Origin of the sequence: Rhizomicrobium electricum, from assembly GCF_011762045.1 — a bacterium.
GTDB classification, from domain to species: domain Bacteria; phylum Pseudomonadota; class Alphaproteobacteria; order Micropepsales; family Micropepsaceae; genus Rhizomicrobium; species Rhizomicrobium electricum.
In genome coordinates, this window is sequence record NZ_JAASQS010000010.1 from 57672 (window position 1) to 115342 (window position 57671).

A 57671-nucleotide genomic window follows, 5' to 3' on the forward strand; every position below is an offset into this window, starting at 1 on the left:
CGTCGGGGGAAGCTACGACGGCTACGTGATGGCCAATGTCGGCACCTATGGCGACGTCGGCGCGCAAGGCGCGGTCAACATTCCGATCTCCGACACTTTCGCGGCGCGCGTCGCGGCCTACGTCGAGCGTCGAGATCCGTTCTACGAGGTCACCAACAACGGCGCCAACTACAAGGGCCTGAGCGCCCTTCAACACGTCGCTGGGCGCCTCAGCCTGCTGTGGAAGCCCAACGACAGATGGTCGATCCTGTTCAAGACCGACGTGGGCTATTTGGACAACGGCGGTTATGCGGCCGGTCCGTACTACAATCTCTGCAGGAACTACACGCCGGCGACCTATATTGCCGCCAATAACAACTCGACCATCGTCGGCAGCCCCTACGCCATCGGCTGCAACAGCACGACACCCAATCCGCAGTACACCGGCGATCCGCTGAAGTTCACGGCCAACGACACCAACAAAGGCCTCGACAAGTTCACGCGGAGCAACTTGAAGATCGACTATACGCTCGGAGACGGCACGGTCATCCGCTCGATCACGTCGTACCAGATCGGCAGCACGATGTATCAGACCGATCTGGACGGCACCGACAACGGCAGCCTCATCACGTACTTCGATACGGCCACGTCATCCCGCCGGAAGAATGTGCTCTGGTACGATCGCGTCAACGAAAGCATCTGGACCCAGGAAATCAACATCATCTCCCCGAGCGATCAGCGGGTCACCTGGGTTCTTGGCGCCTTCGCGCAAGCCGACCGGTACAACTATCCCAAGCCGTGGAGCCTGGTGGTCGACACACCGGCCGGCGCAGTACCGCACGGCGACCCGCTGGACGGGGTTCCGGCAACCCCCACGCAGTTCAAGATGCAAGGCTCCAACCCGCAGGCGGCTTGGGCGGTTTTCGGCCAGATCAAAAGCAAGCTGATCTGGGGACTCGACGCCGAATTCGGCTTCCGCTGGTCGACGCAGCGCACCAAGAACGATCTCGACATTACCCAGGCCGACAGCCCCATCGACCCGGCGACCCACCAGCCGATTCCACTTCTTTCAAGGCAGAGCACCAAGTCGTATTCCTTCGACTACAAGGCGGCGCTCAACTGGACGATCAACGAAAACCACTACGTCTACGGCTTCGTCGCCACCGGCTACAAGCCTGGCGGCTTGAACGTTCCGATCACGGCTGCCTCGCAGGACACCAAGACAGGCACGCCCCCGTTCGGCCCGGAACGGGTCATGTCGTATGAGGCGGGCTATAAGGGTGTCTGGTTGGACGGGCATCTGCGGGCCCAGGTCGACGCCTATTACAACACCTACGATCACTTCCAGGTCTCGATCGGCTACCCCGACTATCCGACCATTTTCTACGAAAAGAACACCACCAATTCGACCATCATGTACGGCTACGAAGCCGAGTTCGAGGCGATCTTCGGCAATCTGTCGATCAATGCCGGACTTGGCTGGCTGCACAGTTCGGTCGGCGAGTTCTGGACCACCGATCCGAGAGCGCCGAGCGTGTATAATACGACCTTCGGGGCGCTCCCGCTGCCGTGCGATCCCGTGACCGGTCCGAACTTCCAGGCTTACCAAGCCTATTACGGCGCGTATGGCATCGCCGACGGATGGCGCTCGTTCGATCATCTCGGAAACAGCACCTGCCATAACCTGAAGGGCCACCCGCAGTCGATGGCGCCGAGTCTGACGGCCAACATCGGCGTCGAGTACAAGTTCGATATCGGCGGAGGCGACGCACTCACGCCGCGCATCAGCTACTCGCATACCGGTCCGCAGTGGGCGACGCTGTTCGACAATCGCAACTACGGCGACCGGATCGGTGTCCGCAATCTGATCAATGCCCAGCTGTCGTGGCAGCACGGCGAGTACATCGTCACCGCCTACGGAACGAACCTGACCGACTCGCACTATGTCGCGGCGATGAATGCCAACCTCGCCTGGGGCGGCCCGCCCCGCCAATACGGCATCCGTCTCCTGAAAGTATTCTGACCGTGATCATGGCCGGTCGCCGCGCTGCGAAAACAGCCGGCGGCCGGCATTTTTGTTTTCGCACGATCAGTTTGCTGGACCCGAAGCGAGGCCAAGCTCACCCCAAAAAACCGAAGAAAAACCGCCTGTAGAAAGACACTCCCATGCGTACTGCGTATCAATCCGCCAAAAAAATCTCAGCCGCCGATGCAGCGGCCCTGGTGAAGTCCGGTCATTGGCTCGATTTCGGCGCCTGCCTCAGCCAGCCCGATGTGTTCGACAAGGCCCTTGCGGCGCGCGTCCGCGAGCTTGCCGAGGTCAATATCCGCTGCAGCCAGGGCTTCGAGCCACGTGCGATGCTGGAAGCCGATCCGCACGCCGAGCACTTCCACTGGTATAGCTGGCATTACAATACCTACGAGCGCAAGAAGTCGGATGCGGGCATCTGCCACTACATTCCGCTCAATCTCGGCGAAGTGCCGGATTACTACCGCCGCTTCATCGATCCGATCGATATCGTGGTGCTGAAGGTTCGCCCCGCCGACGCCGACGGCAATTTCAACTTCGGCCCCACCAACACTTGGAATCGCGCCATCATCGAACGGGCGAGGACCGTGATCGTCGAAACGTCGACGGCCGTTCCCCATGTCTGCGGCATCGATAATGCCGTTCACATCAGCGAAGTCGATTACATCATCGAGGGCGACAACGCCCCGTTGTTCGAGCTGAAGGCGCCGCCGGTGTCCGACATCGACCGGGCCATCGCCCGGCGTATCGCCGCGGAAATCGAGGACGGCGCCTGCCTGCAAATCGGCATCGGCGGCATGCCCAACGCGGTCTGTTCTCTCTTGAAGGATTCCGGCGCCAAGGACCTCGGCATCCATACCGAGATGCTGACCGACGGGCTGATCGAACTCTACAAGGCGGGCGTCGTGACCGGCGCCCGCAAAAAGCTCGATCCCGGCAAGTCGGCCTTCACCTTCGGGCTGGGCTCGAGGCTGATGTACGACGCGCTCGACGGCAATCCCGACATGCTGTGCTGTCCGGTCGATTACACCAACCTGCCGCACTACATCATGCAGAACGACAAGGCATTCTCCATCAACTCGACGACCCAGATGGACCTGCAAGGCCAAGCGGCGTCGGAGTCCGACGGGCATCGCCACATCTCCGGAACCGGGGGGCAATTGCAGTACGTGCGCGGCGCCTACGCGTCGAAGGGCGGCAAGTCGTTCATTTGCATGTCGTCGGTTTTCGAAAAGAAGGGCGTCCGCAAGAGCCGCATCGTGCTGGATCTGACGCGGGGAAATATCGTCACCACGCCGCGATCCGACGTCATGTACGTCGTCACCGAATACGGCATGGTCAATCTCAAGGGTAAATCGATCCCCGAGCGCGTTCGCGCCATGATCTCGCTGGCCCATCCCGACTACCGCGAAGACCTCGAACGCCAAGCCCTGGAAAACCGCCTCCTCCCTCGAGCCCTGCATGTCGGGCAACCCGCCTGACCATGTGATCTCCACGTCGTCATCGTCGAAAACTTAGCGCCCGGATATCCTCCGGGCGCTCTTTTATGGCTTCCGACTCTGACTGCTCAGCGGCACTCCGCCGTCATGGGAGGGAGTTTCGGTGCGGAAATCCCGGCAGTCCAGAGCCAGGGCTGGCCGTTGGCATGGCGGCGGCAAACCACCTCGTCCATAAGACGGTACATGCCCGGCATGAAGTGCGTAGCGGCCTTGGGCACGTCCTGGAATTCCATATAGGCGGCCGTGGAACCGTAGGCAGGCCAGTCCGGTGCTTTCGCCGCCTGCGGCTTGCCCGAGCGGGCAAAACTGGTCCAGTAGCCGATCACGGCATCCGAGAGCGCCCACTCCTGTGGACTGTTGGGCATTTTCGGCCAGTAGGGCCCGAGATGATCGAGTGTCCCGAACATGTAGGGAATTTCAGCGGAGTGGGAGGCATGCACGCCGGCTGCATCCGCGGCGGGATAGCCGTGGTCCCAGTAATAGAGGTATGCCGGCTGCCCCAGTGCCGTCTGGGATTTCACCATCTTCTCCATCGGCCAGCTGAAGACGGCGTCGCGGATGGCGGCCAGCGTGCTCTCCTGCATATTGCTGCTGGGATAGAGACGCAGGAAATCGTCGGCCAGATCCTGATAGCGGTCCCGAATGGTGGATTCATACTCCGCTGCGGAAGCTGCTGGTTTCGGCGGCAGAAGGATCGGAAGCGAACGGACCTCGCCGCTGGTCAATCCGGCCATCAGCGGTACGGGCGCCTGCTCCCCCTTGGCAAAGGTGTCGACGAGCTGGCGCAGCAGAATATGACCGTCGATGGTACCGGCCGTCGGATAGCCCGCCGCGATGGAACCATCCACCAACTGCCGCGCGTCCATCGCCCGGAGCGCCTTGATATCGGGCACATGCAACGCCGTGGTGAGATTGACACCGAGCTGCTCGGCAGACGGCGTACCGAATTTGGTCTGCTTCAGCTCAGGCGCCGTAAACATGTAGCCGCTTTCCGCGATGGCCTTGGCGAACAGGCCGCGCGCCATCGGCGAGGCCATCAGGAACTCGACCGAGAGCGCCCCCGCCGACTGGCCCGCGATGGTCACATTGCTTGCATCTCCACCGAACGAAGCGATGTTGCGTTTCACCCATTTGAGCGCCTCGATCTGGTCGAGCAGACCGTAATTGCCCGAAATGCCGAAGGGAGATTCGGCACTGAGTTCGGGATGCGCCAGATAGCCGAGGACGCCGAGGCGATAATTGATCGTCACGACGATGATGCCACGGGCGGCCATCTTCGAACCCGAGAATACGGGGTAATGACCCGAGCCGCCGATCAAGTTGCCGCCGTGGATGTAAAAGAACACCGGCAGGTTCTTGGCGCCGGCCGGAGCCCATACATTCAGCACCAGGCAATCTTCGCTCAGCGGACCCGGATCGGCCGTGTACATGGTGGGAGGGCCCTTGCTGACGGGCTGCATGCAGGCATTGCCGTACTGCATCGCGTGCTTGACGCCATTCCAGCGCGGCATCTCCACCGGGGGTTTCCAGCGCAATTGACCGACCGGCGGCACTGCGTAGGGAATGCCCTTGAACACATTAAGGCCGTCCTCGCTCTGCCCCTGAAGCGTTCCGACCGGCGCCTTCACGATCGGCGGGCTCGCGGCACCGGAGAAGGAAAGATAAACCGCGGCAACGGCCGAAGCGGCCAGATGGCGAATCGAGATCATTCGACGAACTCTCCTACCAAGTGCGTTGGCTTGCGGCTCTCCCGCCGCAGCACGCGCGCCAAAACCAGGAAAAGCGAAATAGCCACAAGGTAAAACGGCACCAGGGTGAACAGGGCAACCTGCAAGGACTGTCCAGGATGACTAGCGCGCAGAGCGTCGCTGACTGCCCCAACGTACGTCGGACCAAGGCCGAGACCGATGAAGTTCATCACCAGAAGCAACAACGCACCGGACATGACGCGTTGATCGGGCCGCACTTCCTGCTGCACAAGCGTAACGTTGGACGACAGGAAGAAATGGTTCAGAAATACCGCGACGACCAGGAACCAGCAGGCACTGCTCCATGTCGGCGACGTAACGAAGGCAATGAAAAAGGGAACCGCCAAGACCAGCGCCACGCCAGGGATCAAGGCATAAGCCGCTTTCGAATGCCTCGCGAGACGGTCCACCATCGCGCCACCAATCACCATGGCTCCAGTCATTCCAACCAGAACCACCAGTGAATAATAAACGGCAACCTCGCCAAGGGTCATGCCCTTCTCGCGCATCAGAAAGAGCACGGCGAAATTCTGTAGCCCATAGGTGATGATCTGGGTGGCGCCGCCTCCGAGCGCGGCGAGCACAAGAGGCTTCCGCGAAAAGAACATCGCGAAAGTTTCCCAAAAACTCCCCTTTTTCACGGGATAAGCCGGGACAGGGTCGAGACCGCCCCGCACAGGCTCGCGCACGATCACGAGAACTGCGATCGCCGCGAGAATGCCGACGCCGCCAAGCACAATAAAGGCATATCGCCAACTATAGGCGGCGGCGATCGAGGCCCCGAATGCCACACCCAAAGCGGCCCCAATTCCCGGACCGGTGTTGAAGATGCCGAGCGCAAGGCCGCGGCGGCTTCGAGGGAAGTAGTCCGAGATGATCGCATAGGATGGAGGTACACCGCCCGCCTCCCCGAAGCCGACCGTCATGCGCGCGATGGCAAATTGCAGATAGTTGGCTGCCAGCCCGCACGACATCGTTGCCGCGCTCCAGATTGCGCACGAGGCTGCGAGAACTTTGGACCTCGAGGTCTTGTCGGCCAGGTATCCAATCGGGATCGAGATAAAGCAGTAGACGAGCGCGAAATAGAAACCGCCGATCAGCCCGAGTTGCCCGTCGCTGAAGTGCATCGTGTCCTGGATCGGCTTTGCCAGTATGGGCATCAACTGCCGGTCCAGGAAATTGATGACGTAGACGAAGCAGAGCATGCCCAACACCAGCCAGGCACGCTTGCCGACTGGTGCTGGTTGACCGACCTCCATTGCAGCCTCGCTTAGTTGCAAGCTGCCGTTTTCGGAGGAAGCTTGGGCGCGACGATGCCCACATTCCAGCTCCAGGCCTGATCGCCACTCGCATGGCGGCGGCAGACCACCTGCTCGACAAGATCGTACATGCCTCGCATGAGATGCGCGGACACCCTGGGCACTTCCTGAAATGCCATGAAGGCCGAAGCGGACCCGTAGGAAGGCCATGCCGGTGCGTTCGCCGCTTCCGGCTGTCCGGTGCGCGCGAAACTGATCCAATAGCCCATCATGGCATCAGACATTTCCCGCTCCTTTGTCGTTGGCGGGATTTTCGGCCAGTACATCGGGACGCGCTGGAGATCTCCAAACACATACGGCACTTCGCTGGAGTGGAAGGCGTGCAGACCGGCCGCATCCGCGGCGGGATAGCCGTGGTCCCAGATATAAAGGAACGCGGGTTGCCCCAAAGCCGTCTGGTTCCTTACCATCCGCTCGGCCGTCCAGCCGTAAAATGCATCGCGCGTGGTGGCGAGCATGCTCTCCCGCACATTGCTGCTGGGGTAGAGGCGCAGGAAATCTTCGGCCAGATCCTGGTAGCGATCCCGAATGATCGCCTCGTAATCCGCTGCGGAGGGTGGCGGCGGCGGCGGCAGAAGCACCGGAAGCGAGCGCACTTCACCACTGTTGAATCCAGCCAGAAGCGGCACGGGCGCCTGTTCGCCTTTGGCGAAGGTATCGACGAGCTGACGCGGCAGGATATGGCCGTCAACGGCGCCGATGGTCAGGAAGCCGGCCGCGACGGAGCCCTCCAACAGTTTATCCGCGTCCATCGTTCTCAGCGCAGCCATGTCCGGCACATGCAGGGCCGTGGTGAGATTGACGCCGATCTGCTCGGAGGATGGCGCCCCGTATTTCGCCTGCTTCAACTCGGGCGTTGATATCATGTAGCCGCTTTGCGAAATCGCCTTGGCGAACAGGCCGCGTGCCGCCGGCGACGCCATCAGATACATGACGGACAGACCACCCGCGGACTCACCGATAATGGTGACGTTGGCGGGATCGCCGCCGAACGCGGCGATATTACGCTTCACCCATTTGAGCGCCTCGATCTGATCGAGAAGACCATAATTGCCGGAAATATTGAGCGGAGATTCGGCGCTGAGTCCGGGATGCGCCAACCAGCCGAAGACGCCGAGACGATAGTTTATCGTCACGACGACGACGCCACGGGCTGCCAGCTTGGAACCCATGAAAAGCGGATATTGGCTTGACCCGCCGGTCAAAGAGCCTCCGTGGATCCAGAATAACACCGGCGCGTTCTTCGCATCTGCCGGGGCCCAGACATTCAATGTCAGGCAATCTTCGCTCAGCGGACCGACATCGGCCGAGTAAATGCTGACGGCCGCCTTGCTATGCGGTTGCATGCAGGCATTGCCGAAATCCGTGGCGCGCTTGACGCCAGTCCAGCGCGGCATCTCGACCGGTGCTTTCCAGCGCAAGGGACCGACCGGCGGCAAGGCATAAGGAATACCCTTGAAGACGTTGACGGCATCCTCGCCCGCCCCTTCCAGCGTACCGGCAGGAGCGTTCACGACCGGTGGCGTTGCGGCGCTCAAACCGGTGAAGGAAAGACAAACAACCGCGACGGCTGAAGCGGTCAGACGACGAATAGCGCGACTCATCGCTCGGCTCCCTCAAGAGTGTCTTCTTCCTGGTGTCCCAGCGCGGCATAGACGCCATGCTGGAAGATCGGAAGCCCACGCCGCCCGGCAGCTCCTCTGCCGGTTGCGATTGTTGCTCCCGAATCCGCCGTCACCGGCACCTGGTGCTGAATGAAGTAGAGCATCACGATGTCTTCGACCGGATCGGCCTGCCACCATGTCCCGAATATCCCCGGCCAATTCATCGAACCCGCCCGGCCGCAACCATAGACATTGTCGATGGGGTCTTCGATCAATGCGAAACCAAGCCCGAAGCCGGACTTCTGCCACAACGGCATTCCGAGAAACGGCAGTTTGCGCTGTTCCGGCGTCAGGCGGTTGGTGCGCATCAGACGCACGGTCTCCGGCTTCAGCAAGCGCACACCATCCAACACGCCTTCGTTCAGCAGCATGCGCGCAAACCGGTGAAAGTCGGGAGCCGAGGAGATCAATCCGCTGCCGCCGGGGGTATAGGCCGGTGGCTTGTCATACATCGGCAAGTCGACCTTGGTGAGACGATCCGATTTGGCGTCATAGCGGTATACGCTGGCCAGCCGATGCCGCTTGGATTGCGGCAGCCAGAAGTCGGTGTCGGACATTCCAAGTGGGGCGAAAATCCGCTCGCGTAAGACTTCGCGGAAGGGCTTGCCCTCGACGCGTCCAATCAGGAAACCCAGAACATCGCTCGATTGCCCATACTGGAAGCGCTCGCCAGGCTGGCACACCAGCGGCAGGGTGCCGAGCCCAGCCAGCCATTCGTCGGGCGTGAGACGGTTCATCGCGGGGTCATCAATCGCCGCGTCGTAGGCCGCCTTGATGGGGCCGTCGCAGAGAAAGCCGTAAGATATCCCCGAACGGTGGGTCATCAGATCTTCGATCGTGATCTCGCGATGTGCGGGAACCGTGTCGTCCAAAGGACCCGCAGGATCCTTGAGCACCCGCCGGCGGCCAAGCTCAGGCACCCAGCGCGTGACGGGAGCGTCGAGCGCAAGCTTTCCCTCTTCGATGAGCATGAGCGCCGCCACCGAGGTGACCGGCTTTGTCATCGAGGCGATACGGAAGAGCGTGTCTTGCTGCATCGGAACCCGCTCTTCGAGATTGCTCCAGCCGAGAGCGTCGGCACTGACGATATCGCCGTGGTGCGAGACGAGGGTCACGACGCCGGCAAGCTCGCCGCGATCGATGAACCTCTGAAGCTCAGGCCGGATCGCGGCGAGCTTCGTGCTCGACAACCCCGAATGTCGAAACGGATTCATCAGACGGCTTCTCCAGCTTTGCGGCCATCACCCGCCAGGATGCGCGACAGCCAGTAGAACAACGCGATAGCCAAGACACTGCACGGCAGCAGCGCCAAGAACGCGTACTGCAACGAATGCTGCGGGGAGATCGCGTGGAAATAGTCGCTAGCGACGCCGATAAAGGTTGGGCCAAGCCCGATGCCGATGAGATTCATCGTGGCCAACATCAGGGCGCCCGACAAGGCGCGCTGATCCGGACGCACTTCCTGCTGCACAAAGGTAATCACCGACGGCAGATAGAAGAAATTCACGAACATGCACCCCGCCAGGCACACCAAGGCGATCGGCCAGGTCGGCGCCATCACAAACGAGATGTAAAACGGCAGGGAGACCATGAGCGAAACAGCGGGCACCAAGCCGTAGGCTCGTTTCGAGCCCCGCGTGAACCTGTCGACCGAGCGGCCCGCGACAAACAGGCCAGCGCTCATCACGATCACCACCATCAGTGCGTACCAGACCGCGACCTGACCGAGAGTCATGCCTTTTTCACGCATCATGAACAGAATGGCGAAGGCGCCAACGCCCGCGGTGATGATCTGCGTAATGCCGCCGGCCAGGGCGGCGACGACCAGGGACCGTCGCGAGAAAAACGAGAAAAGGGTCTCCCGGAAACCCGACTTCTTCGTTTGCTGGGCCGAAACAGGATCCAATCCGCCGCGCTTGGGCTCCTTCACGATCACGAGGATCCCGACGACCGCGACTAGCCCGATTACGCCAAGCCCCCGGAATGCCGTTTCCCAGCCGAAAGCGGCGGCGATGGCGGCACCGAAAGCGATGGCAAGCGATGCTCCGATCGGCATACCGAGGTTGAAAAGGCCGAGAGCTGTCCCACGCTTGCCTGGCGGGAAATAGTCCGAAATGAGCGCGTACGACGGGGGAACACCTCCGGCCTCGCCGAAGCCGACCGCCATATAGGACGCGGCAAACTGAATGAAATTCACCGCAAAGCCGCACGCCGCCGTGGCCACGCTCCAGATCGCACAGCCGCACGCCAGAACCTTCGATCGCGACGTCTTGTCGGCGAGAAAGCCGATCGGAAGGGAAATAAGCGTATAAAACAATGCAAAATAGAAGCCGGTAATAAGGCCGAACTGACCGTCGGTGATGTGGAGCGTCTCTTCGATCGGTTTGGCGAGTACCGCGGGCAAGAAGCGGCACAGGTAATTCAGAACGTAGACGACGATCAGCATGGCCAGGACGAGCCAAGCCCGCCTGGATACGGGCGCGGCCGGCGGCGTTACGGAGGAATGGCCGCTTTGCGCTGCCGATGGGGACGAATTACCGCTCATTGCCGCTGCATCCATGATGTTTGAGAAGCGCCCGACTCCAACAACCCGAATTCCGGGCACCGTCATCACGATGCCAGCACGTTCACCGCAGCCAGGAGCTTAATGCGGCCGTGACAGGGGGTCAATGTTATTCAATCGCGGTTGAATGACTTTTTGGTCGCGGCTATCCGCGGGTTCCGGTTAACTTGACCAAGCGCCGGACCAAGGAATACGTTGCTCGCGAAAAGGACGAGCACTGCCTTTTCGCTTTGCCCACGGTGTTTTATGCCTGCAAAATCGCGTCCCAAAGCCCACCGCACCAAAGCGGAACAGCGGGCAGAAGCCATCAAACAGATTCTCGATGTGGCCGAGGAGCTCTTCTCGGTTCACGGCTATTCCGGCGTGACCATCAAGGATGTGGCCGAGAAAATCGGGGTGCACTCCGCACTCATCCTTTATTACTTCGACGGCAAGCAGGGTTTGTTTGATGCTGTCTGGGAGCGCCGGATCCAGGGAACCGCCGCCTCCCGCATACGGGCGCTCGATGCCTATGAGGCCAAGGTTGGAGATCGTCCCACCGTCGAAGGGGCCCTGAAGGCTTACTACGACAGCGCGTTCGATGATTTCATCAAAGGCGGAGAAGGGTTGCGCAATTTCGGACGTCTCTTCGCGCAGATCAACAATGCGCCCGGCTTCGGTGCTCAGAAGATGCAGATGTCCTTCGATCCCGTCGTGCTGCGCCTGATCGACATTTTGCAGAAAGCCTTACCGGGTGTCGACCGGCGGGACATTCTGTGGGGCTTTCAGTTCACGTCGGGGGCTTATTCTCAATCCTTGGCGCGGACAGGGCGCATTGATCGGCTTTCGGATGGGCTGTGCTCCTCAGACGACCTTCAGGCTGTTCGTGAAAGAATGTCCGAATTCATGGCCGCCGGGTTCGAATCCCTTCGCAACCGCAAGCGGATTGGGACGTCTCTCAGCAGCGCCAATAATAATAAAGACCGCACGCGCGGAAGAACGAAGGCCCCTCGGGCCGGCAAAGCAGCCGCGAAAAAAGACCACGCGTAGCTTTCCACCCTCTTTATCGTGCCAACCCGCGAACGAACCTCACTCCCACTCGATGGTCAACTGGGTTGAGTTAGCGTTGTAGTTATTGACTTTTCCCCTGGGCTACAAGCGCAATACCAACCGCCATACCACCAAGCCAAGACTGGATTCGTCGATCATAGGGATTTGGTCGCTGATGAGATTCGGGGGCTCTGGTCACAGCCAGTTTGCACTCTTAGCTTCCCCTGCGCACCAAACAGGACAAAACCTGCGATACTTAGCGTGGGTTGGCCCATACCAATGTGCCTCTATTGCTTTGTGTCGATCGCCGCCCCAGCCGGAGGTGTTGTCATGCCTGCAGCAGGACAGTCTTGCGAAACATAATGCGATTTGAGCACCCCGGACATTGTTATGGTCTCCGCCCCTGCAGGCACCGTTTGGAACACCTTTATGGAATAATGCTCACTGTCTTGGCGCGTGAGTTCGGCGGAAAACGTCGCCCCCGGCGTTTTGCAAACGCCATCCGCGATAATTGTATCGCCTTTGATGCGAGGTTTGGAAAGAGGGCAGTCATCGTTCAACTTCGCCTCCATGAGGCCCCGTTCGAGCTCGCCGGAAATACAGTCGTGAAAATCGTGGTTACTGTTAATTAGAGCTATCAAATTGTCGAACTGTTCCTGCACCGCCGCTCGCTTGTCTTCCGGCAGCCGCGGAATGACACGCTGCGTCACCTCTTTTATGTTGGATGTATAGCTCACACTTGCTTCCCAGTGTCCAGGCTTGACCCTGTGCGAGTCTTTGAGGAACGCGTCGAAACTTGGCATCGGATCTGATTTGCTCTCTTTCGGACAGTTGGTGGATACGAATGTGACATCGGCCTTGCTGTACATCGAAACGTTTTCGCCCGTCCCCGTAATTGTCATGTTGTAATGCTCGGGCGCATCGATGGTCATATGTATGCGCGAGGTGTTTCCAGCACAGGTGAATTCGGCATCAAAGCTGCGTTCACCGAATTTGAACGGCTTGGACTTGCAGTTAGCCGGCATCTTGTCCGCCACGATTTTCGACACATCGCCGTTGGTGCAGAAATAGTCGGTTCGGATAACTTCGTTGTTGTATCCCAACGACTTCAGGTACGCGGCCATATCGGCCGGCACCCCGTCCATCGGCAGTTTCGCGTCGATCCGCATTCGGCTTACCATTTTCCAGTATCCGGGTTTCAACTGTGTCATCATCGTGTCTGCCGTCGCGGAGCACAAAATCAAGGCACCGCAGGAATAGGCAATAAATTGGAGCGGCCGTTTCATCTTCTGACCTTCATTGACATGTGTCGCCCATCGCCGGCACCATCCAGCGATAGAGCGGTTTGATAGGTTCGAACCACTGCGAGAAGCGCAGAACCGGGGTACCAGTAAGGAAGTATTGGCTTCGTTCGGAGGACGTGAGTGCGCGACCAGAACGGGCAATGCGTCGACGGCTGGCATCGATCAGTGTCTGGCAGCGCGGAATGGGATCCCACTTGCGGAATGTACCGTCCCAGGATGCTGTGAGGATATGGTCGTTATCCACCGCGAAGGCGGCGCTCGACACGACATCGACATGGCCGCGTAGAATGTCGAGCTTCTTTCCCGTCGCAACATCCCAAACGGTCGCGGTCTTGTCACCGGACGCAGTGACAACCCGTGTTCCATCGGGCGAGAACGCGGCGCGATAGACCTGCGCCGTTTGGTGCAGAATCGAGATTTGCGTGCCGGTAGCAGCATCCCAAATCCGCGCCGTCTCGTCTTCGCCTGCGCTCGCCAAGCGCCGGGAGTCTGGCGAATAGGCCACCCCATTCACACGGCCGAGATGCCCGCGGAGGACTTTCAAGAGTTGGCCGCTGGAGCGGTCCCAAATGCGGATGTTTCCATCCGTAGAAGCTCCGGCGATGTGACGGCCGTTCGGAGAAATTGCTGTAAAGGTCGCAGCGGCATTACCCGTTTTCAAGGTAAGGGCCGTACGTCCGGTGGCGGCGTCGAAGACCACGATGGTGTTGTCGGTGCGGGTGGCGGCGATCGTGGTTCCATCAGCGGAGAATACGGCGGATCCGAAATACCCGCCGGGATAGGACAGCAACTGTCGCCCGGTTGCGGCATCCCATACACGAACGCTGCCCGCCAACGACGAGTCAAATCCGGTCGTGACGACGCGGGCCCCGTCGGACGAGAACAGCGCGGTGTTGATCATCACGCCTTGACTGCCGAGTACGCGTATCACTTTGCCTGTGCGGGCATCCCAGATCTGTGCCGTTCCGTCCATTGATGCGGTCGCAACGCGGCGTCCGTCGGCGGACCACCCAGCAAAGTTGATCTTTTCGCCCGTGACGAATACTCCGGGATCCGACCATATGCGGACGGTTCCGTCGTCCGATGCCGTGATCACGCGCGTGCCATCGGCAGACCATTCTGCCGAACTGACGCCGCCTGTGTGCCCGCGCAACACCAGAAGCGCAATTCCCGTCGACGCCGTCCAGATTCGGGCAGTGGTGTCGCGCGAGGCGGTAACGATCTGCCGGCCGTCGGACGAAAAGCGGGCCGAAACAACCTCAGCCTCATGTCCACGCATTACGACGCGGGCTTTGCCGGTTCTTGCATCCCAAGTGCGAGCCGAATGATCCCATGATGCAGTGACGATGGATCCTCCATCTGGCGAAAAGTCAGCAAACGTCAACCCTTCGTCGTGGCCTCGCAACACAGCGATCTGCTGACCCGATCTCGCGTCCCACACTCGTGCAGTCGCATCGCTAGAAGCGGTCACCACACGCGTGCCGTCTGGCGAGAACACGACAGACTTGATTTGGCCGTCATGGCCGCGCAGGACGACAAGGACCTTTCCGGTCGCGGCATTGCGAATCGTGGCCTCGTCCCAACTTGAAATCGCGATCCACTTGTCGTCGGGTGAGAAGCTGGCATAGCTCGCATTCACAAGGAATCCAGTGATCACCGACAGCTTGCGCCCGGTTGCGGTATCCCAAATGCAGACGGATTTGTCGTCATACACCGCGACAATACGCTTGCCGTCCGACGACGGTGCGACCGAGAGAATCTTCGCACCGGGGTGCGCCATAGCGAGGATGCGCTGTCCGTGCACAATGTCCCACACCGTCACGGTACCTTTGGCCGAGCCCGTCACAACTATGCGGCTGTCGGTCAAATAACCACCACCGACCAGCGGCTCACCAACATTGATCTGCCCGATTTCATGCATATCTCTCCAAGCATGGCTCAGAGCAGCCAGCGCTTCCCGTTTCAGGGGGCGGGATGGCGCCGAGATCTTTTCCGGCAGCGCTTGCAGCGCAAGCATCATTCCGAGTCCCGCATCACCGGACGTGGTCGCCGTATCGGCGTCCCTCGCCAGGAACTGCGACTGGGCGATCAAAGCGCTGTTGCGGGTGGTTTCAGAATCGACGAGAGCGAATAGCGACAGCACAAGCAGCGCCGTCAAGGACAATGCGATAGCCCCCGAGAGCGCCGCCGCCCGGCGCATGCGTCGCCGCTGTGCCTCATGCTCACGCTGACGCAGGACATCGTAGCCAACACCGAGCAGTCCAGCCAGCAATTTTAGCCTTGCATTCTCCTTGCCGTCGCCTTCAGCACGGACGTCGGCTGCTATCGGCTCATTCCGCCTGGTCCCGAGGTTACCTTCCTCATCTAATTTAAATTTCAGAGCACTCGGGAAACACTCTCTGGGATAATCCCGTGCCACGCCGAAGGCCGCTGCAAAGCCCGGTTTCTGAAGGTCTTCGAGCGCAGGCTCGTCATCCGCATTTGGAACGCCATCTACGACCAAGGCGAGAATCCGATTCTCCCGCCCCTTGCGTTTGAACGCGAGGATTTCCTCATTCACCCACCGGCTTGTGACCGCACGTGGTGAACAGATGACGATGAGGTATTCAGATGCATCAAGGGCTGCAACGATCTGTTCATTGAGATCCGCTGAAGACGGCAATTCCTCCCGGTCACGAAACACCGGAAAGACGCGAGGTGGAATCTTGCCGTTCCGCCCTTGAGTGCCTGCGAGGCGCTTCGGAACGCGATAGCTCTCCAGCGCTTTATGGAGCCAGTCGCCCCATTTCTTATCTTTGTGGCTATAGCTGATGAACGCGGCGTACTTTTGCGCGCGCGCTTTCGCCTCTTGCGGCATTGCCCCCTCCCGCAGATTGACACTCAGCGTCGACACCCGCCAAAACAAAGACGTCTTTCAGTGCGACCTCGACAACCCGCCCTTTTTTCGCTTCAAGATTTTATCCAGCAGACCAATGAAGGCCCGATCGTAATCCTTCGTCGCCTCGGTGAGTTGATCGAAAGGCTTTATATCCGGGTGGTGCTTGCGGACATTGTCGCGAGGCTCGCCATGGCGCCAGCCGCTGATGCGCCGGTCGGCGATCCATCGCTCATGCTCAAGTTCTGCCAGACGTTCGCGTTCGGCCGGGTTGCGGTACAATGACTCGCCGGGGGCAAGTGCAGGCAGGCTCTTCCAGACGTCATGCTTTGCCATCCAGGCACGCACGTCGAACCCAGCCTCGAACAGCTTGGCATAGATGTGAGCCACGGCCCGGCGGTTGGAAATGCGGTATTCCTCTGCCAACTCGTCCCAAGGCTTCGACGCGGGACCATTGCTAGGCGAGGTGGCCAAGTAGGCTCGATGATATTCGCGCTCGGCAATATCATCTTCTTTGGCCAGAAAGCTGCTCGCCGCGATCATGTCCGCAGTGGTGCCAAATGCTATGATTTCATTTGGCTTCAGCGTGCTGCCGGGCGCCGGCCTGTCGATCTCGTGAGCGCCATGGAGCACGAAAACCGGCGCGGCAAAGACAGCTTCGCGCGCTTGCGGAACGAACGAAAGAGCGGTGGCGAGCGAACGCCTGCCATCGTCGAACAAGACGTAAACGGCTGTCACCGGCGCGTTTTCGGCCAGTCGCCCGATGTTGCCGGCAAAGCTTGTGCTGGTATCGAGATAACCCGCCGGAAGGAGGTGGATATCCGCTTCCACCTCGATCTCAGGATAGCGGCTCGCTAGCCGTGCCCTAAATTCATCGGGGTTTGCGCAAAGCGCGCTGAATATCAACTTGCCGAAGGTGAGCGTGCGAGCAGTGAGGATCATTTCGCAGATCAGTGCTTCCAGCCAATCATCGTCTCCCATCAGCATGGCATGGACACGCTGCTGGCCCGCATCTTTGGCCAGCAAAAAAGGCGGATAGCTGCGCACAACATAGCGCGCAGCCAGGCCGGGTTCGGAAAAGGCACTCAATCGTTCGGCTCCGGGCAAATTGCGCAAAGTTTCGGCAAGCCAGAAATCATGCGCTCTGACATGGACTTGGGTGCGAGGGTAATGCCGCTTGGCTGCCAAAGCGAGATCGATTGCCTTAGCGTCATCGGTGGGCGCAACAACGATCGCCTGCGCTTTCGTGGCCCCTGTGGAGTGCAAATTGCGGGGGCCAGCGAACGGCAGCCGGACAAGTCCACCGCTCGAATGTACTGCATCAGTCAAGCTGCGCAGATGCACGACCGAAGCGCCCGGCGCTTCGCTCAAATCGTCGGCGAAGGCGCTGTCACCTACCACGATCAAGTGGCCACGCTTGAGGGCTGCGCCGAGGCGGATCAGATTTTGCCGGAACAGCCCCAGAAACACGATAAACACTGCCAGCGGCCCGACGATCACGCCAAGAAAGCGCGCCGCCTCAAGCGCCCAATTGGCGTCGTGATGTTCTGCGAGGAGTTCATAGGTTTCGCCGGCGTCGATTGTCCTAATGGCGAGGTAAATTTTGTCGGTGAACGGCACCTGGCCGCTCCAGCCATAGAGGCCGAGCGCAATGGCGGTGGCCGACAACAGACCCAACAAAAGAAGAAGCCGCAGGCTGTGTTTGTGTTCCATTGGATCAGTTCGCCTTGTTCAAGAAGGACAGATACGTGCGCAACTGGTCGAGCCAGCGTTGCGGCGCTGACAGCTTCGGTTTGGCGCCTGGCAATGGCGGCACGCCGGGAATGCCCTCGCAAACATCGCGGGTTGGATCAGGCCATTCGGCCTGCAGCAGCGGGTCGTTTTGGATTTCTGCAGCACTGAAACGGCGGCCGCCGCTGCCCAGAACAATATTGCAGGCTTCAGTTGCGGCTTGGGCCCAATCCTTCACATACAGCGAAGAGTCCCAATGCAATATCCTTCCGCTATAATCTGCGGATACGATGCGGTGATCGTTCGGCAAAAACACGACGGTCACGACGGCGTCGGCATGCCCCTTCAACGGTTCGCCGATCTGCTTGCCGGTACGAGTGTCCCAGATGCGGATTGTATTGTCCCACCCCCCCGATACGATGCGGCTGCCGTCGGTCGAAAAAGCGACGGTTGAAACAGCTGCGGTGTGCCCCGTCAGTGGCGCGCCGACCTGTTTTCCGGTGCGCGCATCCCAAAGACGTACAGTGTTGTCGCCACTTCCCGACACAACGCGACTGCCATCCGGCGAAAAAGCGACCGATTCGACAGGGCTGGTATGGCCGGTGAGGGGGGCGCCAATTTGTTTTCCGCTCCGCACATCCCAAATGCGAATGGCATTATCGATATCACCCGACACGAGATATCGACCGTCGGTCGAAAATGCGACGCTTGAGACTTCTTCGTCGTGCCCTGAGAGGGATGATCCGATTTGTTTTCCGGTATGAGCATTCCAAATAACAATGCTCGCGTCCCTTGACCCTGTTCCGGCCCCAGACCAATCCATGCCACTTCCCGACGCAATCAGGTTACCATCCCGTGAAAAGGCGATTGATCGTGCTCCACCTTTGAGTGCCGTAAGCGGCGATCCGACTTGACTCCGCGTACGGACATCCCAAATGCGCACGGTGGCATCCAGCCGTCCCACAAACATGCCGACCGGGTTTATCCGGCTGCCCGACGCGAGACGTTGTGCATCAGGAGAAATCGCTACCGAAGAAATCTCATCGGTATGCCCAATGAATGGTGCTCCGACTTGATGTCCGGTCTTTGTATCCCAGATACGGATACCGGCGTTGAAATCTCCGGACACAATTCGGCTGCCGTCAACGGAAAATGCAAAACAACTGAACGACGTTCCTTCCAGGAGCGTGGCGCTAATCTGCTTATCTATGCGGGCATCCCACAGACGGACTGTAGAATCCCAACTTCCAGATACGATCGTGCGGCCATCTGGTGAATAGCCTACAGATCTAACTGTACTTGTATGCCCCGCAAGAGCATCTCCGATCTGTTTGCCTGTGTGCGCATTCCATATGCGGATGGTACCATCCCAACCCGCTGACACAATTTGGCTGCCGTCAGGCGAATAAGCGACCGAGCCAACTACGCCGGTGTGCCCTTCAAGAGGCGGCCCAATTTTTCGGCCGGTCTTTGCATCCCATATTCGGATCACATTGTCGCCATCACCCGTCACAACGCGGCTGCCGTCAGGTGAAACAGTAAGGGATCTGGCAACACCTTCGTCCAGGATCAAGCCGATCTGCTTGCCGTTCGTCGAATTCCAGATTCGGATTGTTTTGTCGTCGCTCGCGGAAAAAATGCGACTGCCGTCCGGTGAATATATAACGGCATTTATATGGAATTTATGTCCTACCAGAGACATGGCTGCCGGTATGCCAGTGCGCCAATCCCAAATTTGGATATTGTGATCCAACCCTCCCGAGACTATGCGGCTGCCATCAGGTGAAAACGAAATTGTACTGATCGACGATCTGCCCGTGAAGAACTCGCGTATCAGTTTGCCAGTCGCCACATTCCATACGCGAATAAAGCCGTCGCTGTTTCCTGCTGCTACCTGTGCTCCATCAAGCGAAAAGACGACTGATTCAACGATATTGGTGCGCGAAGTCGCCAATACGTGCGTTTGACTGCCGCTTTTCACATCCCAAATGCGCAACGTGCCATCGGCACTACCGGTCGCAATACGTCTGCCATCGTGTGAAAAGACAACCGAATTAACAGAGCCAGTGTGTCCTTCTAGAACCCTGCTCTCATGCGTGGCATCGAGCGCACTGAGAAGGACATCATGATACTCCGGACCATTTGCCGGAGCGAGTTTCATACCGGCAAGGGCGTAGCGCATTGCGAGCAGGGGATCGCCGTGTTTCACAGCAGATTCGGCGGCTATTGCTACGAAGCGATTGAGCGCGTTGTTGGCTTTCTGGGTGTTTGCCTCCGATTGCTGCCAGAACCAGCCCGCTGCCACAGCCATCCCCGCGAACACCGTCATGCCCAGCCCTGCCAGCGCTAAACGCTGCCGTTGCGCCCGTCTTTCGCGATGCACCAGATCGTCGGGGTTCACCCCCAACATTCCGGCGATGATTTTTATCGCGCCGTTTTCGCGCCCGTCTCTGCCGGAGCGCAGATCGGCATTGAGATTTTCGCCAGCCGCTTCCAACGCCGGGGGATAGCAACCGGGCGGATCGCCCTCGACGATCACCGGGATGATGCGGCCCTTGCCCAGCCGCCTGAACTCGGCAATCTCGTCGTTGACATACAGGCTCGCCGCCGCGTTCGGCGAACAGAGCACAATCAGCGCTTCGGAAGCGGCCAACGCTTCAAACAGCTTCGGCGCTAGCGGCTGGCCGGCGGGTAATTCCTCGCGGTCACGGAAAATACGTCCTAAGCGCCGGCCCCACAGCGCCCGCTTGCCGTATCCGGGCGCGACACCACCGGGAATGCTGTAGCGTTCAAGACACCGGTGCAGCCAAGCGGCGATTTCCTCGTCCTTATGGCTGTAACAAATATACGCCGCGTATTTGAACGCGCTCTTTTCGTTCTTCCCCGCCACGCACGCCCCCAACTCTTCCCGTCAGAAGAGAATACATCGCGTTTCCCAACTGGTCACGTTCTGCCCACATAGCTTTTAGCAATTCAGAAACCGGCCCAATCTTAGAACAACTCCAAAAGCCAACACTGCAAACCAGGCGGCGCTGGTTCAGCGTCACCGGCATTGATCCCCAGTTTGGGGGATCATCCAAGCAAATAGCGGGCGCAAATGCGCATAGGCACGCGTGAGCACATCATCATTCTGCCGGTCGAGCGAATACCGGGCGCGCTCCTTTTCGGTGAGCACGCGACCTATTCTGGCGATGCGGGCATTGCTGTCGTCGATCAGTGCCTGGCAGCGCGGAGCAATCGGCCAGACACGGGCCGTTCTGTCGGATGAGGCCGTAACTATGTGCCTTCCATCCGGCGAGAACACGGCGGCGTTGACATCATCGCCATGACCCTTCAGCTCCAGAAGAAGTTTTCCGCTTGCCGCATCCCAAAGGCGCACCGTTCTGTCGCTTGACGCGGTGACGATGCGCGTACCGTCGCGTGAGAAGTTTGCCGAATAGATGAAATTCTCATGGCCCCGCAACACGGCAAGCTGCGTTCCGTTGGCAGCATCCCAAACGCGCGCCGTCGCATCGGTTGACGCGGTAACGATACGCTTTCCGTCAGGCGAGAACGCCGCAAAGGTCACAAAATTATCGTGACCGCGCAGCACCATGAGTTCCTTGCCGCTCATGGCATCGACCACGCGTGCGGTCTTGTCCCACAACGCGGTGACGATGCGCTTTCCGTTTGGCGAGAACGTTGCATAGTTTACGGCGCTGCCGTGACCGCTGAGCACCAGAAGCTGCTTGTCACTCGCGGCATCCCAAACACGTGCGGTTTCGTCAACCGACGCCGTGATGACCCGCATGCCGTCCGGAGAGAAGACGGCGGATGCGATGGGGGCTTCGTGCCCCTTGAGCACTATAATTTCATTTCCGGTGCTCGCGTCCCAAATGCGCGCGGTCGTATCCGCAGATGCGGTGACGATACGCATTCCGTCAGGAGAGAAGGTGGCGAAAGTAACAGGACCCTGGTGGCCTTTGAGTACCAAAATCTGCTTGCCGCTGACCGCATCCCAAAGGCGGGCCGTCGCATCTTCCGACGCCGTAATGATACGCCTGCCGTCCAGCGAATATGCGGCGGACTGAACCGTGTTCTCATGTCCCTTGAGGACTAAGAGCTGATTTTGGCTCACCACATCCCACAGCCTCACCGTCTTGTCATCCGAGGCGCTCACCACGCGCGCGCCATTCGGGGAGAAGGCTGAGGAATTTACGGTTTCCGCATGACCACGCAGCACCAAAAGCTGTTCTCCGCTTGCCGCGTCCCAGATACGCACGGTCTTGTCCGGTGAGGCGGTCACGATGCGCCGGCCGTCGCGCGAAAAGGCGGCCGAGATCACGGAAGCCTCGTGACCGCTGAGCATCGAGAGTTGCTTACCGCTTGCGGCGTCCCAGATGCGCGCGGTCTTATCGCCAGATGCGGTGACGATTCGCCTGCCGTCCGGCGAGAACGCGGCGGAATGAATGGTGAAGCTATGCCCTCTTAGGACCGCTATCTGTCTGCCGGTCGCGGCGTCCCAGATGCGCGCTGTTTGGTCAACCGAGCCGGTGACGATCCGCGTACCGTCCGGCGAGAACGCGGCGGACAAGACCTTATCTGCATGACCGCCAAGCAACAATAGCTGCTTGCCGTTTGCCGCATCCCAAACGCGTGCGGTCTTGTCCCAAGATGCGGTGACGATGCGTTTGCCGTCCGGCGAAAAAGCGGCAGATTTTACGCAGTCGGCATGACCGCCAAGCAAAACGATTTGGCTGCCGCTCGTCGCACTCCAAATGCGTGCCGAGTTATCGCACGACGCGGTGACGATGCGCTTTCCGTCCGGCGAATAGGCGGCAGATTCGACTCCGCTTGTGTGCCCCCTGAGTGTCAGGAGGTCCCGGCCGTTGGCGATATTCCAAATACGCGCGGTATTGTCCCAAGATGCGGTAACGATGCGCGTACCGTCTGGAGAGTAGGCGACGGAGTTGATGCCGCTGGTATGATCAAGCTGCGCCGAAACCTCTTGCGCTTCGCTCCAGTTTCGTCTGAGCTTTGGGTCGCTATTCAGGTCGGAGATTTCACGTAACTCGATCCATGCCTGACTGAGTGCAGCAAGTGCATCCATCGACAACGGCCGTGATGGCGAATCCAGCCGCTCCGGCAAAGCCTTAAGCGCGAGCAACATCGCCAGCCCGGCATCGCCCGATGCGGTAGCTGTCTGCGATTCATGCGCCAGGAAACTCGACTGCGAAATCAGCGATGCGTTACGTGTCTTTTCAGACGTGATCGCGAACAAAACGGATAAAACCAATAGGCTCGCGAGCCCTAGGACCACACTGCCGGAAATCATCACGCGTTTTCTGAACTGCGCGCGCTGTGCCTCCAAATCGCGTTGCTTAAGCGCGTCATAGCCGATGCCCACCAAGCCTGCGATCAGCTTGAGCTTGGCGTTCTGTTTGCCGTCGGCACTGGGGCGCGCATCCGCGGCAATTGGTTCGGTACGTTCCGCCGAGAGATTGCCATCGGACCCGAGCTTGAATTTCAGCGCTGGTGGAAAACACTCGCGTGAAGCAGTTTGCGGATCGCCGGCCGCACTCGGTTCGCCATCGACGATGACGGCGAGAATGCGGTTCTCCCGCCCCATGCGCTTAAAAGCCAGGATTTCCTCGTTCACCCAATGGCTTTGCGCTGCATGAGAGGAGCATATGACGACCAAATAGGCGGAATCGTTCAGCGCATTGACGATCTGCGAATTGAGATCGGCGGAGGAAGGAAGCTCATCACGGTCGCGAAAAATTGGATAGAGACGCGCTGGAACCGGCCCGTCGCGTCCGTCCGTACCGACGAGGCGTTTGGGAATCCGATAGGATTCGAGGGCCTTGTGCAGCCACGCGCCCCACTCCTTATCCCTATGGCTATAACTGATAAATGCGCGATATTTGTAGCCTTGCCCCATACGCTCCGCCCCCTCTCACGGCCTGCCCTGACACGGTGGACAGGTCATTCCCTCCGTACGCTAAGACGATAGAATAGGACACGTAGGTCGTTGGGACATGCATCGACTGTGCGACACCTGGAACCAGGGAGCTTATAGGAATTTCCTTATCAACTGCGCACTAAGATCATTTTAGCAATTTACCGGGGAACGCCTTGTGTCGGAAGGGCACTGTGCCCCCCGACCTTTTTTTGCAGGTAAGGCCAAATCTGTCCGAGCGACTATCTGGAGATCTGGCAGGACATGCGATCAATTAACTTTCGCACGCGATGTCGATACCGCTACGATTAGCCAAGCACGATTCTGGGAGGGTACAATGTGCAGATATGCAGCCGCCATTCTCGTGTGTCTTTTCGTCGGCAGTTTTGTAGGCTTTCGAGCTTATGCGGGCCAAAGTTTACATTGCGACCGTGTGCATGATGGTCGAAAGCTTATCCTTATTGATCCAGGTCATGGTGGTGTCGACAAGGGCGTCACGAACAAAAACGGCGTTGACGAAAAGACCCTCGCGCTCGTCGAAGCACAGACGCTTTCTGCGAGGCTGTTGCAGCGTGGTTATTCGGTTTGTCTAACGCGCAAATCGGATGAGCTGCTAGCTTTGAACGAGCGGCTGGAAATAGTGATACAGGCTCATCCCTCCTTGTTTATTTCGCTCCATGTCAACTACAGCGGTGATCCTTCCGTGAGCGGTGCTTCGGTGTATGTCTATACCAACAGCGAGAGCGGGAGCATGCTCAAGGAGGAGAATATCGGCACATCAAACCCCGATGGTCGCTCCTCGGATGCTCCCAGCGGATTTGTTACGCCAACCGTCTCGCGCCACACCGCCAATCTTTCCGGCTCGTTCGCCGAAAAGCTGACAGCAAGACTAGCTGACGTGACGAATATGCTTCCCAACGGTTCGATTCGGAGCGCCCGTCTGAGCGTGCTTACGACGCCGGAAATCCCATCTGTGCTTCTAGAAATGGGCTTTCTGTCCAATAATGCCGAGGCTGCTCGGTTGAAGTCCGCGTCCTGGCGAGCAGCTTTGACCGATGCCATCGCTAACTCTGTTGATGACTACTTCCACGTGAAGCAAAATAGGGGTGGTAGATCGCAATAATTTTCGCGTCTTTGTTCGGTGCCGCACTATTGCTGAATCAGTCACGCCCGCACGCTCAATTTCGCCCTCGCCCACTCGGCCCCGCCGGTTCCACTCCTCTTGCCACATCTTCTTCGTTGAATGCTCGTCCACCCCGCCGCCTCCAAAGAATAATCGTCTGCTCGCAATTTTCACTTTGACGGGTGAGTGCGAGTTCTAGGAATGCCCCGTAGAGCGCAGTCCGATCGTCCTTGGTGAGTTCGACAAGGCCGGATTTGACGACCAGCCCGCCGAGTTCGATCAAATGCCGAGTACGCTCGCGCCGTTTCACGACCCAATCTCGCGTATCAATTCTTGCCTGCTCCGCTTCGAGACGGCGCAAAGAGGCTATCGCTCGCTTGAGTGCTTTCCGGTTGGCTTGCATCAGCGCTCTGAGCGGCTTTTGCCTTCCGAAAGAACTCTGCCCCCGCTTTCTTCCAGGTCTGCTTCTGTGCGGTTTCGGTGGATTGAACCGCCGCGATCAATGCACCGGCTAAAGTTTCGATGTCGATCGCGTCGGCACCGGTCGCAACGATCAGATCGCCGAGCTGTTTGCGTTTGTTCTCTTTGAGAGCCTTGGTCTTTTCGGTGAGGGTTTTGAGCGCGGCGTCAAAATCACGAGGTTTGCGCATGGTGGGCTCCATCATTCCTTGCTGTCTGGATAATAACGTGAGCTCTTGCCGAACGCGCCATTGAGCGTGAGACAGTCTGGTACCAAGCGATCCCTCACGGGATTTTTTCTCGTGAGGGCGCGCTTATACGTCGTGCCGACGTGCGCTTCGAAGCGTATCTGTGTGGCTATGGCGATCTACCACTTCTCGGCCAAGGTCATCAGTCGTGCCAACGGATCGAGCGCGCTGGCCTCGGCTGCCTATCGCTCCGCGGGGCGGCTCTATGATGAGCGCCTGGATCGACATCACGATTTTACCGGCAAAAGCGGCGTGGTTCATTCCGAAGTATTGACGCCCGAGAATGTGCCGGATGAGTTCCACGATCGCGAGCAGCTCTGGAACGCCGTCGAAGCCTGCGAGAAGCGGCGCGATGCCCAGCTTGCCCGCGAGATTGAATTCGCCATTCCGCGCGAGCTCGATCAATCCCAAGGAATTGAACTCGCGCGAGACTTTGTCCGGGACGAGTTCGTCTCGCGTGGCATGATCGCCGACCTCAATGTGCATTGGGATATCGGCGCGGACGGTCAGGCCAAGCCCCACGCCCATGTCATGCTGACCATGAGGAGCGTCGACGAAACTGGATTCGGCGCCAAGGTGCGCGAATGGAACCGCAGCGAGCTTTTGGAGCATTGGCGGGAAGCCTGGGGCTCCCATGTCAATCAGCGGCTTCGGGAACTTGGAATCGAGGCGCGGATCGATCACCGCTCCTTTGAAGACCAAGGCATCGACCTTGAGCCCCAGCACAAGATCGGCCCGGCGGCCACGCGGATGGCCGGGGATGGGCTGCAATCGGAGCGGCTCGACGACCATCGCCAAATTGCCCGGGAAAACGGCGAGAAGATCATCGCCAGTCCGTCCATTGCCCTGGATGCCATTACCCATGGACAGGCAACCTTCACTCGGCGGGATTTGGCAATGTTTGCCCATCGCCATTCCGACGGGCTGGAGCAGTTCAATGGCGTGATGGCGGCGGTGGAAGGCTCGCCGAAATTGGTCCGACTTGGGAGGGACGGCCACGGCGAAGATCGTTTCACCAGCCGGGATATGGTTCGGATCGAAGAGCGCCTTCACCGCTCGGCCGATCGTCTGGTCGGACGGGAACACCACGAAATCTCGGAATATGCCCGGGATCGGGCTTTGGCCGCGGCCGAAAAGAGGGGTTTGGTGCTGTCCGGGGAGCAGCGCCGGGCCCTACTCCATATTACGGACGGGCGAGACCTGGGCCTCGTCATCGGCTACGCCGGAACTGGCAAATCGGCGATGTTGGGCGTGGCCAAAGAGGCGTGGGAGCATGCTGGGTTTGAGGTGCGCGGGATTGCACTTTCCGGTATTGCCGCCGAGAACCTGGAGGCCGGTTCCGGGATCGCCTCTCGCACCATTGCCAGTCTGGAGCACCAATGGGCGCAAGGCCGGGAGCTTTTGGACCGCAATCATGTGCTGGTGATCGATGAAGCCGGGATGGTTGGCTCACGGCAATTGGAGCGGGTTCTCTCAGAAGCCGAGCGCCGCGGCGCCAAAGTGGTTCTGGTTGGTGACCCCGAGCAGCTCCAGGCGATTGAAGCTGGCGCTGCCTTCCGGTCTCTCAGCGAGCGCCATCCCCATGTCGAGATCACCGAAATCCGCCGCCAGCGCGAGACCTGGCAGCGCGAAGCCACAAGGCATTTGGCGACCGGGCGGACCGACGAAGCGCTTCAGGCCTACCGCGACCGCGGCATGGTTCATGTCGAGCTGACACGCGACGAGGCACGGGCCAAGCTCATCGAAAGCTGGGATCGAGACCGGCAAGCCTCTCCCGGCAAATCCCGCATCATACTCACCCACACCAATGAAGAAGTGCAAAGCCTCAACCAGTTGGCGCGGGAGAGGCTCCGGGAAGCCGGAAATCTAGGTGAAGATGTCGCCATTACGGTCGAGCGTGGGAAGCGAGACTTTGCGGCTGGCGACCGGGTGATGATGCTCAAGAATGAGCGCAGCCTTGGCATCAAGAACGGCACCCTTGCCACCGTCGAACGGGTCACCTCCTCCCATATGGACATCCGTTTGCATGACGGGCGGCAGGTCGGGTTCGACTTCAAAGACTATAACCAGCTCGATCACGGCTATGCCGCCACCATCCACAAGGCCCAAGGCGTCACGGTGGACCAGGTGCATGTGCTGGCAACACCGGGTTTGGATCGTCACGCTTCTTACGTGGCGCTGTCTCGTCATCGCGAGCGGGTGGACCTGCATTTGGGCCGTGACGACTTCACCGACGACGACAAACTTGCTCGCGTTCTGTCGCGCGAGCGGGCCAAGGATATGGCGAGCGACTACGGCAGGGATGCGCGAGCCCAAGTTCGCGAAACGGACCGCGGCCAGTCGCGTGACATCTCCACCGCGGATCAGCACCGCCATCAGGTAACGCCGGAACAAAATCGGACGCGCGATGCCGGACAGCAGACCGCCGAGACTAAGCGCGGATTGTTCGTGACCTTCCGGCCGCCAATGCCGCCGCCGGATCGGGGAATAGACTCGCATCGTGCCCCAGAACGCACGGCGGTTCCCAAAACGTTGGTCGGTGCGCCCGAACGGGCCGCCGAGCGAGATGCCGCCATTGGCCAATATGGCCGCGCGCGGACCGATATTGACCGCATGAGTGCGCGGCAACTGCCGGTGCTGCCGGAACAGGAACGCGCTCTCGAAAAAGCGCGAAGACGCCTCGACGAGGTGCGACCCAAACTGGCGGCCGATCTGGAAAGTGCGATCGCTCACGATCCCACGCTGCTTTCCGATGCCGCCAAAGGGCAGACAAACCGGATCATCCGGGCTCTTCAAGCCGAGGTCGAAATCCGCACCAATCCGGCGCTGCGCGCCGACCGGTTTGTCGCCGAATGGCAAGGGCTCTCGAAGGCGCACGATCGGCTAGAGCGGGCTTACGATTTTGAGGGTGCCAAGGCAGTACGCGCCAACATGGCCGGGATGGCGAAATCCCTGGAGCGCGACCCGCAAGTCGAATCGATCCTGCGCAATCGAAAAATCGAATTGGGTCTTGGGGCACGGGAAGGACCGAGTATCGGCGCCGAGCTGATGGACCAGTTAGGCCGGGGCCGAAATCGGGGGCTTGGCTTGTGAACATGATCTGGAGATGACCATGACAGATGGACCCGAGGTTTTGCCCAACGCAGTGACGCCAACACCGGCAACCCAAGAGCCGAAAGCTTCCCTCGCCGAAGATCCCGCGGCGGCGGCGTTCGAGGCACTTCGTGAGGAAGTGGCGCTCGCCCGCCGCGCCGTTGCTGGTCTTGCTGCCGAACGCGCCACCATCCCCGATTACAGCGAAACCCTGGGACAGATTTTGAAAGCCTGCACCGCTGCGGCGTGGCACTTCAAAAAGCTCGGTGAGTTGCTAGGGTTGCACCTAACGCCGGAGAATATCGGTCGGCAAATTGATGATGCGGCCGAAAGCGCCAGGCGGGCCAATCATGCAGTGCTGACCGGCGCGAGCGCTGCGTTACAGCAGGCGACGCGGGACCTGAATAGCTATTTGCAGTCGGCGCGCAGCGCGAAGTCGCAGCGCATTTGGCTCGTCGCTACGGGTGCAGCGTGCCTCATCACCGGCATGATCCTCTGGGCGGTTATCGCAGGGCTTATAGTTCAGTCCCCTCCAGTCGATCATCGATCGCCTGAAGCAAAAGCCGCCGCGATTCTCGGTATGGAACAAACGGCGGCCGGAGAACATCTGATCCAAGCCTCCGCGCCCGCGCTTTGGAACGATATTGTTCTCGGCAATCGCATTGTTGTTGCTAACAGGCACGCGTTGGATGCCTGCCTGAAAAGCACCAGCAAGCAGCGCAAGCGCTGCGTGATCACAATGCCTGCGGCAGAACGATAATCGACCAATGCCGCCGTCGATCCGATCCAGGCAGAAGTTCCGCTTCCCACACACTGTCAAGACTGGCGCTTCGCGCCACCGCAGAGCGGCTCGCGGCCTTGACAGAGAGTGGGCAGCGGATAGTGGCTTGGGATCGGATCGACGGTCAGCTATGGCTTCTTGAGAAAGGTTCAGTAGTCGGGGCCCCCGCAATCACGTCTGGCGCAAAATATTTTTGCCGGTTCCAAACCATACCGACGGCACGCTCGCGTGCGTTGTCGCATCCCTTAATGCTCCGCAATACGCCAAGAACAATAATGGGCCACCACAACTCGCGTTGACTTCGATGGCGCACCGACGAACATAATCCTCACGCTATCGAGGATGTTTCATGCCGGAGCCCGAGAAGATTTTACGAATACGAACGGTGCTGACCCGCACCGGTCTTAGCCGATCGACCATCTATCGCAAGATCGCCGAAGGCACGTTCCCCGCCCAGCTTAAGATCAGCACCAATGGCTCGGGCTGGCATGAATCCGACATCAATCGCTGGATCGCTAATCCCGCACGCTGGCGAGCCACAATTGACAACGACAAATATTCCAAACGGGATGACAGAATAGACGCAAACGACGTAGTTCAGAGATCGTCATCCAGTTCATCGTCGTGAATTTCGGAGGCACGTCGCTTCGCGTCGGCGATCAACTCCTTGGCGGTTTCGCCCCTCACCCAAGCATCGAGCATATCAGCCCAGCACTGCAGCATAACCTTCCGCTCGGCGAGATACCGGTTCACGTTGTAGATGGCCGCGATCCGGTTTCTGGGCGCGTGGGCCAAACTCATCTCAATCCAACGATCATCGAACTTGGCACGGTTCAGGCCAGTCGAAAACGTGCGGCGCAGGTCGTGAACGCCAAAGCTCTGAAAATCAGGATCAGTCACCCGGATACGCTCTACTACCGTGTCGATCACACGGTTGAGCGTGGCGTTGCTAATGGGCGTGTCGCTGTCGTATCGGCCGGGGTGCAGGTATCGGCTGGCACCGAACATGGTGCGGAATACCGTTAGAATGTCGAGCGCCTGATCGCTTAGCGGAACGACATGCGCCTTACCGGCCTTCATGCGCTCGGCTGGGATCGTCCAGCGCGCGGTGGCGAAGTCGATTTCCTTCCACGTGGCGTCGATGAACTCCGACTTACGGACGCCGGTCAGCAGGACAAACTTCACCGCTAAGCGCAGCGTGGGCGCTGCCGATACATGATCCAAGGCTCCCAGGAACGCGCGGACCTCGGAAGGTGACAGGGCGCGCTCGCGCGGCTCGAACGTGGCGATGGCGCTGGTGCGGATCGACTCGGCCGGGTTGCTCACGTCCAGCCCGCATCCCTGGGCATGGCGGAACACCAGTAACACGACCTCGCGAACATGCACGGCGACGGCCGGCCCACGCCTCTCTTTGACCTCGTCGCACAGATGTTTGAGGCGTTGTGGCGTCACCTCCCCCAGCTTGAGCTTCGAAAACTCTCCCGCGATGGCGCGATCATAAACCGATCGGCGCATCGCCAGGGTGCTGTCGGCCAGTTTCTCGGCCCCAGACTTAGGATCGGCTTTGTGCTTAAAATAGGCTTCCGCCCACCCACCGAACGTCAACGCCTTGGCTGATGCGGTGCGTTTCTCCACCTTGGCTTTTGACGGCGACTCGCCCCGCTCGACCTGACGCCGAGCCCGCGCCAGCAGCGACCGTGCCTCCGCAAGCGACACCTCCATGCCGTAATCCAGCGCGTCGGGCGCCCGTGTCAGCTTGTGCGCCGACGCGGCGCTATATCGGCCGATAGTCAAGACCTCCTGCCGTCCATTCACCCGGTACTGATATCGGAACGAAACGACCCCGGTTGGGGTGACGGCCGCGTACATCCCGTCGCGGTCCGTCACCTTGTAAAGCTTGGCCCTCGGCTTGAGATTTTTCAGTTCTTTATCAGTGAGTTCGCTCATAAATCCGCATCCGGTCGGGGGCGAACGGATACCATCAGGAGGAGCTGTTGGTACCGGAAGCCCGTTTCTCGACCATCCTGCGCCATACCAACATCGGTACCAACAAAGTGGCTCGGTTGGGGTGACATGCAGCGACACGGGGTGGAAAAAATAATCCTTGTCAGTAAACGAGTTCGTGCGATTTCCGGCACGGAGCGGGATGGTCTGAAACCACCTTAATTCACTCCCACTCGATGGTTCCCGGCGGCTTCGAGGTGATGTCGTAGCAGACACGATTGATGCCCTTGACCTCGTTGACGATACGGGTCGAGACGCGGGCGAGGAAATCGTGGCCGAAGGGATAGAAGTCGGCGGTCATGCCGTCGGATGAGGTGACGGCGCGCAGCGCGCAGACGTAATCGTAAGTGCGGTCGTCGCCCATCACGCCCACGGTCTTGACCGGCAGCAGCACCGCGAACGCCTGCCAGATTTCGTCGTAGAGACCGGCGGCGCGGATCTCTTCGAGATAGATGGTATCGGCCTTGCGCAGGATCTCGAGTTTCTCGCGCGTGATCTCGCCCGGAATGCGGATGGCGAGACCGGGGCCAGGGAAGGGATGGCGGCCGACGAAGGCTTCGGGCAGGCCAAGCTCGCGGCCGAGCGCACGCACTTCGTCCTTGAAGAGTTCGCGCAACGGCTCGACCAATTTCATCTTCATGTGCGCCGGCAGGCCGCCGACATTGTGATGGCTCTTGATCGTCGCCGACGGGCCGCCCGTGGCCGAGGTGGATTCGATCACGTCGGGATAGAGTGTGCCTTGCGCCAGGAACTCGGCGCCGCCCACTTTTCCGGCCTCGTAATCGAACACGTCGATGAAGCCCTTGCCGATGATCTTGCGCTTCTTTTCGGGGTCGCTGACGCCGTGAAGCTGTTCGAGGAACATGTCGGAGGCATCGGCATGCAAGAGCGGAATGTTGTAGTGGCCGCGGAACAGGCTGACCACCTGTTCGCTTTCGCCCGCACGCATCAAACCGGTGTCGACATAAATGCAGGTGAGCTGGTCGCCGATGGCCTCGTGGATTAACACCGCCGCGACGGAGGAATCGACGCCGCCGGAGAGGCCGCAGATCACCTTACCTTTGCCGACCTGGGCGCGAATGCGGGCGATGGCCTGTTCCTTGAAGGCCCGCATATTCCAGTCGGGTTTGATGCCGGCAATGCCGACGACGAAGTTGCGCAGGATTTCGATGCCGCGCGGGGTGTGCGCCACTTCGGGGTGGAACTGCACGCCGTAAAACTTGCGCGCCTCGTCGGCGATGACGGCGTAGGGCGAATTCTCGCTGGTCGCCACCACTTCGAAGGCCGGCGGGATCGAGACGATCTTGTCGCCATGGCTCATCCACACGGGCTCGCGGCCGGACGGGTCGCCGAGACCAGCGAGCAGCGGCGACTGCTTGCCGATCACGATGTCGGCGCGGCCGAACTCGCGGGCATGACCACCTTCGACGCGCCCGCCGAGCTGGGTCACCATCGTCATTTCGCCGTAGCAGATGCCGAGCACCGGAACGCCTGCCGTGAACACGCTTTCCGGCGCCCGCGGAGAACCGTCCGCGTGCACGCTCATCGGCCCGCCGGACAGGATGATGGCTTGCGGCTTCTCCGCCAGCGCGGCCTCCGCCTTGTTGAACGGAACGATCTCGCAATAGACGCCGATCTCGCGCACTCGCCGCGCGATCAACTGGGTGACCTGAGAGCCGAAGTCGAGAACGAGGACGGGAGCGGACATGGGATAATTCCTGCGGGCGTTGGGGACGAACTATGTAGAGCGGCGCAATACGGCTGTGAAGAACCCGTCGGTCTGGGTCCGGCGCGGGCTGGCGTGGAAGAACGTCTCGCGGTCCGAGACCGGGACCGGCGCGAATTCGGGGTGGGTGCCGAGAAAGGCGGCAATGTGCTCGTCGTTCTCGCACGGCAGAACCGAACAGGTGGCGTAGACCAAGCGTCCGCCGGGAGCGACGAACCGCGAGGCGTCCGCGATCAGCTTGGCCTGCAACGCGACCAATTGGGCCAAACGTTCCGGCGTGAACCGCACGCGCAGTTCGGGCTGACGGCGCCACGTACCGGTCCCGCTGCACGGCGCATCGAGCAGAACGAGGTCGTATTGCACCGGCGGAAGCGACGTCGTCGTGCGGATGATGCTCACACCAGCCCGCTCCGCGCGCGGGCCGATCATCGCCAAACGGCCGGCTTCGATGTCGTGGGCGACGATCTCGCCTTTGTTGTTCATAGCGGCGGCGAGCGCCAAGGCCTTGCCGCCCGCGCCGGCGGCGTAATCGAGCACGCGCATGCCGGGCTTGGCATCGCAGAGGGCGGCACAAATTTGCGCGGCTTCGTCCTGGAATTCGAAATGCCCGGCGGCAAACAAACCGGACGCGGAAAGTTTGGATGTCGTCGCACCATCAAGACGCAAGCCGGTCGCGGCATGCGGCGTGGGCGTGGCTTCGAAGCCTTCCGAGGCGAGCGCGGTGACGAGCGTTTCGCGCGCGGTCCTTAACGTGTTGACGCGAATGCCGACCGGCGCGCGCGGCTGCATGGCCGCCATTTCGGCGAAAAGATCGGCGCCGAACGCTTTGGTCAGTTCCGGTTCGAGAAAGGCGGGAAACTCGCCCTCGACATGCAACGGCGGATCGCGCGGCGGCGCAGCGAGTGCGGCGGCTTCTTCTTTGGTAAGTGCAGCCGGTGCATAGGACGCACCGGTGAAGAAATCGGCCGGATCGGCACCTTCCGCCAGAAGCGAGGCGATCACCCGCGCGCGCGGCGAGGCTTCGTTCATCCGCCATGCATACGAACCGGCATGGCGGAAGCAATCGAACACCCGTTCGGCCACCGCAGCGCGATCCTTCGAGCCCGCATACCGGCGGGCGCGAAAGTATTCGCGCAACACGCGGTCCGCCGGTGCCGCCGTCGTTTCCAGCGCAGTCAACACGTCAATCGCAGCCTGGAGACGGGCGGCGGGGGTCAATTAATGCGCTCCCGGATAGTTCGGGCTTTCGCGCGTGACCGTCACGTTGTGGACGTGGCTTTCGGAAAGACCGGCGCCGGTGATGCGCACGAACTTGGCCTTCTCATGAAAATCGCCGATGGTGGCGCAGCCGGTGTAGCCCATCGCGGCGCGCAGGCCGCCGATGATCTGGTGGATCACGCCGGCGACCGGGCCCTTGTACGGCACCTGGCCTTCGACGCCTTCCGGCACCAGCTTCAACGTGTCCTTCACTTCCGACTGGAAATAGCGATCGGCCGAACCGCGCGCCATCGCGCCCAGCGAACCCATGCCGCGATAGCCTTTGTAGGAGCGGCCCTGGAACAGGAACACCTCGCCCGGCGCCTCTTCGGTGCCTGCGAGCAGCGAGCCCACCATCGCAACGGACGCGCCCGCCGCAATGGCCTTCGCCAGATCGCCGGAGAACTTAATGCCGCCGTCGGCGACCACCGGAACGCCGTGTTTGCGGCATTCTTCCACCGCATCCATGATCGCCGTGAGCTGGGGCACGCCGACGCCCGCCACGATGCGCGTGGTGCAGATCGAGCCGGGGCCGATACCGACCTTGATCGAGTCCGCGCCCGCATCGATCAGCGCCTTGGCGCCGTCGGCGGTGGCGACGTTGCCGCCCAGGACCTGGGTGTAGTTCGAGTGCTTCTTGATCGCCGCGATGGTGTCGAGCACGCCCTTGGAATGGCCGTGCGCGGTATCGACCACGATCACATCGGCTTCCGCTTCCATCAGCGCCATGGCGCGGCGGATGCCGTCTTCGCCGGTGGAGGTCGCCGCCGCGACGCGCAGGCGGCCGCGCTCGTCCTTGCAGGCGTTGGGGAATTTCTGCGCCTTCTCGATGTCCTTCACGGTGATGAGGCCGATGCAGCGATAATCCTCGTCGACCACCAGGAGCTTCTCGATGCGGCGCTCGTGCAGCAGCTTGCGGGCGCGGCCCATCGAAACGCCGGGAGAGACGGTGCAGAGATTGTCCTTGGTCATCAGGTCGGCGACCTTCTGGGTCGGATCGATGGCGAAGCGCACGTCGCGATGGGTGAGAATGCCGACCAGCGTGCCGGCATGGCCCGGCGTCGCCCCCACCACCACCGGCACGCCGGAAATGTTGTGCTGCTCCATCAGATGCAGCGCATCGGCGAGCGTGGCATCGGGCGAAATCGTCACCGGGTTCACCACCATGCCGCTTTCGTAGCGCTTCACCCGGCGGACGTGCTCGGCCTGCTCCTCGATGGAGAGGTTCTTGTGAATGACGCCCATGCCGCCGGACTGCGCCATGGCGATGGCGAGGGGGGCCTCCGTGACCGTATCCATCGCAGCGGAGACCAGCGGGATGCCGAGTTCGACCGTCTTGGTCAGCCGCGTGCGGGTGTCGACCTGCCCCGGCAGAACTTCGGAGGCGGCGGGTACCAGCAGGACGTCGTCGAAGGTGAGAGCTTCCCGGATGGTGGTCATGGCGCGCACTCCTTTTCTATACGGGGGGCGCGCTCCGGCGGGCTGCGCGCCCGGCCTGGGTGAGATTGTGCAAATCCGGCGGCGAACCATAGCTCGTCGGCGGAAAAGCGAGGCAATCTCTGAAGCGCTGAGCCTGTACCAGCGAGTCGGTTCCGACGCAAGCACCTGAGCCGGGCCGAGGGTCGCAGGCAGCCACTTTATCTAGGGTTGGGCCGGCACAACTCCACAATGCGTTGAGAATTGAATTGAGGAATGGGCGTAATCACGGTCCCCCCTCCCCCCCAAAGCCGCGTCTTCACGTCTACGTTCACGTCAGGCCCGGCACTGTGCGGATTGTAGAACATATCAGGAACTCCGCAAGACGGCATCACGGCGCAGCACAGCAGCCCCCGCGGGCGGACATCTTCTGTTAACCGAGTTTAACAACCGGCCGTTAGCGCCCCGCAGCGTAAGCTTTGCGCCAGCGGAGTTGCGCATGTTCTCGTTGGTACTGTGGTCGGTCGTTGCGTACCTGGTCGCCGGACCATGGGGCGTCGTCATGGCCCTGCCGCTGATCCTGACGGCCGTCATCGGCCTCAAGACCCATCCCTGGCACTGAGCGCCGCCTCAGAACACGTGCAGCACCAGCGCCGCGATCAGCGCGACGAAAATCAGCGCCACGATCACCATCCCGAAACACGAGCCGATGCACGAGGTGATCAGCCGGATGACCCCGCCGATGATACCGGCGATGAGGTCGATCAAAGCGGTGATGACGGAGAACATGGGTTCTTTCGGGTTCTGCGCTACGCCTTAACACACTAAGACTGACGACATTATGCTGTTGAGCCAAAAACCACTGACAATGGCCAAATCATACCCAGATCGAGAATTAGTGCCAATCCAGATCATGATGGGTGATGGCGCTTACCGAGAAACAGCGGCTGGAGTATGCTTGTTTGTCTTGGTATGGGGCGAGGGGCAATGGGGGAAGATGCGCCGGCCGCAGGCGAAGCGGCGTCTGACGCGGGAGCGAAACAGACAATCAAAAACAACTGGCATTTCCACGAAGTCGGGACAAACTTTCGGCACTTCCCTGCCGATCTGAAACTCGACAACGTGGAACCGGAAGCGTTTAGCAAGGCCGGACCAGATGAGCGCGCAGAAATCTCGCAGCAGATGAATGCACTACTCGATCGGACCCGAACGCGCGACGAGATGTTCCCAGATTCGCGAGTGACCTATTTGCTGGGGCGAATGTACTTCCGTGTCTTCGCCGACGAAACTGAACTCAATTTCCCCAACGCCGATAACGATCTGCGAGCCCTGTATCAGCGCTTCGCCTATCTTTTTCGTACGAGCTACGGACACAAGGTCATCATCAAGCGCGTAATCATCCTGGGGACAATCGCCGTCTTCAGCATCCTGCTGGGTCTGACCAGTGCACTTTGCGGCGCGATTACATCTCTGAGCGTTCTGGATGGCACCATATATGGAACGCTTGTGATCTACCCAACGTGCGCACTCTTGGCGTACGGACTATACTTGCTCGTGTTGGGCAGAGTGGATCAGGAATTCGCCACAGCGTTGCAGCAGTCTTGCATCGCCGTTAGCCAGAATACGCTTCAGCGCCTCGCTGCGCTGAAGGCCTGCATTGACAACATCCAAATCGCCATTCGCGACTCCTACGACCTAGACGAAGGCAAGTGGATGGCACAATCGGACTACCTGATGGCACTAACTATCTGGTTGCCCTTGCGTGTCCTCCATATCGAACGCTACTTCCAGATGACGATGTGGCGAGTCCACCGCAATTATGTTTACATCCAGTATGGCGCCGCAATACTGCAAATTTTGCTTTGCGTTGCGGTGCTGGCTATCGTGCTATGCGTCGGTCCTCACGCCATTGTTGGCGGCTTGCCGGGCGAAATACTGTTCATCCTGGCCGTTACGACATTCGGTTGGTTTTCGTTCATCGGCCAGAGCACTACAGTCGAGTACATACGCGACAACATCCCAATCGATCAGTGGAAAACGTTCGGCGAACTCCGAATGGACACCGTTATCAGCGGTGTCGTCGGGTTTCTGATCAAAAAGTTCATAATGCTGCGTGATGTTGGTCGACCAAATCACTAGGCCTACTCATTCCCTCGCCAAACCTCGACATAGTGCGGTATATCCGATTAGTGTGGTCGCGTCTCGCGACAACACTGGGCAAATGTCGATTGAGGATTGCATGTCCCCAAAATCCGAATACGAAAAGATGCTCGCGGGTGAGCCGTTCGATGCGCACGGGCCGGAGCTGATCGGGGTGCGCAAGAAGGTCAAGCGCATCCTGCACCGGCTCAACGTCACCGAATATCATGCCGACACGATGCAGGACGTCATCCGTGAGTTGTGTCCGAACTCGGCGCCCGACCTTTATCTCGAGCCGCCGTTCCATTGCGACTACGGGGTGCGCATCCATGCGGCCGAAGGCGTGTTCGTCAATTTCGGCTGCACCTTTCTCGACGGCGGCGGCATTACCATCGGCAGGAAGACGCTGATCGCGCCGGGCGTGCACATCTATACCGCGCGCCATCCCTTGGAACTGGCCGAACGGCTCCAATGGGAAGACGTCGCGCCGGTGGTGATCGGCGACAATTGCTGGATCGGTGGCCACGTGACCATCCTGCCGGGCGTGACCATCGGCGATCGCAGCGTGATCGGCGCCGGTGCGGTGGTGACAAAAGACATTCCGCCGGACTGCCTCGCTGTCGGCAATCCGGCCAGGGTGGTCAAACGGCTGAACCAGACGGTTTGACGAGAAGGCTGCCTGCCGGCAGCCCTTCGCCCTGTGCGCTCCGCGCCCGTCCCCGCGGCCTCTATCGAAAACACACGCCCGCGAGGGCAGAAACCCGCGCGATTTTCCAACCTTCCCGCCAAGGGAGGCGGGTCTTACTTCTTGCAAGGCCAGACTTCGTCGATGCCGGTCCACATCAGGTCGGCGAGCGACTCTTTGACGTACTTCGGGTCCTTGGCGGCCGTGTAGCGCAACCAGTCGAGCAGCCTGTCGCCGGCGTCGTCGGCCGAGATTTTTTCCGGAATACAGCCGTATTTCGCGTTGCGCGCCGAGTGGATCGCACTCGTCGCCGCCGAATGACAGCCCTTGGAGTCCGACGTGCAGCTCGACACGAAGGCGCTGAGCGACGACATGTCGGTCGCCGCGGCCGGCACGGACAACGCTGCCGCCAAAGCCAATGCTGCCAGAATGTACTTGGTCATTTTTCCTCCTTCCCGGCCCGTAACGGCCGACGTGGAGGAGGCTCGCGCGAATAGCCGTTCGGGCCGCCGCTTACCGCCGCAGCGGTCCTGAACGCGAGTTTAAGCCGGAACCGGCCGTAATTCATCGCGACGTGTGGTCATGGCTGCCCCGCACGGAGCGGGACAGCCGGATTTTCCACACGTTTTGCCGGGCCTCAGACTTTGCCGAGGTCGATCACGAAGCGGTAGCGCACGTCCTTGGCTTTGACCCGCTTATAGGCGGCGTCGAGATTCTTGCCGTCGATCATCTCGATATCGGCGGTGATGCCGTTGGCGGCGCAGAAATCGACCATCTCCTGCGTTTCCTTGAGGCCTCCGATTACCGAGCCGGCGACGGCCTTGCGCTGGCCGATCAGCGGCGGCCCCCACACCTGCATCGGCTCGCCGTCGAGCGCCCCCACCAGCACCAGCGTGCCGTCGCGCCGCAAGAGGTTGGTGTACGGCATCAAGGGATGGTGCTGCGGGATGGTGGAGAGGAGGAAATCGAAGCGGTTGGCATTCGCCTTCATCGCCGCCTCGTCGGTCGAGACGATCGCGTCCTTGGCGCCGAGCCGCTTGGCATCGGCCGCCTTGCCGGGCGACGTGGTGATGGCCGTGACCTCGGCGCCGAGCGCGGCCGCGATCTTGACCCCGACATGGCCAAGCCCGCCGATGCCGATGATGCCGACCTTCGAGCCCTTCTTCACCTTCCAGTGGCGCATCGGCGAGAACGTGGTAACGCCGGCGCACAGGAGCGGCGCGGTGGCGGCCGGATTCATCTTCTCCGGAATCTTCACCACGAAATGCTCGGTGACGGTGATGAGGTTGGAATAGCCGCCGTAGGTGTAGCCGCCGAGGGTCTTGTCGGCGCTGTCGTAGGTGAGCGTGTACCCGTTTTCGCAGAACTGCTCGAGACCTTCCTCACAGCTCGGGCAATGGCCGCAGGAGTCGACCAGACAGCCGACGGCGGCGATGTCGCCCTGCTTGAAGCGGGTCACTTCCTTGCCGACCTTGAGCACGCGGCCGAGAACCTCGTGCCCCGGAACGCACGGATAATGTGTGCCCGGCCATTCGTTCCAGGCGGTGTGGATGTCGGAATGGCAGACGCCGCAATAGAGAACGTCGATCAGCACGTCCTTGGGGCCGACATCGCGGCGCTTGAAGGCGAACGGCGAGAAGCCGGAATCCTTGGCCTTCACCGCAAAGCCCTTGGCCGGCAACGTCTTCGGGCCGGTGGCCGCCTGAGCATACTCGGCCAAAGCCGCAGCAACTCCCAGGGCCGCTGTCGAACCCATCACCACGCGGCGGGACGGCTGCCCGCAAGTACAATGCCGGTCGTGATTTTCTGACATATTACAAACCCTTAAGAGTGCTCTACGCCACAGAGCATACATCGTTCCTCGGCGGCAGGAAGGCAGCGCCGGGCCCTCGGGGGATCACATCCGCGCGACTGCGGATCGGGCCGCTTCGGGGTTGATAAGCTAGGCCGTTGCTGGTCAAACCCCTCCCGCCATGTCTCACACCACCCGCGCCACCCAATTCCTGCAGCAGCAGGGTATCGCCTTCCGGCTCGCCGAATACGCCTACGATCCGAACGCCGACCGCATCGGCATGGCGGCGGCCGAAGCGATGGGGGTGGAACCCTCACGGGTCTTGAAAACGCTGATGGCGACCGTGGACGGCAAGCCGGTCTGTGCCGTCGTGCCCTCCGATTGCGAGGTCTCGATGAAACGGCTGGCGGCAGCGTTCGGCGGCAAATCGGCGGCGATGATGAAGCCGGCCGATGCCGAGCGGCTCACCGGCTATCACGTCGGCGGCATCTCGCCATTCGGCCAGAAGAAGACGGTACCGACCGTGCTCGAGGAACTCGCGCTGGTGTTCGACGACGTTTACCTCAATGGCGGGCAACGCGGACTGCAGGTCCTGATGGCGCCCGGCGACATTCTCCGTGCACTGAACGCCACCGCCGCGGCAATCGTGGCATGAGACGTTTCGTCTAGTGGGGAGATTTGCGGCGCGTTCGTCTTTCCCTTTGTTGGGGTGTGGACTTCGCTGGCTTGGACGGCTTGTTCTCCCAGAACCCGCGCGCCAGAGCGAAGGATACCAATTCCAGCTCGTTGGTGGCGATGCCATGTGCCCGCATCATCAGATCGAGACGCGCCATCCGCAATAAAGCTACCGTCTCTTCCAGCTTCGCGGCGCGAGCTGCCGCGATGATGTTGTCCAACTCCACGATGAGCGGCTGTAGCGCGCCCTTTTTCATTTTCATTGTTTACCCTGCGCGACGTTGGGTCTCCTGATAACGCCTATGCGTCTCACACAAATTCGGGAAGACTGCGAAACCATGAATATTCGTGAATTCGTCCCATGAGTGTTACCGCGACCGCCATCGGCCGACGCATCCGACGCCTGCGCGAAGCCAAAGGTCTTTCGCGCACCGACCTCGCCCGCAAGATCGACGTGGATGTCAGTTCCATCTCGGGATGGGAACGCGGCTTGCGCCTGCCGCGCGACACCTTGCGGCCGTTTCTGGCGCGCGCCCTCGATTGCGAACTCGAGCAGCTGATGTCGCCGCAGATCGAGGACGATCAACCGAGCGAAGTGACCGTGCTCGACGTGACCAGCGAATTCCCTCCCCTGTTCGCCAATTGCATCCGCAGGGCGCGCCGGACCATCAAGGCGATGCGCCTGTCGTCGTCCTATTCCACCACGGTAAACGTGCAGACCGAAGCCCGCCGGCTCATCGGCGAACGTATCATGGCGGGAGACATCGAGGTCCAGCGGGTCGAGATCTTCTACACGCTGGAGCGCCTGCGCGAGGTGCTGTCGAACATCCTGCGCTATGACGGCAAGCGCTACTACGTGAAAGCCTATTGCGTCGGTCTCAAGGAGATAGCCCCCTTTCTCAGCGGTTACGCCTTCGACGACAACGACGTCGTTCTCGGCGGCTATTGGACCGGCTATCCGCCCCAGCACGATCCGGTGCTGCGCATCCGGGGCCCCGCCATCCGCACCTTCTTCGCCAGCTATTGGCGGGAGACCTGGGGACGCGGAACGCTCCTCAACAGTCACGGCGGACGCGATCTCTCGGCGGTGCGCGAGGTGGCATTGGCGATGGGGCTGAAACCGCGGCACTGGCGGCGTTTTGTCGATGACGCCATCGGCCTCGAAACCGGCGACGACGCACCGCCGCTGATATGAGAGGGAACGCAGCGCCCCCTTCGCGCATTGTTGCCGGCAGTAAGCGGGAAAAGCGCAATGTCCCTGGTCAGCCTGATCCTGATCCTCATCGTCGTCGGCGTGGTCTTGTGGCTGATCAACACCTACGTGCCGATGGACCCCAAGATCAAATCCATCCTCAACGCAGTGGTGGTGATCGCGGTCGTCCTCTGGCTGCTGCAGGTGTTCGGCCTGATGGAAACGCTGTGGAACATCCGGATCGGCAAGACCTCGTGAGGTAATCGCGCGGCGGCGATCCCGCCTCTTGCACCAGCCCGGCAGCGGAAGACCGCGGCCGAAAAGTATCGCAGCGAAACCGAACCGGGCACGGCCAACAAAGCGGTCCAGGAACGCGCGCGCATCCGCCGAGTTATCAGACGCGATCCAGAAGGAGTTTCTCATGCGCGCCTTGGTGTGGCACGGCCGGACCGATGTCCGTTGCGACACGGTTCCCGATCCGGTCATCGAGGAACCCCGCGATGCGATCGTCAAAGTCACCGCGACGGCGATCTGCGGCTCGGATCTGCATCTCTACGACGGCTACATTCCGGGGATGATGAACGGCGACATTCTCGGCCACGAATTCATGGGCGAAGTGGTGGACGTCGGTCCGGGCAATACCAAACTCAAGGTCGGCGATCGCGTGGTGGTGCCGTTCACCATCTGCTGCGGCGAGTGTTTCTTTTGCCTGAAGGGCCTGTGGTCGTGCTGCGAACGCACCAATCGCGATGCCGACAAGGCGCGCGAAATGTTCGGCCATCCCTGTGGCGGACTGTTCGGCTATTCGCACCTGACCGGACACTATCCGGGCGGACAGGCGGAATATGTGCGCGTGCCGTTCGCCGATGTGGCGCCGACCAAAGTACCCGACGGTTTCAGCGACGAACAAATGCTGTTCCTCACCGACATCCTGCCGACCGGCTACCAGGGCGCGGTGTATGCCGAGATCGAAGACGGCGATACGGTGGCGATCTGGGGTGCAGGCCCTGTCGGACAGATGGCACTGCGCTGCGCCAAGATGCTGGGCGCGGGGCATGTGGTGGTGATCGATCGCGTTCCCGAGCGCCTCGCCATGGCGGCGGAAGCAGGTGCGGAGACCATCGACTTCGAACAGGAAGACACTTACGACCGGCTCAACAAGATCACCAACGGGCGCGGCCCCGATCGCGTCATCGAAGCGGTCGGCATGGAAGCGCACGGAGCGGGAAGCTGGGATGCCTGGGGCGATCGCGCCCTTGCTGCCACCGGCCTCGGCACCGACCGGATCCATGCCCTGCGCGAATGCATCCGCAACGTACGTGCCGGTGGAACGGTATCGGTTTCAGGCGTGTTCGGCGGCTATCTCAACGGCTTTCCGTTCGGCGCCGCGGTGCAGAAGGGTCTGACCATCCGCACCGGCCAGTGCAACGTGCTGAACTACATGCAGACGCTGATCCGCGCCATCGAGGAGGGCAAGATCGACCCCTCTTTCGTCATCACCCATCGCTGCGGCCTGGAAGACGGACCCAAGATGTACGAGACCTTCCGCGACAAGAAGGACGGCTGCATCAAAGTGGTGATGCGCCCGCACGGATGAGCGCTATTTCCGTTGCTTCGCCGTCCGGCGCAGCTCCTTTTGCGCGGCGATCAGGCGGCGAACGCGGTCGATGGATTCGGCCACATCGTTGTCGGGCTTGAGGGCAAGCGAGCGGGCCTTTTCGTAGTGTGTCAGAGCACCGGCGAAGTCGCCATTGGCTTCGGCACAGACGCCGATGTTGTAGATCGTCCAGGGATGAGACGGATTGGTCGTCAGCAGTCCATCCCAGGTATGGCAGGCGGTCGACAGATCGCCTTTGCCTGCCGCCTTGACCGCGGCATCGAATAGTTGGCCGTCCGCTTCCGACAGTCCGTCCTTCTTCTCGATCACCGTCGCTTTCAGAACGGTGTTGTAGGGCGCGATATCGGGACGGATCTGTCCCAGGATGTTGGCGATCGCGCCGTCGATCATCTGATCGTCGCTGATCGGCTGTATATCGCCCCGGCACCAACTGGTTTCGGCATTGGCCGTTTTGCGCGCGGAGTACACCACCTGTCCCGATCGGACGTTGGTCACCGAGGGAAACACTTCCATATGGAAGGTGCGGCGCAGACACGGCCGAACGAACATCTCCTTGCGCACGCACTTGCCGTCTTTGTCCTTCTCGACGCAACGCTTCTCGCGCTCTTCCCAGGGGTAGTTGTCGAAATTTACCGCCTGCATCAAACCGGAATAAACGCCATCGGCTCCGACGGCGCGGCCGAAGGACAGCGTCTGATCGGGACGCACGTCGCGCGCCCCCGATCCGACCAAAGTGAAATAAGCACGGCCATCGAAATCGGCGTTGGCCAGCATGTCTTCGAGGGCATAGGCGAAGTGGTCGCCTTCGGGGCCATCGAACGCCGCCACCGCAACACGGCGCAAGGCCGCCGCGTCGGGATCGTTAGCCGGAAATCGAGCCGGAACCTGAACAGTCGTCGCGCAGCCGCAAAGACCGAGTACCAAAACCGCTGCCCACACCCGCATGGCAATGCCCCTTTGTTTCCCTGGCGCAAGCATGGTTGTACGGCGATGAACCGAAGCTGAACAGCGGCCTCGGGAAACTCACGAAACCTTGATTTGGCGGCCCCTCGCTCCCGTCGCTGCGGGAAGCGGAACAGCCGCACCGGCGCGTGCGTTCTCGACGGACACAGCTCGCACGCCGGGCGACGGAAGGAGACACTCATGACGCTTCGCAAAAGCCTGCTTATCGGAATTACCGGGCTCGCCATCGGCATGCTGACGCCGGCGGCAACCGCCCAAACAACCAGCCCTGGCACCCCAGGGTCCAGCGATTCGACCTCCAGCGCCACGCCGGGTTCGGGCGCATCGAGCGACCAGAGCGTCAGCCATCCCAAGAAGCACAAGCGCCATCACACCAAGAAATCGCATTCGATGCACAGTTCTTCGTCGGGATCGGAGCAAAACCAGACCGAACGCCTGAACCAGCAGCAGCTCGGCGCCGGTTCGTCGACCGGCGGCATGGGCGCGGGCAGCAACAGCAACAATGCCGCCACCTACCAGAACGGCACCAATCCGGGCGGCGACAGCGGCGCGACGACCAGTTCGGGCACGTCGGGCTCGACGACGGGCGGCTCGACCAGCGGCATGTCGGGCAGCACCACCGGCTCCCAGGGCGGCAGCCAGAACGAGAACAATTCCGGTTATTCGACACCGCCGACCGTGCAGCCGCAACCGGGCACCGAAAACGGCCCGCGTTCGCCGAACGATCCGACCATGAGCCCATCGAGCGGCCAATCGACCCCCGGCAGTTCGACGGGAACAAGTTCGCCGAGCGGAACCAGCACCACACCGCCGCAGCAGTAAGTCATGCGGGGCCGGGCGACCGGCCCCTTTTCTTTTCGGGCCTCTCATGTCGCAACAGCCGAACGAAGATAACGAGCAGCACGAGCTCAATACGTATCAGGCACGCCAAGCGGTTACGCTCGGCCGCATGCGCTACGTGCTGGCGATCGGCCTCATTCTGGTAGTGGTGCTGTTTGCGGTGATCTATTTCGCCGGACCGTAACTACTCCATCTCCGGATACGGACCTTTGCCGCCGTTGGCGATAAAAGCGTCGACTTCGCGATCGAGCACAGGCAGCGGCACCGAGCCGGTCGCCAGTACCGCATCGTGGAAGGCGCGGATGTTGAATTTCGGTCCTAGCGCCTTTTCGGCACGCGCGCGGGCGGCACGGATCGCCATTTCGCCGAGATAATAGGACGTCGCCTGTCCCGGCCACGCGATGTAACGATCGACTTCGGTTTCGATCTCGTGCTCGGGCAGCGCCGTGTTGTCGTGGAAATACGCGATGGCTTTGTCGCGGCTCCAACCCTTGGCGTGCAGACCGGTATCGACCACCAGACGCGCCGCACGCCAGACCTGATACGACAGCATGCCGAAACGCTCATAAGGCGTGTGATAGATGCCCATCTCCTGGCCCAGCCACTCGCTATAGAGCGCCCAGCCTTCGCCATAGGCCGAAATGTAGGACTGGCGGCGGAAGTCGGGCAGCGAGGTGTCTTCCATCGCCAGCGGCATCTGGAAGGCGTGGCCCGGCGCACTTTCGTGCAAGGTCAGCGCCGGCAGGCTGTAAAGCGGGCGCGCTTTCAGATTGTAGGTATTGACGAGATAAAGGCCGGGACCGCCGCGGCCCGAGGTGTAGAACGGCGCCACGTCATCGGGCACCGGGCGGATCGCAAACCGCGCCCGCGGCAAACGGCCGAAAAAGAGCGACGCCTTGCCATCGAATTCCTTGGCGACCCAGGCGGCGCGATCGAGCAGGTCCTGGGGCTTGGTCACATAGAATTGCGGATCGGTGCGCAGGAATTTCAAGAAGGCGGCAAAATCGCCTTTGAAACCGGTCTCACGCATCACCGTTTCCATCTCGCTACGCAGCTTGGCGACTTCGGCGAGGCCGATGCGATGGATCTCGTCGGGCGAAGTCTCCACCGTCGCGTATTCGAGGATCTGCTGGCGGTAATAGGCCTTGCCGTCGGGCAATGCATAGGCGGCGAGCGTTGTGCGGGTGTGCGGGACATACTCGTTGTCCCAGAACCTGGCGAGATCGACGAACGCGGGCTGCACCTTTTCGGCAATGACCTTGAGCGCTTCGGCCTTGAGGCGGGCCTGTTCGGCGGCGGGAATGGCCGACGGCATCTGCTTGAAAGGCTCGAAGAACACCGTCGCGTCGGGCTTGGCATCGGCAACCGCATGGATGGCTTTGCCGCGGCCCTGCAGTGTCACCTGCGGCGGCGTGAAACCGCGCTTCAGACCGGCCCGCATGTTCGCGATGTTCTCGGCGAAATAGCGCGGCAGTTCGCCGATCTGGGCGATCCAGTTCCTATAGTCTTGTTCGGTGCGGAAGGCGCGGCGGGCGCGATAATCGAACTCGCCCCAGAAACTCGAATCCGAGTTGGCCGGCATTTCGTAGCCGCGGAACGTCTGTTCGGCAATCAGATTGCGAAGCTGGAAGCGATAGACTTCGGCGTTGACCCGCTCCTTCTCGGAGAGTTCGGCAACGGGAATCTTGTCGAGCTTGGCGAGCACGTCCTGCCAATGCGCGAGACGGGCGTCCTGGGCTTTGGGATCGACATGCGGCAGACGTGCGGGGACCGGACGGGTTTCGTTTTCGTCGTCGGCGAATTCAGCGATCCGCCACGACCACTCATTGGTATAGAGCGCCCGAAGATCGGCATCGGCCGAGCCTGCGTGCGCACCTGCCACCGCCAGCACGGCCACCATTGTCGCAAAGATTCCGGCGCGCATCGCATCCTCCCAGCCGCTCCCGGTCGAGCGTACCGGGAGAACAGGAGCAGCTGGTAGTCAAACCTTGTTGAAGACGCAGATTTGTCGCGCTTGGAGGCTTAATGCGAAGCGCCGTAGGCCTTGCGGTAGATCACCCAATACACAAGGCCGACAAAACCGCCGCCGCCGACGATGTTGCCCAGCGTCGCGTACACGAGGTTGTGACCGATAGCGCCGAGCGTCACAGCCGAAACGTCGAGGCCGGCCGGAACATGACCGGTCGTCACCAGCACCCAGGCGAGCGGCAACAGATACATGTTGGCGATGCAGTGCTCGAACCCGGCGGCAATGAACGCCGCCACCGGCAGAACGAGACCGATCATCTTGTCGGTCACCGTGCGCCCGGCATAGCTCATCCACATCGCAAGGCAAACGAGCAGATTACAGAGCACGCCCTTGAAGAAGATCGTGATGCCGTCCGGCGTCAGCTTGGAAACGGCGAGCTTGACCACCGCGTTGCCCACCGCGCCGTCGTTCATCGCCCAGTGATGCGACATGAAGACGAGGAACACCAGCGTCAGCGCGCCGACGAAATTGCCGAGCCAGATGATCGTCCAGTTCTTGCCGACCTCCCACGCCTTGATCTGACCTTGCGCCCACGCCATCGTCAAAAGGCAATTGCCGGTGAAGAGTTCGGCGCCCGCCACCGCGACCAATCCAAGACCGAGCGCAAACACCAATCCGCCGAGCAGGCGCTGGGATGCAAAGCCGAGCGTCGCATCCGCCAGCACGATGCAGAAGAACAGGCCGCCGAGGCCGATATAAATGCCGGCGAGAAATGCCTGTCCGAGGCTCGCCATCAGCGGCGAGCGGGCTTTCTTCAGCCCCAGCTTCTCGACATTCGCTTCGATTTCCTGCGGCGAAAAACAATCGCCCCATCCCGCCGTCTTGCCGACCGGTTCTACGCCCATCAGTGATCCATGCTGCAGTGTTTTCCGGTGCCGGTGATTAGACGCGGCCGGTGACCGGTTTGGGGCATCAAAGCGCGGCCAATCCGCGCAATACATTCAGGGGAAATGCTTATTGCGGCACGGTCGTTTCGATCACCGCCCAGCCGTATCCGGCCAGACGCCACCCTTCTGCCTCCAATTTCAGCACCAGCGCCCAGCCGCCCGTCTCGCGGAACGGCACGCCGCGGTTGAAGCCGGACCAGGTGGTCGGCAGGGCGAAGTAAGCGGTATCGCCGTCACGCGCGAAATCGACCGGCGCGCCGAAGCGGTGGTGCAGGTCCGAAAGGTCGGCGAGATGGACGCGCATTTCCTTCGCCCATGTCGTCACATCCCGGAAGATGAAGGGCGCGAAGTTCTCGACGATGACCACCTCGCTAGCGAAGAGATCGGCCGGCAGCGACAGCCCGCGCCCTGCGATGAAGCCCGCCAGCTTATCGGCGGCGGCGAGCATCGCGGCGTCGGGCGCATTCATCCCTTGAAGCCCATGGCCACGAGGTAGAGTTCCACCGACTCCGCCCGGCTTGCCGGCGGCTTGACGTGCTTCACATCGGAAAAGCGCTTCTTCACCTTGGGGAGGATCTCGTTGGTCGCCCCGCCCTGGAACACCTTGCCGACGAACGATCCGCCCGGCTTCAGCACTTCCACCGCCAGATCGAAGGCGGCTTCGAACAGCGCCAGGGTGCGGATGTGATCGGTCGAGCGATGGCCGGTGGTCGGCGCCGCCATGTCGGTCATCACCACATCGGCATTGCCGGCGAGCGCTTCCTTGACGCGATCGGGCGCGTCCTCGTCCAACATATCGAGCTTGAGGATGGTGACGCCCGCGATCGGTTCCATCTCCAGAATGTCGGCGGCGACGATCACGCCGTCATCGCCGACGCGCTCGTGCGCCACCTGGCTCCAGCCGCCCGGCGCGGCGCCGAGATCGAGCACCCGCCCGCCGCGCTTGAGCAGATGAAAGCGCTGATCGAGTTCCTTGAGCTTGAACGCGGCGCGGCTGCGATAGCCTTTGGCCTTGGCGGCGGCGACATACGGGTCGTTCAACTGGCGCTCGAGCCAGCGCACCGACGAGGCCGTCCGCCCCCGTGTCGTGCGCACCCGCCGGTCATTGCCTGTCATCGCCGTGCCTCTGCCATCAGTTCCCGGAGGATGCCTTCGCGCAGGCCCCGGTCTGCCACCCTGAGCCGCGTGCACGGCCAGACATCGTGGATGGCGGTAAATATCGCACATCCGGGCACGATCAAATCCGCCCGTTCGGGACCGATGCAGCCCTGCTGCGCCCGCCCCTTGCGGTCCATCTTGATGAGGTCGGCGGCCAGCGTCAGCACGTCGGAACAATCGTGCCAGGACGCATCGACCTTGGACCGCACATAGCGCGGCAGTTTCAGCACCACCCCCGCCAGCGTGGTGACGGTGCCCGAGGTGCCGAGCAGATGATGGCGGCCCTCCTCGAATACGCCCTTGCGCTCCATATCGCGGCGGACGGCGGCGAAACGCGCCTTCATGTCCTCGTGCATGGCGGCGTAGCGGGCGGCATCGCCGTCGATGCGCGAATGGCCGTTGGTCTCGGTGAGGGTCATCACCCCGAGCGGCACCGAGGCGAAATGGGTGATCAGCGCCTTGCCGTTCTCGCGCTTCAGCCAGATCACTTCGGTCGAGCCGCCGCCGATGTCGAACACCAGGGCGCCCTCGTACTCCTCGCCGATCAGCGGGGCACAGCCGAGCGCCGCCAGCCGCGCTTCCTCAGCGGCCGAGATCACCGTCAGCGCAATGCCCGCCTCGCGCGCCACACGTTCTACCAAAACGGGTGCATTGGCCGCCTGCCGGCAGGCCTCGGTCGCCACCGCCCGGACGTGCCGCACCTTGGCTTTGTCCATGTGGGCGGCGCAGACCTTGAGGGCCGCGACGGTCCGGTCCATGGCGGCCTCGGACAACAGGCCGGTGCCGACCACCCCCTCGCCCAGCCGGACGATGCGGGAAAAGGAATCCAGGATCCGCATCGACCCGTTGGGGCCGGGGGCGGCAATCAACAGGCGGCAATTGTTGGTGCCGAGGTCCAGGGCCGCAAGCACCGGCGCCCGCCCCCGCCGACGCCGCCTTTTGCCCGAATTCTCCATTGGCCCCATACCGTTACGCCCCCGCCGGGCCTCACCGAACCGGCCCTTGCCGCCCGCTTATGACCGGATTTCGGCCGCCGCGCCCTGCGACGCACCCCCGCGACCGTATCACCCCCAACAGGCCGCGTGCATATCCTTGAAATCGGACGCCAAAAAAGGCTAGAAGCGCCCCCTCCGTTGGGGGATCGTCTAACGGTAGGACTGCAGACTCTGACTCTGCCTGTCTAGGTTCGAATCCTAGTCCCCCAGCCAATTCTTCCGAGCGAAGCGAGAGAAGAATTGCCGTCCGTAGCCAAGCGGTCGGTGGTTCGCACTGTGCTGCCGGCACAGGCGAAGGACGGCTGGTCGACGCACTGTCCTTTTCGAAACAGTCCCCGCGAAGCGCGGGCGTCCAAAATCGAAATCGAATCGTTCCAGACTACGCACTTCCAAAATCCGATCAGCGAAAACGTGAAATCAATTCGGCGATTTCCGGCGCAAGTGCCGGACGCGGCGCGACAATCGCTTTACGACGCGATGCACACGAACGGCACCCAAGCAGCGCGCGCGTCCAGAATCGAAATCGAATCGTTCCAAACTACGCGTGCACGCAAACGCGACTGCGACGCATGAAGTCGTGATGCCTCCGGCGCGGTCAAAGAGCTTGTTTGATGTAGGTACGATTGAGGTGGATTCAAGAGGACGAGGTATCAGAGCGGAAGTACCACAAAGATTTGGAGCGAAGATCTGAAATCTCAGGAGACATAGACTTAATGAGGTCTCGGACTCCCAAAATCTCGTCAAAACTAATACATCAGAAAACCGGTGATATCGACGTAAACGAGACGAAATGGAATTTGCGGAATAAGATCAGCCTTTGAGGATTATACAGCGACCATTCCAATCTTGCGTTTGGAACAACTAATTGTTGGCTGCTCCATCTGTATTCAAGGGATATTTCCGGAACGGGGATAATGTAATATGGCTAAAAACAAAAAACGAAGGCAAAGCCCCAAAGGGTCACACAGACCAAGACGCCCACAACAGAGCCCGTCGCCCCTCCAAAAGCAGTCGCTCACGGACATTCAAGAGAGCTTTTGGCTGCGAATTCAAAAACATCCTCTAGGGTGGCTTCTTGGCTCAATTGCGACGCTAACGACGTTGTGCGGCTTTGTCTGGCAAGCCTTGATTGGTCCTGACATTGATGTGCCAATCGCGGAATCTGTTTCGCCATTTGCAGCCCCCATCGCTGTGAGTAATCGGAGCTACATGTTTGAAATGTCAGAGACACATATATTGTGTGGGCTCGGCACCGTCTCACTCACTAATCGCAAAAGAGGAAATCCACATTCCGTTACTGCCGTCATCACTGGCATACAGTTGCAGTTCGCAAAGGCCATTGAGAATATAGCTCCTAGTGATGTCGGGAATTTCCAATGCAGTGCAATTGGGATCGGAGAGGGGGGCATCTCAGAAGCCAACATATTTGTGACGGTGGAATATCGCACACTTGGTTTCAAACGAACTTCGCGAACTCAAGAAATTACGTGGTGCAAAAGTTGCGCTCCGCCCCGATGGGTGAAGGGGCAATTCCCCCATCAGATCACTGAATGGTAACTCGCCAGCCTGACATACATGACTCCATGTGGACGACAGAAGATGCCGCGCCCTTTTCTAGTCGTGGAGACTCTGTTCGAGGGGCGTGACGAATTTGCGGCAGAAGCGTCGCCTCGTAAATTGGGTCAGAGTGGAATTTCCGGAGTGCGTCCTGCGGACCAGGACGCGGCTCACGGAGGAATTTTCGCTCTGATCTCAACTGCGCAACTGCGTCCGTTATTTGAACGAAGCCCCCTTCGGCTCGGCGCTTGCGCACCGATCCACTTCCCCCGCGGTCTTAGTGCCAGCGGTGAAATCGTCTTGCCCGCGAGGGCAGAAAAGAAGGGGGCGCCTCGCTCATTGAGGCGGCCTATCGCGCCTTCTTCCCCACCCAGATCACATACCGACCGCCGCGGCCTTTGTGGGCGCGGGCGGTGATTTCTTCGACGGCGAAGCCGGCGTGGCCGAGGCGGGCGGCGAAGGCGCGGTCGGGGGCGGCGGACCACACGATCAACAGGCCGCTCGGCTTCAGCGCCTTGCGCGCGGTTTCGAGTCCGGCGCGGGTGTAGAGCTTTCCGTTGGCACTGCGGCTGAGGCCGTCGGGGCCATTGTCGACATCGAGCAGGATGGCATCGAAGCTTGAAGAGGCCGCGCCGATCGCGGCACCGACATCGCCGTCATGGATCGAAACGCGCGGATCGTCGAGGCTGCCGGCGGTCAGTTCCGCCATCGGGCCGCGCGCCCAATCGAGAACCGCGGGCACCAGTTCGGCAACCACGATCTTCGCATCGGCACCCAGCCCGGCCAGCGCCGCGCGCAAAGTGAAGCCCATGCCGTAGCCGCCGATCAGCATACGGACATTGCGCCGTCCCTTGAGGCGCTCGCATGCCACCTCGGCCAGTGCGATCTCGGAGCCGGTCATGCGGCTGTTCATCAGCGCGATCGGCCCCACCATGATCGCGAATTCGCCGCCGCGCTGCATCAGCCGCAGTTCAGAGCTATCGCCCGGTACGGTTGTCCGGCCCAGTTCGACCCATGGAAGCATGAAATCCGCCACTTCTCGTTGTGTGCGCCACGCCTAGCACATCGGGCGGGGAAATTCCCAATGGCGCGGTGACCTGCGTTCGCGAAGCCCCCTTCGCCCATTGCGCTGCGCGCCCTGGGCACTTCCCCCGCGGTCTCATGTGCAGGTGGCGAAATCGTTGTGCCCGCGGGGGCAGAAAAGGAAATATCTGACCGTCCTCCCTTGCGCCAAGTTCATTACCAGCCTCGGCTTTTCGTGCTAAGCGATCCCCTGACGGGAGCCGGGGTATTCGGGAGCAGGTCGTGAGCGAAGTAGGGTCCAATCTTTCGGCGGCGCTTTCCGCCAGCATCGACGGCGCGGTCGATTGGCTGAAGGCAACGCAGCGCCCCGACGGGCATTGGGTCGGGCGGGCGGAAACCAACGCCTGCATGGAGGCGCAATGGTGCCTCGCGCTGTGGTTCATGGGTCTCGAAAACGATCCCTTGCGGCCGCGGCTGGGACAGGCCCTGCTCGATACCCAGCGGCCCGACGGCGCCTGGGACGTGTTCCGCGGCGCGCCCAACGGCGACATCAATGCAACGGTGGAAGCCTATGCGGCGCTGCGCTCGCTCGGCCATTCCGACGACGAACCGGCGCTGGCCAAGGCGCTCGCCTGGATCCGCTCCAAAGGCGGGCTTCGCAATATCCGCGTCTTCACCCGCTACTGGCTGGCGCTGATCGGCGAATGGCCGTGGGAGAAGACGCCCAACGTGCCGCCGGAAGTGATCTGGTTTCCGACCTGGTTCCCGTTCTGCATCTACAATTTCGCGCAATGGGCCCGCGCCACACTGATGCCGATCACGATTCTGTCGGCGCGCCGCCCCTCGCGGCCATTGCCGCCCGACCGCCGGCTCGATGCGCTGTTTCCCGGCGGTCGCGATGCGTTCGATTACGAGTTGCCGAAAAAAGCCAGCGCCGATGCCTGGGACTCGTTCTTCCGCGGCGCCGACAAAGTGCTGCACGAGTTGCAGGAGATGGGCTCGTTCATGGGCCTGTCCTTGTGGCGCGGCGCAGCGGTGAAGCAGACGCTGGAATGGATCATCGCGCATCAGGATGCCGACGGCGCCTGGGGCGGCATCCAGCCGCCGTGGGTGTACGGATTGATGGCGCTGCATGCGGAAGGCTACAGCGCTGCGCATCCGGTGATGGCGAAAGGCCTCGCCGGCCTGAGCGATCCCGGCTGGCGCATCGATATCGGCGACGCCACCTTCATCCAGGCCACCAACAGTCCGGTGTGGGACACCATCCTGATGCTGATGGCGTTGAAGGATGCCGCCGCGGTCGACAAGACCGAAGCGGAAATCGACAAAGCGATTGAATGGCTGTTGGCGCGGCAAGTGCGCGTGAAGGGCGACTGGAGCGTGAAGCTGCCGCATGTGAAACCGGGCGGCTGGGCGTTCGAATACGCCAATCTCTGCTATCCCGACGTCGACGATACCGCCGCGGCGCTGATCGCACTGGCGCCGTTCCGCAAAGACCCGAAATGGCAAGCGCGCGGCATCGAGGAGCAGATCCAGCTCGCGGTCGACTGGCTGATCGGCATGCAATGCGAAGGCGGCGGCTGGGGCGCGTTCGACAAGGACAACAACAAGGCGATCCTGACCAAGATCCCGTTCTGCGATTTCGGCGAAGCGCTCGATCCGCCGTCGGTCGACGTCACCGCGCATGTGGTGGAAGCGTTCGCAGCGCTCGGCCTCGGCAAGCATCATCCGGCGATGGTGCGGGCGCTGGCGTATCTCAAGCGCGAGCAGGAAGCCGAAGGGCCGTGGTTCGGGCGCTGGGGCGTCAATTATCTTTACGGCACCGGCGCCGTGATGCCCGCCCTGAAGGCGATCGGCGAAGATATGAGCGCGCCGCATATCGGCCGCGCCTGCGATTGGCTGATCTCGCGCCAGCAGTCGAACGGCGGCTGGGGCGAATCTTGCGAAAGCTATATGGACGCCAGCAAAGCGGGCTACGGCACGACCACGGCGTCACAGACGGCGTGGGCGCTGATGGCGCTGCTCGCGGCGAACCGGCCGCAGGATCGCGGCGCGATCGAACGCGGGCTGCTCTATCTGATCGAGCATCAGCAAGGCGGCACCTGGATCGAGATGGAATACACCGGCACCGGTTTCCCCGGCTACGGCGTCGGCCAGACGATCAAGGTCAGCGATCCCGAAGTGAAGAAACGCCTGCAGCAAGGCCCGGAACTGAGCCGCGCCTTCATGCTGCGCTACGCGCTCTACTGCCACTACTTCCCGCTAATGGCGCTCGGCCGCGCCAAGGCGATGGGGTATCTGGCGGGATAGTTGTCAAAGGAAGAACACTCACGCGGAGACGCGGAGGCGCGGAGAAATCCTGCAAATCCGCAATGAGCGCGAAGTGTTATGCCAGCATCGTCAGGCAACTACTCTCCGCGGCTCCGCGTCTCCGCGTGAAAATCACTTTTTCTCGAACGGCGCCGAGATGATCAAGGTGACGTCGTCGCCGATCAGCGGGACGTATTTGGTCACGCCGAAATCGCTGCGCTTCAACATGCCTTTGACCTCGAAGCCGATGGTGAAGGCTTTCGACATCGGATTGGCGCCGGAGGCTTTGTAGGTCGCCTCGAGGTCCACCGGCTTGGTCACGCCGTGAAAGGTCAGAGCGCCAGTGACGCGCGCGGTGGTGGGGCTCGTCGCCGTGACCTTGGTCGTCGTGAAACTGATGGTGGGGAATTTGGCGGCGTCGAACCAATCGGCGCTTTTCAGTTCGTCATCGAGCTTGGCGTTGGTGGTGGAGACCGACGCGACCGGAATCGTCACGCTGAGCGCGGCGCTCGCGGGGTTCTTGGGATCGAGTTTCAGCGTGCCCGTGGCGCCGGTAAAATCGCCGTACCAGGTCGAGAAACCCATATGCGAAACCGCGAACAGCACGCGGGCGTGATTGGTTTCGAGCGTATAGGTGCCGGCCTGCACCTTGCCCGGATCGGAATCGGCGACCTGCGCGGATGCAACGGGCGCAAACGCGGCGACAGCAAAGGCGAGAGCGGCGGCAGTGCGATACATGGCGTGTCCTTTCGAGCGACAACGCCGGGAAGTCTAGGCTCCCGCGGGGAGGAGAAATAGGCGAAATAATCGGAAAGCATTGTTTCTGGAAATTGCACAATCTGTCATCCTGGGCGCGCCACGATGATTGCGTCATGTGGCGTGTGGCGCGACCCAGGATCCACTCAGACACAATTCAGATCTCGAAGTGGTTCCCGGATCGCGCCCACGTGCAAGCTTCGATAATTTTGCGGGCGCGTCCGGGATGACAAGTGGGGAGGACATTCCGTTCAGGAACATTATAGTGCCGCCTGCTGCTTCGCTTGTTCCCGATGTCCGATCCCGTCCGCAAGATCATCCATATCGACATGGACGCGTTTTATGCGTCGGTGGAACAGCGCGACAATCCCGAGTTGCGGGGCAAGCCGGTGGCGGTCGGCAGTCCCAGGGCGCGCGGGGTGGTGGCGGCGGCGAGTTACGAGGCGCGCAAATTCGGCGTGCGTTCGGCGATGCCGTCGACGACGGCGCTGCGCAAATGTCCGGACCTGATCTTCGCGACCCCGCGGTTCGAGGTTTATCGCGGCGTGTCGCGCCAGATCCGCGCGATCTTCCTCGAATACACGCCGCTGGTGGAGCCCTTGTCGCTCGACGAGGCCTATCTCGACGTCACCGCAAACTTGCGCCATCTGCCGAGCGCATCCGACACCGCCGGCGAAATCCGCCGTCGCATTTTCGAATGGACCGGGCTGACCGCCTCGGCCGGCGTCTCCTACAACAAGTTCCTCGCCAAGCTCGCTTCCGACTACAAGAAGCCGAACGGGCAGTTCGTCGTCTCGCCGGCGATGGGCGAGCGCTTCATCGCCACCCTGCCGGTGGCGAAATTCCACGGCGTCGGTCCGGTGACGGCGGAGAAGATGAACAAGCTCGGCATCCACACCGGCGCCGACTTGCGCGGGCAGTCGATCGAATTCCTGACCCGCCATTTCGGCCGCTCGGGCGCGTGGTATTTCGATATCGCCCGCGGTATCGACGAACGGCCGGTGGAACCGGACCGGCCGCGCAAATCCTCGGGCAGCGAAACCACCCTCCTCACCGATCTCACCGATCCCAACGAAATCGAAAAGGAAGTGCTGGGACAGGCCGACGAAGTCTGGACCTGGTGCGAGAAGACCGGCACGTACGGGCATACCGTCACCGTGAAGATCAAATATGCCGACTTCCGCCAGATCACCCGCGCCCGCACCTTGAACAAGGCGGTGCTGGCGCAATCCGATCTGCACGAGATCGCGCTGGCGCTCACCCGCAG

At 61.0% G+C, this 57671-nt stretch carries 47 protein-coding genes and 1 tRNA gene (2 of these 48 cut by a window edge); 20 read left to right on the forward strand and 28 right to left on the reverse strand.

The window, feature by feature from the left end:
• Together FHS84_RS18910 and FHS84_RS18915 are read left to right on the forward strand one after the other, a co-directional pair.
• Window positions 1–2002, forward strand: the 3' portion of a protein-coding gene (locus tag FHS84_RS18910; RefSeq protein WP_166937102.1) for a TonB-dependent receptor. Its footprint begins 488 nt before the window's first position; the window shows 2002 of its 2490 coding nt (coding positions 489–2490); its start codon lies off the left edge, out of view; it ends in the stop codon at window positions 2000–2002.
• 143 nt (window positions 2003–2145) lie between these two features.
• On the forward strand, window positions 2146–3489 hold the full coding sequence (locus tag FHS84_RS18915; protein ID WP_166937103.1) for an acetyl-CoA hydrolase/transferase family protein: 1344 nt from the start codon (window positions 2146–2148) through the stop codon (window positions 3487–3489).
• Window positions 3490–3575: 86 nt separating this feature from the next.
• Here the strand turns inward: FHS84_RS18915 and FHS84_RS18920 are convergent, their stop codons facing one another.
• Genes FHS84_RS18920 through FHS84_RS18940 form a run of 5 tightly spaced genes read right to left on the reverse strand, consistent with a single transcriptional unit; the run spans window position 3576 to window position 10684 of the window.
• Window positions 3576–5216 carry a carboxylesterase/lipase family protein gene (locus tag FHS84_RS18920; protein ID WP_166937104.1) on the reverse strand — a complete coding sequence of 547 codons (1641 nt, stop codon included), beginning with the start codon at window positions 5214–5216 and terminating at the stop codon, window positions 3576–3578.
• The gene (locus tag FHS84_RS18925) at window positions 5213–6514 is read right to left on the reverse strand and encodes a spinster family MFS transporter (RefSeq protein WP_166937105.1); all 1302 of its coding nucleotides are present in this window, start codon (window positions 6512–6514) and stop codon (window positions 5213–5215) included. The genes FHS84_RS18920 and FHS84_RS18925 overlap by 4 nt, the downstream gene beginning before the upstream one ends.
• An 11-nt stretch (window positions 6515–6525) precedes the next feature.
• Window positions 6526–8178 (reverse strand): carboxylesterase/lipase family protein, encoded by a 1653-nt coding sequence (locus FHS84_RS18930; protein WP_166937106.1) that lies wholly within the window; start codon window positions 8176–8178, stop codon window positions 6526–6528.
• Window positions 8175–9452, reverse strand: a complete 1278-nt coding sequence (locus tag FHS84_RS18935; RefSeq protein ID WP_166937107.1) for a serine hydrolase domain-containing protein — start codon at window positions 9450–9452, stop codon at window positions 8175–8177. The genes FHS84_RS18930 and FHS84_RS18935 overlap by 4 nt, the downstream gene beginning before the upstream one ends.
• The gene (locus tag FHS84_RS18940; protein WP_208393972.1) at window positions 9452–10684 is read right to left on the reverse strand and encodes a spinster family MFS transporter; all 1233 of its coding nucleotides are present in this window, start codon (window positions 10682–10684) and stop codon (window positions 9452–9454) included. Before FHS84_RS18940 ends, FHS84_RS18935 begins: the two co-directional genes overlap by 1 nt.
• Window positions 10685–11047: 363 nt before the next feature.
• Between FHS84_RS18940 and FHS84_RS18945 the strand changes: the two genes are divergently transcribed.
• The gene (locus FHS84_RS18945; RefSeq protein ID WP_166937108.1) at window positions 11048–11830 is read left to right on the forward strand and encodes a TetR family transcriptional regulator; all 783 of its coding nucleotides are present in this window, start codon (window positions 11048–11050) and stop codon (window positions 11828–11830) included.
• 287 nt (window positions 11831–12117) lie between these two features.
• On the opposite strand, the gene FHS84_RS18950 is transcribed toward FHS84_RS18945, so the two are convergent.
• From FHS84_RS18950 to FHS84_RS18970, 5 genes are all read right to left on the reverse strand, one after another.
• Entirely contained in the window at window positions 12118–13116 is a 999-nt protein-coding gene (locus FHS84_RS18950) for a DUF3617 domain-containing protein (protein ID WP_166937109.1), read from the reverse strand.
• Window positions 13117–13126: 10 nt separating this feature from the next.
• Entirely contained in the window at window positions 13127–15991 is a 2865-nt protein-coding gene (locus FHS84_RS18955; protein WP_166937110.1) for a TIR domain-containing protein, read from the reverse strand.
• A gap of 57 nt (window positions 15992–16048) precedes the next feature.
• A complete protein-coding gene (locus FHS84_RS18960) occupies window positions 16049–17722 on the reverse strand; it encodes a RyR domain-containing protein (protein WP_166937111.1) in 1674 nt (557 codons plus the stop codon).
• 4 nt (window positions 17723–17726) lie between these two features.
• Window positions 17727–20630 carry a TIR domain-containing protein gene (locus FHS84_RS18965; protein WP_166937112.1) on the reverse strand — a complete coding sequence of 968 codons (2904 nt, stop codon included), beginning with the start codon at window positions 20628–20630 and terminating at the stop codon, window positions 17727–17729.
• Between the two features lie 153 nt (window positions 20631–20783).
• Window positions 20784–23660 (reverse strand): toll/interleukin-1 receptor domain-containing protein, encoded by a 2877-nt coding sequence (locus FHS84_RS18970; protein ID WP_166937113.1) that lies wholly within the window; start codon window positions 23658–23660, stop codon window positions 20784–20786.
• Window positions 23661–24015: 355 nt separating this feature from the next.
• Between FHS84_RS18970 and FHS84_RS18975 the strand changes: the two genes are divergently transcribed.
• Window positions 24016–24801 carry an N-acetylmuramoyl-L-alanine amidase family protein gene (locus tag FHS84_RS18975; RefSeq protein ID WP_166937114.1) on the forward strand — a complete coding sequence of 262 codons (786 nt, stop codon included), beginning with the start codon at window positions 24016–24018 and terminating at the stop codon, window positions 24799–24801.
• A gap of 55 nt (window positions 24802–24856) precedes the next feature.
• Here the strand turns inward: FHS84_RS18975 and FHS84_RS18980 are convergent, their stop codons facing one another.
• Both FHS84_RS18980 and FHS84_RS18985 read right to left on the reverse strand, forming a co-directional pair.
• Window positions 24857–25204, reverse strand: coding sequence for a conjugal transfer protein TraD (locus tag FHS84_RS18980; RefSeq protein WP_166937115.1), 348 nt, complete (start codon window positions 25202–25204; stop codon window positions 24857–24859).
• Entirely contained in the window at window positions 25128–25451 is a 324-nt protein-coding gene (locus FHS84_RS18985; RefSeq protein WP_166937116.1) for a conjugal transfer protein TraD, read from the reverse strand. The genes FHS84_RS18980 and FHS84_RS18985 overlap by 77 nt, the downstream gene beginning before the upstream one ends.
• Window positions 25452–25619: 168 nt before the next feature.
• On the opposite strand from FHS84_RS18985, the gene traA reads away from it, so the two are divergent.
• The 3 genes from traA to FHS84_RS19000 all read left to right on the forward strand — a co-directional run bounded on the left by traA (window position 25620) and on the right by FHS84_RS19000 (window position 30010).
• Complete coding sequence (gene traA / locus FHS84_RS18990; RefSeq protein ID WP_166937117.1) at window positions 25620–28601, forward strand: Ti-type conjugative transfer relaxase TraA; 2982 nt, start codon at window positions 25620–25622, stop codon at window positions 28599–28601.
• 19 nt (window positions 28602–28620) lie between these two features.
• Window positions 28621–29361: a DUF6118 family protein gene (locus FHS84_RS18995; protein ID WP_166937118.1), complete on the forward strand. Its 741-nt coding sequence runs from the start codon at window positions 28621–28623 to the stop codon at window positions 29359–29361.
• A 370-nt stretch (window positions 29362–29731) separates the two neighbouring features.
• The gene (locus FHS84_RS19000; protein ID WP_166937119.1) at window positions 29732–30010 is read left to right on the forward strand and encodes a helix-turn-helix transcriptional regulator; all 279 of its coding nucleotides are present in this window, start codon (window positions 29732–29734) and stop codon (window positions 30008–30010) included.
• On the opposite strand, the gene FHS84_RS19005 is transcribed toward FHS84_RS19000, so the two are convergent.
• The 4 genes from FHS84_RS19005 to guaB all read right to left on the reverse strand — a co-directional run bounded on the left by FHS84_RS19005 (window position 29980) and on the right by guaB (window position 35809).
• Window positions 29980–31329 (reverse strand): tyrosine-type recombinase/integrase, encoded by a 1350-nt coding sequence (locus FHS84_RS19005; RefSeq protein WP_166937120.1) that lies wholly within the window; start codon window positions 31327–31329, stop codon window positions 29980–29982. The genes FHS84_RS19000 and FHS84_RS19005 overlap by 31 nt on opposite strands.
• A gap of 220 nt (window positions 31330–31549) precedes the next feature.
• Window positions 31550–33094: a glutamine-hydrolyzing GMP synthase gene (guaA, locus tag FHS84_RS19010; protein ID WP_166937121.1), complete on the reverse strand. Its 1545-nt coding sequence runs from the start codon at window positions 33092–33094 to the stop codon at window positions 31550–31552.
• 30 nt (window positions 33095–33124) lie between these two features.
• Window positions 33125–34294 (reverse strand): methyltransferase domain-containing protein, encoded by a 1170-nt coding sequence (locus FHS84_RS19015; protein ID WP_166937122.1) that lies wholly within the window; start codon window positions 34292–34294, stop codon window positions 33125–33127.
• A gap of 36 nt (window positions 34295–34330) precedes the next feature.
• Window positions 34331–35809 carry an IMP dehydrogenase gene (guaB, locus tag FHS84_RS19020; RefSeq protein WP_166937123.1) on the reverse strand — a complete coding sequence of 493 codons (1479 nt, stop codon included), beginning with the start codon at window positions 35807–35809 and terminating at the stop codon, window positions 34331–34333.
• Between the two features lie 475 nt (window positions 35810–36284).
• Between guaB and FHS84_RS22105 the strand changes: the two genes are divergently transcribed.
• A complete protein-coding gene (locus FHS84_RS22105) occupies window positions 36285–36407 on the forward strand; it encodes a hypothetical protein (protein WP_279589366.1) in 123 nt (40 codons plus the stop codon).
• A gap of 8 nt (window positions 36408–36415) precedes the next feature.
• Here FHS84_RS22105 and FHS84_RS19025 read toward each other — a convergent pair whose 3' ends face one another.
• Window positions 36416–36574 (reverse strand): hypothetical protein, encoded by a 159-nt coding sequence (locus FHS84_RS19025; RefSeq protein WP_166937124.1) that lies wholly within the window; start codon window positions 36572–36574, stop codon window positions 36416–36418.
• A 198-nt stretch (window positions 36575–36772) separates the two neighbouring features.
• Between FHS84_RS19025 and FHS84_RS19030 the strand changes: the two genes are divergently transcribed.
• Together FHS84_RS19030 and FHS84_RS19035 are read left to right on the forward strand one after the other, a co-directional pair.
• On the forward strand, window positions 36773–37924 hold the full coding sequence (locus FHS84_RS19030) for a hypothetical protein (RefSeq protein ID WP_166937125.1): 1152 nt from the start codon (window positions 36773–36775) through the stop codon (window positions 37922–37924).
• Window positions 37925–38024: 100 nt separating this feature from the next.
• Window positions 38025–38591: a sugar O-acetyltransferase gene (locus FHS84_RS19035; protein ID WP_208393973.1), complete on the forward strand. Its 567-nt coding sequence runs from the start codon at window positions 38025–38027 to the stop codon at window positions 38589–38591.
• Window positions 38592–38725: 134 nt separating this feature from the next.
• Here the strand turns inward: FHS84_RS19035 and FHS84_RS19040 are convergent, their stop codons facing one another.
• Window positions 38726–39052 (reverse strand): hypothetical protein, encoded by a 327-nt coding sequence (locus FHS84_RS19040; protein WP_166937126.1) that lies wholly within the window; start codon window positions 39050–39052, stop codon window positions 38726–38728.
• A 194-nt stretch (window positions 39053–39246) separates the two neighbouring features.
• Complete coding sequence (locus FHS84_RS19045) at window positions 39247–40422, reverse strand: NAD(P)-dependent alcohol dehydrogenase (protein ID WP_243851220.1); 1176 nt, start codon at window positions 40420–40422, stop codon at window positions 39247–39249.
• A 160-nt stretch (window positions 40423–40582) separates the two neighbouring features.
• Here FHS84_RS19045 and ybaK point away from each other — a divergent pair, with 160 nt between their 5' ends.
• A complete protein-coding gene (gene ybaK, locus FHS84_RS19050) occupies window positions 40583–41056 on the forward strand; it encodes a Cys-tRNA(Pro) deacylase (protein ID WP_166937127.1) in 474 nt (157 codons plus the stop codon).
• Window positions 41057–41066: 10 nt separating this feature from the next.
• Here ybaK and FHS84_RS19055 read toward each other — a convergent pair whose 3' ends face one another.
• Window positions 41067–41339 carry a hypothetical protein gene (locus FHS84_RS19055; RefSeq protein ID WP_166937128.1) on the reverse strand — a complete coding sequence of 91 codons (273 nt, stop codon included), beginning with the start codon at window positions 41337–41339 and terminating at the stop codon, window positions 41067–41069.
• A 98-nt stretch (window positions 41340–41437) separates the two neighbouring features.
• Between FHS84_RS19055 and FHS84_RS19060 the strand changes: the two genes are divergently transcribed.
• From FHS84_RS19060 to FHS84_RS19070, 3 genes are all read left to right on the forward strand, one after another.
• A complete protein-coding gene (locus tag FHS84_RS19060) occupies window positions 41438–42271 on the forward strand; it encodes a helix-turn-helix domain-containing protein (RefSeq protein ID WP_166937129.1) in 834 nt (277 codons plus the stop codon).
• A 57-nt stretch (window positions 42272–42328) separates the two neighbouring features.
• Window positions 42329–42526, forward strand: coding sequence for a Thivi_2564 family membrane protein (locus FHS84_RS19065; protein WP_166937130.1), 198 nt, complete (start codon window positions 42329–42331; stop codon window positions 42524–42526).
• Between the two features lie 163 nt (window positions 42527–42689).
• A complete protein-coding gene (locus tag FHS84_RS19070; protein ID WP_166937131.1) occupies window positions 42690–43865 on the forward strand; it encodes a zinc-dependent alcohol dehydrogenase in 1176 nt (391 codons plus the stop codon).
• 3 nt (window positions 43866–43868) lie between these two features.
• Here FHS84_RS19070 and FHS84_RS19075 read toward each other — a convergent pair whose 3' ends face one another.
• On the reverse strand, window positions 43869–44831 hold the full coding sequence (locus FHS84_RS19075; protein ID WP_166937132.1) for a tetratricopeptide repeat protein: 963 nt from the start codon (window positions 44829–44831) through the stop codon (window positions 43869–43871).
• A gap of 198 nt (window positions 44832–45029) precedes the next feature.
• Here FHS84_RS19075 and FHS84_RS19080 point away from each other — a divergent pair, with 198 nt between their 5' ends.
• Together FHS84_RS19080 and FHS84_RS19085 are read left to right on the forward strand one after the other, a co-directional pair.
• Window positions 45030–45671 (forward strand): hypothetical protein, encoded by a 642-nt coding sequence (locus FHS84_RS19080; protein ID WP_166937133.1) that lies wholly within the window; start codon window positions 45030–45032, stop codon window positions 45669–45671.
• 46 nt (window positions 45672–45717) lie between these two features.
• Entirely contained in the window at window positions 45718–45873 is a 156-nt protein-coding gene (locus FHS84_RS19085; protein ID WP_166937134.1) for a hypothetical protein, read from the forward strand.
• Here FHS84_RS19085 and FHS84_RS19090 read toward each other — a convergent pair whose 3' ends face one another.
• The 5 genes from FHS84_RS19090 to FHS84_RS19110 all read right to left on the reverse strand — a co-directional run bounded on the left by FHS84_RS19090 (window position 45874) and on the right by FHS84_RS19110 (window position 50674).
• The gene (locus FHS84_RS19090) at window positions 45874–47613 is read right to left on the reverse strand and encodes a DUF885 domain-containing protein (RefSeq protein ID WP_166937135.1); all 1740 of its coding nucleotides are present in this window, start codon (window positions 47611–47613) and stop codon (window positions 45874–45876) included.
• 98 nt (window positions 47614–47711) lie between these two features.
• Window positions 47712–48563: a formate/nitrite transporter family protein gene (locus FHS84_RS19095; protein WP_166937136.1), complete on the reverse strand. Its 852-nt coding sequence runs from the start codon at window positions 48561–48563 to the stop codon at window positions 47712–47714.
• A gap of 109 nt (window positions 48564–48672) precedes the next feature.
• A complete protein-coding gene (locus FHS84_RS19100) occupies window positions 48673–49074 on the reverse strand; it encodes a hypothetical protein (RefSeq protein WP_166937137.1) in 402 nt (133 codons plus the stop codon).
• On the reverse strand, window positions 49071–49721 hold the full coding sequence (locus FHS84_RS19105; RefSeq protein ID WP_166937138.1) for an RlmE family RNA methyltransferase: 651 nt from the start codon (window positions 49719–49721) through the stop codon (window positions 49071–49073). The genes FHS84_RS19100 and FHS84_RS19105 overlap by 4 nt, the downstream gene beginning before the upstream one ends.
• A complete protein-coding gene (locus FHS84_RS19110; protein WP_166937139.1) occupies window positions 49718–50674 on the reverse strand; it encodes a Ppx/GppA phosphatase family protein in 957 nt (318 codons plus the stop codon). The genes FHS84_RS19105 and FHS84_RS19110 overlap by 4 nt, the downstream gene beginning before the upstream one ends.
• 223 nt (window positions 50675–50897) lie before the next feature.
• Between FHS84_RS19110 and FHS84_RS19115 the strand changes: the two genes are divergently transcribed.
• Together FHS84_RS19115 and FHS84_RS19120 are read left to right on the forward strand one after the other, a co-directional pair.
• Window positions 50898–50971, forward strand: a tRNA-Gln gene (locus FHS84_RS19115).
• A gap of 27 nt (window positions 50972–50998) precedes the next feature.
• Entirely contained in the window at window positions 50999–51331 is a 333-nt protein-coding gene (locus FHS84_RS19120; protein ID WP_166937140.1) for a hypothetical protein, read from the forward strand.
• Window positions 51332–52664: 1333 nt separating this feature from the next.
• Here the strand turns inward: FHS84_RS19120 and FHS84_RS19125 are convergent.
• Window positions 52665–53339 carry a spermidine synthase gene (locus FHS84_RS19125; protein WP_166937141.1) on the reverse strand — a complete coding sequence of 225 codons (675 nt, stop codon included), beginning with the start codon at window positions 53337–53339 and terminating at the stop codon, window positions 52665–52667.
• A 281-nt stretch (window positions 53340–53620) separates the two neighbouring features.
• On the opposite strand from FHS84_RS19125, the gene shc reads away from it, so the two are divergent.
• The gene (gene shc / locus FHS84_RS19130; protein ID WP_208393974.1) at window positions 53621–55648 is read left to right on the forward strand and encodes a squalene--hopene cyclase; all 2028 of its coding nucleotides are present in this window, start codon (window positions 53621–53623) and stop codon (window positions 55646–55648) included.
• A 132-nt stretch (window positions 55649–55780) separates the two neighbouring features.
• On the opposite strand, the gene FHS84_RS19135 is transcribed toward shc, so the two are convergent.
• The gene (locus tag FHS84_RS19135) at window positions 55781–56386 is read right to left on the reverse strand and encodes a YceI family protein (RefSeq protein ID WP_166937142.1); all 606 of its coding nucleotides are present in this window, start codon (window positions 56384–56386) and stop codon (window positions 55781–55783) included.
• A 311-nt stretch (window positions 56387–56697) separates the two neighbouring features.
• Between FHS84_RS19135 and dinB the strand changes: the two genes are divergently transcribed.
• A protein-coding gene (gene dinB / locus FHS84_RS19140; RefSeq protein WP_166937143.1) for a DNA polymerase IV crosses the window boundary here: on the forward strand, window positions 56698–57671 show its 5' portion. The gene runs 112 nt beyond the window's last position; the window shows 974 of its 1086 coding nt (coding positions 1–974); it begins with the start codon at window positions 56698–56700; its stop codon lies off the right edge, out of view.

Coding starts and splice junctions, on each gene's coding strand:
- FHS84_RS18915 (WP_166937103.1), top strand. CDS start 2,146: ATGCGTACTGCGTATCAATCCGCCAAAAAAATCTCAGCCGCCGATGCA.
- FHS84_RS18920 (WP_166937104.1), bottom strand. CDS start 5,216: ATGATCTCGATTCGCCATCTGGCCGCTTCGGCCGTTGCCGCGGTTTAT.
- FHS84_RS18925 (WP_166937105.1), bottom strand. CDS start 6,514: ATGGAGGTCGGTCAACCAGCACCAGTCGGCAAGCGTGCCTGGCTGGTG.
- FHS84_RS18930 (WP_166937106.1), bottom strand. CDS start 8,178: ATGAGTCGCGCTATTCGTCGTCTGACCGCTTCAGCCGTCGCGGTTGTT.
- FHS84_RS18935 (WP_166937107.1), bottom strand. CDS start 9,452: ATGAATCCGTTTCGACATTCGGGGTTGTCGAGCACGAAGCTCGCCGCG.
- FHS84_RS18940 (WP_208393972.1), bottom strand. CDS start 10,684: ATGCTGATCGTCGTCTACGTTCTGAATTACCTGTGCCGCTTCTTGCCC.
- FHS84_RS18945 (WP_166937108.1), top strand. CDS start 11,048: ATGCCTGCAAAATCGCGTCCCAAAGCCCACCGCACCAAAGCGGAACAG.
- FHS84_RS18950 (WP_166937109.1), bottom strand. CDS start 13,116: ATGAAACGGCCGCTCCAATTTATTGCCTATTCCTGCGGTGCCTTGATT.
- FHS84_RS18955 (WP_166937110.1), bottom strand. CDS start 15,991: ATGCCGCAAGAGGCGAAAGCGCGCGCGCAAAAGTACGCCGCGTTCATC.
- FHS84_RS18960 (WP_166937111.1), bottom strand. CDS start 17,722: ATGGAACACAAACACAGCCTGCGGCTTCTTCTTTTGTTGGGTCTGTTG.
- FHS84_RS18970 (WP_166937113.1), bottom strand. CDS start 23,660: ATGGGGCAAGGCTACAAATATCGCGCATTTATCAGTTATAGCCATAGG.
- FHS84_RS18975 (WP_166937114.1), top strand. CDS start 24,016: ATGTGCAGATATGCAGCCGCCATTCTCGTGTGTCTTTTCGTCGGCAGT.
- FHS84_RS18980 (WP_166937115.1), bottom strand. CDS start 25,204: ATGCAAGCCAACCGGAAAGCACTCAAGCGAGCGATAGCCTCTTTGCGC.
- FHS84_RS18985 (WP_166937116.1), bottom strand. CDS start 25,451: ATGCGCAAACCTCGTGATTTTGACGCCGCGCTCAAAACCCTCACCGAA.
- traA (WP_166937117.1), top strand. CDS start 25,620: ATGGCGATCTACCACTTCTCGGCCAAGGTCATCAGTCGTGCCAACGGA.
- FHS84_RS18995 (WP_166937118.1), top strand. CDS start 28,621: ATGACAGATGGACCCGAGGTTTTGCCCAACGCAGTGACGCCAACACCG.
- FHS84_RS19000 (WP_166937119.1), top strand. CDS start 29,732: ATGCCGGAGCCCGAGAAGATTTTACGAATACGAACGGTGCTGACCCGC.
- FHS84_RS19005 (WP_166937120.1), bottom strand. CDS start 31,329: ATGAGCGAACTCACTGATAAAGAACTGAAAAATCTCAAGCCGAGGGCC.
- guaA (WP_166937121.1), bottom strand. CDS start 33,094: ATGTCCGCTCCCGTCCTCGTTCTCGACTTCGGCTCTCAGGTCACCCAG.
- guaB (WP_166937123.1), bottom strand. CDS start 35,809: ATGACCACCATCCGGGAAGCTCTCACCTTCGACGACGTCCTGCTGGTA.
- FHS84_RS22105 (WP_279589366.1), top strand. CDS start 36,285: ATGTTCTCGTTGGTACTGTGGTCGGTCGTTGCGTACCTGGTCGCCGGA.
- FHS84_RS19025 (WP_166937124.1), bottom strand. CDS start 36,574: ATGTTCTCCGTCATCACCGCTTTGATCGACCTCATCGCCGGTATCATC.
- FHS84_RS19030 (WP_166937125.1), top strand. CDS start 36,773: ATGGGGGAAGATGCGCCGGCCGCAGGCGAAGCGGCGTCTGACGCGGGA.
- FHS84_RS19035 (WP_208393973.1), top strand. CDS start 38,025: ATGTCCCCAAAATCCGAATACGAAAAGATGCTCGCGGGTGAGCCGTTC.
- FHS84_RS19040 (WP_166937126.1), bottom strand. CDS start 39,052: ATGACCAAGTACATTCTGGCAGCATTGGCTTTGGCGGCAGCGTTGTCC.
- FHS84_RS19045 (WP_243851220.1), bottom strand. CDS start 40,422: ATGTCAGAAAATCACGACCGGCATTGTACTTGCGGGCAGCCGTCCCGC.
- ybaK (WP_166937127.1), top strand. CDS start 40,583: ATGTCTCACACCACCCGCGCCACCCAATTCCTGCAGCAGCAGGGTATC.
- FHS84_RS19055 (WP_166937128.1), bottom strand. CDS start 41,339: ATGAAAATGAAAAAGGGCGCGCTACAGCCGCTCATCGTGGAGTTGGAC.
- FHS84_RS19060 (WP_166937129.1), top strand. CDS start 41,438: ATGAGTGTTACCGCGACCGCCATCGGCCGACGCATCCGACGCCTGCGC.
- FHS84_RS19065 (WP_166937130.1), top strand. CDS start 42,329: ATGTCCCTGGTCAGCCTGATCCTGATCCTCATCGTCGTCGGCGTGGTC.
- FHS84_RS19070 (WP_166937131.1), top strand. CDS start 42,690: ATGCGCGCCTTGGTGTGGCACGGCCGGACCGATGTCCGTTGCGACACG.
- FHS84_RS19075 (WP_166937132.1), bottom strand. CDS start 44,831: ATGCGGGTGTGGGCAGCGGTTTTGGTACTCGGTCTTTGCGGCTGCGCG.
- FHS84_RS19080 (WP_166937133.1), top strand. CDS start 45,030: ATGACGCTTCGCAAAAGCCTGCTTATCGGAATTACCGGGCTCGCCATC.
- FHS84_RS19085 (WP_166937134.1), top strand. CDS start 45,718: ATGTCGCAACAGCCGAACGAAGATAACGAGCAGCACGAGCTCAATACG.
- FHS84_RS19090 (WP_166937135.1), bottom strand. CDS start 47,613: ATGCGCGCCGGAATCTTTGCGACAATGGTGGCCGTGCTGGCGGTGGCA.
- FHS84_RS19095 (WP_166937136.1), bottom strand. CDS start 48,563: ATGGGCGTAGAACCGGTCGGCAAGACGGCGGGATGGGGCGATTGTTTT.
- FHS84_RS19100 (WP_166937137.1), bottom strand. CDS start 49,074: ATGAATGCGCCCGACGCCGCGATGCTCGCCGCCGCCGATAAGCTGGCG.
- FHS84_RS19105 (WP_166937138.1), bottom strand. CDS start 49,721: ATGACAGGCAATGACCGGCGGGTGCGCACGACACGGGGGCGGACGGCC.
- FHS84_RS19125 (WP_166937141.1), bottom strand. CDS start 53,339: ATGCTTCCATGGGTCGAACTGGGCCGGACAACCGTACCGGGCGATAGC.
- FHS84_RS19135 (WP_166937142.1), bottom strand. CDS start 56,386: ATGTATCGCACTGCCGCCGCTCTCGCCTTTGCTGTCGCCGCGTTTGCG.